This window comes from Amycolatopsis echigonensis, from assembly GCF_014174495.1.
Taxonomy (GTDB): domain Bacteria; phylum Actinomycetota; class Actinomycetes; order Mycobacteriales; family Pseudonocardiaceae; genus Amycolatopsis; species Amycolatopsis echigonensis.
In genome coordinates, this window is the sequence record NZ_JACJHR010000041.1 from 1 (window position 1) to 56,465 (window position 56,465).

Sequence of the window (56,465 nt, forward strand, 5' to 3'; positions counted from 1 at the left end):
GCCATCTCCCCGGCCAGCCGGTCCTCGGCCGCGGCCCGTTCCTTCCTCGCGGGGGCGGCGGCGAGCCATTCGTAGAACCCCGGGCGGCGCACCCCGAGGACACGGCACAGCCGGGCGACGCCATAGGCGCCGCGATGGTCGGAGATGAACCGGTAGCTGCGGGTCAACGATCCATCTCCTGCGCGAAATAGGCGGCCGCTTTGCGCAGGATCTCCTTTTCCTTCTCCAGCTCCGCCACCCGCTTGCGCAACGCCCGCAGCTCCCGCTCCGCCGCGTCCCCGCCCGACGCGGCCGCGCTTTCGGCACGATCGGCCGCCCGCACCCACGTCCGCAACGTCTCGTGATTCACCCCCAGCTCACGAGCCACCTGCGCCAACGGACGCGACGCCGACCGCGCCAACGCGACCGCTTCCCGCCGGAACTCCTGCGGATACTTCGACGAACCAGACACAAACACATCCTTCCCCAGGCCAAAGCCAAGGATCAGAGTGTCCGGCACACCGGGGGAACCTCACCCCCTGCGGTTCGGGGGTGCTTGTCAAGGCATCTTTCCCGCCTTGACAAGCACCCCCGAACCGTCAGCACACTCGGCTTCGGGGTGCCCCCACGCACCCACCCACCTGCAATGTCGCCGCCAGGCGACGAGCCGCCCGCGACGAGCAGACCGGAACGATCACCCTCACCCAAGAAACTTCCTCAAAACCTCCGCCACCCCCCGAATCTCCCCCACCCGCACATTCTCCTGCCGCGTATGCGCCAAAGTAGGATCCCCCGGCCCGAAATTCACCGCAGGCATCCCCAACGCAGCGAACCGGGCCACATCCGTCCACCCCAACTTAGCCGCCGCCCGACCCCCAGCCGCGGCCACCAATTCCGCCGCCGCAGGCGCGGACAACCCCGGCAACGCCCCCGGCGACATATCCACCAAGGTCACGTCAAACCCAGCGAACACCTCGCGCACATGCGCCTCAGCCTGCTCCGCCCCGCGATCCGGCGCGAACCGATGATTCACCGTCAACACCGCGGCATCCGGGACCACATTCCCAGCCACCCCACCGGAAATCGAAGTAGCCTGCAGCCCCTCCCGATAGGTCAGCCCGTCAATCTCCACCACCCGCGGCGAATAAGAAGCCAACCGCTGCAACGGCTCCGCCAGCGCATGAATCGCGTTCGACCCCATCCAAGCCCGAGCCGTATGCGCCCGCGCCCCCTCAGTCCGCACCTCAACCCGCAGAGTCCCCTGGCACCCAGCTTCGATCACGCCATTGGACGGTTCCCCGACAATCGCGAGGTCGCCCGCCAGCCACTCCGGCAGCTCCCGCTCAATCCGGCCCAGCCCATTCCGGACCGCCTCGACCTCTTCATTGTCGTAAAACACAAACGTCACATCATGCCGAGGCTCCGGCAAAGTAGCGGCCAGATGCAGAAACACCGCATCCCCGCCCTTCATGTCCACGGACCCGAGCCCGTGCAACACCTCGTCGTCCCCAGCCCCAGTACGCCGAGACGGCAAATTGCCATTCTCCGGAACCGTGTCCAAATGCCCGGCGAGAATCACCCGCGACGCGCGACCCAGATTCGTCCGCGCCAGCACCGCGTCGCCATTGCGCACGACCTCGAGGTGCGGAGCCTGCTCGACCAGCGCCGCCTGCACCGCGTCCGCCAGCTTGCCCTCCTCCCCCGAGACGCTGAACACATCAACCAGGGCAGCGGTCAGCTCGGCCGGATCGGCGCGCAGGTCAAGAGAGGTCATACCGGCACCGTACCCAGCCAGCGCGGGGGCTACCGTGAGGACGTGCGCACGCGAAGCTCCCTGGTCGCTCTCGGCGTCCTCGCCCTCGTCCTCACCGGCTGCAGCAACGAGGCCGGGCCCAAGGCCCGCCCCGGCGCCGGCGATCCGGGTCCGGACGCCCTGCCGACCAAGCTCGACGCACTGTCGGCCGACGCCTGCTTCACCGCCCCGCAGACGCAGCTGCCCAAGGGCTGTGAGAAATACGTCACCGAGGTCGGCAACACCGCGGGTTCGGTGCACCGGCTGGCGAAAGCGGGCAAGACGGTCAACCAGCCGCTGGATGCCGACGCGACCGCGATCGACCAGGCGGTCGGCGCGTTCCGCCAGGCGGGCTGCACCACCGTGCCGGCCCCGGGCGGGGCCTGCACGCAGGCGCTCGTCTCCATCTCGGGTGCGCTGACCGAGGTCAAGCAAAAGGTGGACCAGCTGGCCACCACGGGGTGATCCGGCCCGCTTCGGCTACCGTGACCGGCGTGAGCGAGCAGACCCCTGACCCCGAAACGACCGGCGCCGTCGGCGTCGGGCTGGCCACCGTCACCTCCGACGGGACCGTGCTGGACACCTGGTACCCGCACCCCAAGCTGGTGGACGCAGGCACCAGCGGCACCGAGCGGCTGACCGCGGAGCAGACCGCCGAACTGCTCGGCGAGTCCGCGGCCGCGCTGCTCGGCCCGGACACCGACCGCGGCGTCGAGGTCGTCGCGGTGCGCGTGACGATCGGCAGCCTTGCCACCGCGCCCGCCGACGCCCACGACGTCTACCTGCGCCTGCACCTGCTGTCGCACCGGCTGGTCCGGCCGCACGGGCAGAGCCTCGACGGGATCTTCGGCCTGCTGGCCAACGTCGTGTGGACGAGCCACGGCCCGTGCCCGGTCGAGGGCTTCGAGCAGACCCGGCTGCGGCTGCGGTCGCGCGGCGCGGTCACCGTCTACGGCGTGGACAAGTTCCCGCGGATGGTCGACTACGTGCTGCCGACCGGCGTCCGCATCGCCGACGCCGATCGCGTGCGGCTCGGCGCGCACCTCGCGTCCGGCACCACGGTGATGCACGAGGGCTTCGTGAACTTCAACGCCGGAACGCTCGGCGCGTCGATGGTCGAGGGCCGCATTTCGGCCGGTGTGCTGGTCGGCGACGGCAGCGACGTCGGCGGGGGCGCGTCGATCATGGGCACGCTGTCCGGTGGCGGCACCGAGGTGATCTCGATCGGCGAACGCTGCCTGATCGGCGCGAACGGCGGCGCGGGCATCTCCCTCGGCGACGACTCGGTGATCGAGGCCGGGCTCTACATCACCGCGGGCACCAAGGTCGAGGTCGACGGCAAGACGGTCAAGGCCCGCGAGCTTTCCGGCATCTCCGGCGCGGTCTTCCGGCGCAACTCGGCGACCGGCGCGGTCGAGGTCGTGCCGCGCGGCGGCGTCGGCATCCAGCTGAACGAGGCACTGCACGCCAACTGAGCCACCCGTCGAGAGGGTGCGCTTCCCGGCGACGGGAGCGCACCCTCTCGTGGTTTCCGACCTGCCCGCGCCGCTCGTCGTTCACCTACCATTAACCAGGTGACCTCCCCCGCGACCAGCCGCCGCCGTGCTCCGGACCCGACGACGCCGGCCGCTCTCGGGCTCCCCGCCGAACCGGTGAAGGCGGGCCCCGAGGCCCCGGCGGCCGTGCACGTCCGCGCCAAACTCGACCACGAACTGCGCGAACTGCTCGCCCGCGAACCCGGCACCCGGGCCGGGGCCGATCCGGAAGACCTGCACCAGATGCGCGTCGCGCAACGGCGGATGCGGAGCGTGCTGAAATCCTCCAGCGCGCTGGTCGGGCCCACCGCGGAACCGGTCCGGGCCGATCTCGGCTGGCTGGGCCAGGTCCTCGGCGAGGTCCGCGACTACGACGTGCTGATCGGCCACCTGCGCGAGGTGATCGCCGGTTTCGACGTCCGCGACCAACCCGCCGGACGGCGGCTGGTGTCCCGCTTCGTCTCCGAGCGCACCACCGCCCGCCGCCGGCTGAACCGGGCACTGTCGAGCCCGCGGTACGCGACGTTGCTGCAGAGCATCGCCCAGCTGTCCCGCACCGCCGAGCACGAGATCGACGAGACGCCGTCGGAGAAGCCCGGCTTGGCCGCCGACGTACGGAAGCCGTATCGGAAACTCGCCCGCGCGGTCGCCGCCCTGCCGCCGAATCCGCCGGACGACGACCTGCACGCACTGCGCATCCACGGCAAGAAACTTCGCTACACGGCCGAATTGGCCCGGTCGGCGGCGAAGAAGAAGCAGGCCGCGAAGCTGTCCGAACTGATCAAGGCGACCCGCAAATTCCAGACCGTCCTAGGCGATCACCAGGACGCGGTCTTCGCCGCGGAGAAGGTGCGCGGCGTGCTGGCCGACGCGGACGCCGAGGTCGGTTTCGTCGCCGGCCGGATCGTCGAACACGAACTGGCGAAGCGCGCCCGGGCGCGGGACACGTGGCCCGGCGTGTGGCACCGCATCGAGAAGGCCGAGCACGCGGTCAGTTGACCGACCACACGTACCCGTCCGGCCGCACCAGCACGCGCTTTCCCGGCGCACCCTCATACGCCGCGTACGCGTGCCCGCCCGCGTCGACGAAGTCCCCCGTCGCCCCCTGCGGCAGGATCCGATACGCCGGATGCTCCGTCCCGAGCGTGCCGGCGCCGAAGACCAGTTCTGTCGCATGTGGACCTTGGAACAACTCGAACAGCCGCACGCTCTTGCCGTTCGCGTCCACGAGCGGCGCGTCCGGTGCCCGATCGCCTGGCCGCAACGCCCCGGTCCCGGCCGGCGACAGCGGTCCGCCCCGGTAAGTCAGGTCGAGCTGCTGAGTTTCCGGACCGCGTTCGTGCGCGTCCTCGGCACCCTCCTTGTACTTCTCCAGCAACGCGGTACTCACCCCGAGCACCCGCGCCGCGACCGCGCGCCGTTCCGCCTCGTAGCTGTCCATCAGCTCAGGTGATCCGTCGGCGAGCTTCCAGGCGAGGTTGTACGCGTCCTGCACTCCGGTGTTCAGCCCCTGCCCGCCGGTCGGCGGGTGTACATGCGCGGCGTCCCCGGCGAGGAACACCCGGCCCTTCCGGAATGCCGCGGCCAGCCGGATATTCGGCCGCCACACGGTGGACCAGGCCAGGTCGAGCAGCCGGATTCCGCCGCCGGACACCGCGTCCAGGTGCTCCTGCAACGCGCTCAGCGAGGTTCCCGCGTCGCCGTCGCCGAGCGGGGAGGCGAACTGGAAGTACGGCGTCCCCGCGAGCGGCGTGAACGCGACGCCGGACATCGGCTCGTCCGCCTTCGCGAACCAGTACGCCGACTCGTGGTCGAGGCCTTCCGCCGAGACGTCGCCGAGCAGCATCCGGATCGACTCGTCAGTGGTTCCCTCGAACGCGATCCCCAGCGCCTTGCGCACGAAGCTCTTCCCGCCATCGGCACCGATCAGGTACTCCGCGCGCACGGTCTCCCCGGTCGACAGCTCCGCGGTGACACCCTCCTCGTCCTGGGTAAAACCGGTCAGCGCGGTGTTCAGCTCGACCCGCACGCCGAACTCGGCCAGCCGGTCCCGGAGGATCCCCTCCGTCTGCGACTGGCCGAGGAACCACGCGCTCGGATAAGGCACCGTCGGCGTCGGCTCGACCGGCTCGGCCATCCACCTCTCCATCGTGAACTCCCCGTCGAGGTACACCCGCATCGGATGCGGCGGCGCACCCGCGGCGAGCACCGCGTCCAGCACGCCGAGGTCCTCGAAAACCTCCAGCGTGCGCGGCTGCAGCCCGTCGCCGCGCGAGCCGACGAAGTACTGCTCCGCCTTGTCCACCACCCGCACGCCGATCCCGCGCCGCGCCAGCTCGATCGCCGCCGTGAGCCCGGTCGGCCCCGCTCCCGCCACCAGCACCGTCATGTCCCCTGCCCCTCTCGATGAATTTCAATTCAGTGAATCTAGATTCAGAATGCCCGCTGATAGCGTTCACGTCAAGGGAGGTGCCGGATGACTGCGACGAGCCGCCGGGACAAAGCCGCCGAAACGGAAGCGGCGCTGAAGGAAGCGGCCAAGCGCGTGTTCGCGGCCAAGGGCTATCTGAACACGAAGATCACCGACATCACGCAGGAAGCGGGCCGCGCCGCGGGGTCGTTCTACAACCACTTCGCGGGCAAAGAGGAACTGCTGATCGCCCTGCTGGCTGACTTGGCGCAGGACAGCGACCAGCAGGCCGCGGGCGAGGACCATCTGTCCGATTTCAGCGACCCCGCCGCGGTCCGCTGGCACGTGCGGCAGTACTGGGAGTTCTACCGCGCCAACGCGCCCACGATGCTCGCGCTGCGCCAGGCGGCGATGGTGAACGACGACTTCGCCGCCGCGTACGCGAACTTCGGCGCGACTCAGGCCTCGGATGTCGAGGGCCACCTCGAATACGTCACCGCGGCCGGCCTGCGGCTCCCGGCGAACACCCAGCTCACCATCGCGATGATGTACCAGCTGATCGACAACTTCGCGCAGATGTGGCTGCTGACCCCGCCGCCCGCGGGCTGGAACCCGCCGTCCGACGAGGAAGCGATCGAGGCGCTGACCCGGTTCGTCTACCGCGGCTTCACCGGCCGCGACTACTAGCCGCGGTCACCTTTCCGGGGCGTGCGCCGTCAGGGAAGCGAGACCTGACGAGCACCACCGGAAGGAGCCGCGATGGAAATCGGACTTCTCGTAGCCACCTTCGCCTGCGTCGCGATCAACGCCTTCGAGGTCGCCGCCAAGGTTGCCCGGGCGCAGTTCGTGCTGCAGAACTCGGCCGAGGTCGGCGTCGGTCCGCGATGGATCCCGTACCTGGCGGTCCTGGAGGGCGCGGGCGTCGCCGGACTGGTGGCCGGGCTGCTCGGCTGGCCCCGGCTGGGGCTGGCCGCGGCGATCGGGCTGACGCTGTTCTTCGTCGGAGCAGTCGGCGCTCACGTCCGCGCGAAGGTGTTCCACAACATCGCGTTCCCGGCGGTCTTCCTCGCGCTGGCAGTCGCGGCGACCGGGTACTTCACGTGGTCGGTCGCCTGACCGTCAGCCCTGCCCCAGCCGCTCCGCGGCCGCCTCGATCCGCTCGTCCGTCGAGGTGAGCGCGACCCGCACGTGCTCCTTGCCCGCGGGCCCGTAGAACGTTCCGGGCGCGACCAGGATCCCGCGCTCGGCGAGCCACTCCACCGTGGCCTGCGCGGATTCCCCGCGCGTCGCCCAGAGATACAACCCGGCCTCGGAGTACGTGATCTCGAACCCGTTGTCCTGCAACGCTTTCCGCAGCACCAGTCGGCGCGCGCGGTAGCGTTCGCGTTGCTCGGCAAGGGCTTCGTCGTCGGTCAGCGCCGCGACCATCGCCTGCTGCACCGGGCGCGGCACGATCATGCCGGCGTGCTTGCGCACCTCCAGCAGGGTCTTCACCAGCTTCGGGTCGCCGGCCACGAATCCGGCGCGGTAGCTCGCGAGGTTCGCCGATTTGGACAGCGAGTGCACGGCGAGGAGGCCGTCGGTGTGTCCACCGTGGACGGACGGGTGCAGCACCGACAGCGGCTCCGCTTCCCAGCCGAGCGACAGGTAGCACTCGTCGGACACCACGACGGTGCCGCGTTCGCGCGCCCATTCGACCACCTTGCGCAGGTGGTCGACGCCGAGCACGCGGCCGGTCGGGTTCGACGGCGAGTTCAGCCAGATCATCGCCGGGCGGCGCGGGCCGAGCTGGGTCAGCCCGTCCGCGCGCACCACCTCGGCGCCCGCGAGCAGCGCACCGACCTCGTATGTCGGGTACGCCAGCTCCGGGATGACCACCACGTCGCCCGGTCCGAAACCGAGCAGCCGCGGCAGCCAGGCCACGGCCTCTTTCGAACCGATCGTGGGCAGCACCGCGTCCGGCTCGACGCCGGTGATCCCGTACCGGCGCCGCAACGCCGCCACGGCCGCTTCGCGCAGCTCAGGCGTGCCGTGCGTGGTCGGGTAGCCGGGGATCTCCGACACCGACGCGAGCGCGGCGCGGATCGAGTCCGGCACCGGGTCGACGGGCGTGCCGACGGAAAGATCGACGATGCCCCCGGGATGCGCCTGCGCGCGGGCCTTGACCTCGGCGAGCGAATCCCAGGGGAAGTCGGGCAGCCGGGTCATTCGCCCTGCGGGGGCAGAGCCTTGATGAACCCCGGGTCGTGCGCGGTCTTGCCGACCTTGGAGGCGCCGCCGGGCGAACCCAGCTCGTTGAAGAAGTCGACGTTCGCCTTGGTGTAGTCGGACCAGTTGTCCGGGACGTCGTCCTCGTAGTAGATGGCCTCGACCGGGCAGACCGGCTCGCAGGCGCCGCAGTCGACGCACTCGTCCGGGTGGATGTACAACATCCGCTCGCCCTCGTAGATGCAGTCCACGGGGCACTCGTCGATACACGCCTTGTCGAGGACGTCGACGCAGGGCTCGGCGATCACGTAGGTCACTGCGTACTCCTGGCTTCTCCTGCTGGGCCGGTCGGTGCGGACATTACGCGCTTCCCTGGCCCCCGGTGGTGGTTAGGCGACCCTTATCCCACCCCTGGAAACGGGGCGGATCCGCGCCGCTCAGCGGTCCCGGCGACGCGGTTTCGGCGCGTTCCGGGCGTCGCCGGTAATGGCGAACGCGGGGCCGGCGGGCTTCCCGTCCTCGCGTTTCTCCTCGAGAGTCCGCTTGAACCCGTCGGCGATCTCGTCGACGAGCTCGTCGTTGTGCCGGTCGTCCTTGCGCGCGTAGCTCATGGGGTTCTCCTGCGGAACGGGACAGCTCTCTCCGTCACAATCTAACCGTGAACTCCCGGGAAAAGCTCGAAATCGTATGCGCGAAAGCGTGGCCGGCGGTGGTCGAGGAGCCGCTCGGGGAATGGACTTTGCGCTGGGCGGACGGCTTCACCGGGCGCGCGAACAGCGCACTCGCCGTCGGCGACCCCGGCCGTCCGGTCCCGGACGCGCTCGAGGCCGTATGTGACTTCGCCCACGCCCACGGCATTCCGCCCGCGGTCCAGGTGCTGGAAGGCAGCGAACTGGAGCGCGAGGTGGCCTCGGCGGGCTGGCGCGAGCAGGTCGAGCACGCCGCCGGGCACCAGGTGTCGGTACTGACCGGTCCGCTGCCGTCCGGGCCTTCGCCGGACGCCGAGGTCCTCGACCAGGCGACGCCGGAATGGTGGGCGCTGGCCGAGAACACCACCGAGCCGACTGCCGCCCAGTGGCACGTCGTGACCACCGGAAAGGTCGGTTACGGCGTGGTGCTGGCCGACGGCGTCACGGCGGGCGCGGTACGCGGCGCGGTCGTGGACAGCTGGCTGCACGTCGGCCGTCTCGCCGTCGCCCCGGAGTTCCGCCGCCGCGGCCTGGCCACCACCGTGCTCAACGCGCTCGCCGACTGGGGCCGCGCGCACGGCGCGGAGAAGTGGGTCCTGCAGGTGGCGGTGGGCAACACCGGCGCGCTCGCGTTGTATTCCGCGCTGGGCTGTTCGGAGCACCACAGGTACCGGTACTGGGGCCCGGCGCCGCGGACGTGCGAGGATCGCCAGTCGTGAAGATCGTCGTACTGGTTGGCGGAGTGGGCGGCGCCCGCTTCCTGCTCGGGGTCAAGACCGCGCTCGGACTGCCCGCGATCGGCGCGGGCGAGTCGCCGCACGAGATCACCGCGCTGGTGAACACCGGTGACGACGTGTGGATGCACGGCCTGCGGATCTGCCCGGATCTCGACACCTGCATGTACACCCTCGGCGGCGGCATCGACACCGAACGCGGCTGGGGCCACGCGGGCGAGACCTGGACGGTCAAGGAGGAACTCGCCGCCTACGGCGCGGAGCCGACCTGGTTCGGGCTCGGCGACAAGGACATCGCGACGCACCTGATCCGGTCGAGGATGCTGCGCGCGGGCTATCCGCTGTCCGCGGTCACCGAGGCGCTGTGCGACCGCTGGCAGCCCGGCGTGCGGCTGCTGCCGATGTCGGACGACCGGGTCGAGACGCACGTCGTGATCGACGACCCGGAAAACCCGGAGCAGCAGAAGGCCGTGCACTTCCAGGAATGGTGGGTGCGCTACCGGGCCGGCTTGCCCGCGCATTCGATCGTCGCGGTCGGCAACGACGAGGCCAAGCCCGGCCCGGGCGTGCTCGACGCGCTGGCCGAGGCGGACGTCGTGCTGCTCGCGCCGTCGAACCCGGTGGTGTCGGTCGGCACGACGCTCGGGGTGCCCGGGGTGCGCGACGCGCTGCGGAAGTCCCGCGCGAAGGTCGTCGGGGTGTCGCCGATCATCGGCGGGAAAGCGTTGCGCGGCATGGCCGACGCGTGCCTCACCGCGATCGGCGTGGAGACCTCGGCGGAGGCGGTCGGCCGGCACTACGGCGCGCGTTCGGAAGGCGGCGTGCTCGACGGCTGGCTCGTCGCGCCGGAGGATCACGAGGTCACGGTGCCCGGCGTGGACGTGCGCGCGGTGCCCCTGCTGATGTCCGATGTGGACGCGACTGCGGACATGGTCCGCGCGGCGCTCGACGTGGCTGGAGTCTCCCTTGGCTGATCACGCTTCCCAGAAGATCGAGATCCTTCCCGTCCCCGGGCTGCCGGAGTTCCGCCCCGGGGACGATCTGACCGGCGCGATCGTGTCCGCCGCGCCGTGGCTGCGTTCCGGCGACGTGGTCGTGGTGACCAGCAAGGTTTTCTCGAAGATCGAGGGCCGGCTGGTGCGCGTGCCCAGCGATCCCGAGGAGCGCGACGCGGCCCGGCGCAAGCTGATCGAGGAAGAATCGGTACGCGTGGTCGCCCGGATCGCGCGCACGCTGATCACCGAAAACCAGCTGGGCATCGTCCAAGCGGCGGCCGGGATCGACGCGTCGAACGTGCGCGGCGACGAGGTGGCCTTGCTGCCCGCGGACCCGGACGCGTCAGCTTTGGCTCTGCGCAACGGTTTGCGGGAGCGGCTGGGCGTCGAGGTGGCCGTGGTCGTCACCGACACCATGGGCCGGGCCTGGCGGGTCGGCCAGACTGACGCCGCGATCGGCGCGTCCGGCCTGCGCGTGCTGCACGGGTACGCCGGACAGATCGATTCGCAGGGCAATGAGCTGGCGGTCACGGAAATCGCGATCGCCGACGAGATCGCCGCCGCCGCGGACCTGGTGAAGGGCAAGCTCGGCGGATTGCCGGTCGCGGTCGTGCGCGGCCTGCAGATCCACGACAACGGCTCCACCGCCCGCGACCTGATCCGCCCGGTCGACGAAGACCTCTTCCGCTTGGGCACCAACGAATCCATCGCGCAGGGCCGCCGGGAAGCCGTGCCGCACCGGCGTTCCGTCCGGCAATTCAGCGACGAGCCGGTGGATCCCGAGGCAGTGCGCCGCGCCGTCGCCTCCGCGCTCACCGCGCCCGCGCCGCACCACACGCACCCCGTGCGGTTCATCTGGCTGCGCGACGAAGGTCTGCGCCGCAAGCTCCTCGACGCGATGCGTGCCTCGTGGGAAGCCGACCTCACCAGCGACGGCTTCACTCCCGAGCAAATCGCGAAACGCCTGTCCCGCGGCGACATTCTCTACCGCGCCCCGGAACTGGTGATCCCGTTCCTGCTGCCCGAAGGCGCGCACACCTACCGCGACGACCGGCGAAACCGGCACGAGCGCACCATGTTCACCGTCGCCGCCGGAGCCGCCGTGCAGGGCCTGCTGGTCGCGCTGGCCGCCGAAGACCTCGGCTCGTGCTGGATCGGCTCGACCATCTTCGCCGCCGACCTGGTCCGGTCCACTTTGGACCTGGACGACCAATGGCATCCGCTCGGCGCGGTCGCGATCGGGCACCCGACCGAGCCCGCTCCCCCGCGCGGACCGCTCTCCACCGGCGATTGGCTGATCGAACGATGACCCTGCACGAATCCGCCGTCGCCGCGCTGACCGAGTGGAAGCCGGAAGCCCCGGCGCAAGAGTCGCTGCGGCAAGCGTTTCTCGGCTTTCTGGCGTCGCGTCCGGATACTTGCCAGCGCTCCTGCGAGGCCGGGCACCTGACCGCGTCCGCGGTGGTCCTCGACTCGACCGGCACGCAGGTCCTGCTTACGCTGCACCCGCGCGTCGGCCGCTGGCTGCAGCTCGGCGGGCACTGCGAACCGTCCGACGCGTCGCTGGCCGAAGCCGCGCTGCGCGAGGCGACTGAGGAGTCCGGCATGAGCGGCCTCGTGATCGGCGAAACGCCGGTGCACCTGGACGTCCACCCGATCACCTGCTCGCTCGGCGTCCCGACGCGGCATTTCGACGTCCGGTACGCGGTCCACGCGCCGCCCGGCGCGGAGCCGGTGCGCAGCGACGAATCCGACGACCTGCGCTGGTGGCCGGTGGACGCGCTGCCCGCGGGTTCGGAAGATCTGGCCGAACTGATCGCCGCCGCCCGTTAACCTGGGCGCATGACCGTGGCGCGCCCGCACCTGCACCCGGGCGACACCGGCGTCGCCATCAGCGGATGGGTGGTCCTGATCGGCTTCGCGGTGGCGTTCGCGCTGCTGGCGCTGGGCATTGTGGTGAGCATCCGGAAGAAACGGCGGCAACGATGAGCATCAGCTACGACCCGGCGTCGTCCGTTCCGCCGTTCGAACAGGTCCGGACCTCGCTGGCCAACCAGATCAACGACGGCACGCTGGCCGTCGGCACCAAACTCCCGACGGTGCGCGGGCTGGCCGCGGAACTGGGCATCGCACCGAACACGGTCGCGCGTGCGTACCGCGAGCTCGAGGAAGCCGGTCTGCTGGAAACCCGGGGCAGAGCGGGCACTTTTGTCGGCGCGACCGGAGACGAGACGCTGTCCCGGGCGCAGGCCGCCGCGGCCACGTATGCCGAGGTGATCCGGGGATTGGGTTTGTCGGCGGAACAAGGCGTGGCGATCGCGGCGGCTGCCCTGCGCTGACCGCGGCGAGGAATTAGCATCGATGACCTGCTGTTGTCCGTGCCCGACCCGATGGGAAACCCATGCTGAACATCGTCCTGCCGGGCGCGCTCGTCCTGCTGTTGGTGATCGTCCTGATCCTGAAATTCACCGTGGGACGGCCCAAGCAGCCTCCGCAGGCCGGGCCGGGGCAGTATCCCGGACAGACACCGGGCGCGCCGTACGGTCAGCAGCCGCAGGGCCAGTACCCGCAGCAGGGCCAGTACCCGCAGCAGCAATACGCTCAGCAGCAGTACCCGCAGCAGCCCGGTCAGCAGCAATACCCGCCGCAGCAGCCCCCGCAAGGCTGATCCGTTCCGTCGCGAGAACCCCGCTGAGCGGCCTACGATGGAACCTCGCCTAGGGGAGGATCTTCATCGTGGCTGTACAGCCTTGGCATCTCATCGTCTTGTTCCTGGTCGCTGGCCTGGTGGTCGCGATCGTGCTGGCGGTGCAGGCCTCGTCCAGGCGGAAACAGAACCCGCCGCCGGGCTACTTCCCGCCCCAGCAGGGCTATCCGCCGCCGGGTCCGCAACAGCCGGGCTATCCCGCGCAGAACTACCCCGGCCAGCCCGGCTACCCGCCGCCCGGCCAGGGCTACCCCGGCTATCCGCCGCCCGGCCCGCAGTATCCGAACGCCCCGCAACCGCCCGGCCCGCAGTATCCGAACGCCCCGCAACCGCCCAGCGCGCAGTACCCGCCTCAGCCCGGCGCCCCGCCGCAGGGCCAGTACCCGCAGAACCCGTACCCGCCGCAGTGACTCACATCGCCCGGTAATCCCGCAGCTCGATCCGCGGCCCGAACCGCGGCCGCCGAGCGCCGGCCGCCCCGAGGTACCGGATCGCGCGCTGCCGCTGCGGCGCGTACGGCGCGAGCACGCGCGCCATTTCCTCGTCGTCGATCTTCCGGCCGAGCAGCGTGTGCCCGACCACCGCCGGGATGTTGTAGTCGCCGAAGCTGACCGCGTCCGGGTCGCCCCATGCGCGCTGGGCGACCTCCGCCGCCGTCCACACGCCGATGCCCCACACCGTCCGCAGCCACGCGCGCCCCTCGGCCCCGCGCAGCCGCACCGCTTCCTCCAGTCGCGGGGCCACCCGGGCCGCCTCGATCAACGCTGTGCGCCGCTTGAGGTCCACGCCGATCTTGTGCCAGTTCCAGTCCACAATGGACCGAATGGCGACCGGATCGGGCGGCACCCGCAGGAAGGCCGGGCCCGGGCCGGGGGCGCGCGTGCCGAACCACCGGCACAGCTCCGCCCACGACCGGATCGCCTCCTTGCCGCTCACCTTCTGCTCCAGGATCGCCAGCACCAGCGCGTCCCACACCCGGCCGGTCGAGCCGAGCCGGAGCCCGGGCGCGGCGCGGCGGGCTTCGGCGATCACGTCGTGGTGCGCGACGAAGCCCGTGTCGTCATCGTCCGCACCGAGCAGCGCGGGCACGCCGTCGAGCAGGAAATCCGCGCCGTCGCCCCAAGCCTCGGCCTCGACGACGCCGTCCGGCCGGTGCAGCAGCGCCAGCGTTCCCTTGCCGCCGGGCGTGTTCGCGGCGAGCCACCAGACGCCGCGGTCGCGCCGGAAGTTCAGCGATCCGCGCCCACGGCTCAGCGGACCCAGCACTTCCGCCAGGTCCACCGGAAACCCCGGACGCCACTCCATCACGCGTCGCTCGAAAACCGGATGCCGCCGTCCGGCACCGAAACTCCGGGCCAGATCCGCACGCCGTCGAGCAGTTCGCAGCGAGCCCCCACCGACGCGCCGTCGCCGAGCACCACGCCGCGCAGCACCGCGCCCTCGCCGACCTGCGCTCCGCGGCCCAGCACCGAATTCTCCACAATCGCGTCCGGGCCGATCACCGCGTCGTCGAACACGACCGAGCCGGACACCGTCGCGCCTTCCCGGACCACGGCCCGCGCACCGATCGTCGTCCCGCCGGCGAGCTTCGCGCCGGTGAAGACGGAAGCCGCGTCCAGCACCAGAAAATCGCCGGTCGGACCGGCCAGCGCCGACGTCGGCGCGATGCCGCGGACCAGATCGGCACTGCCGCGGACAAACGCTTCCGGGGTGCCGACGTCGAGCCAGTACGAAGAATCGACAAATCCGTGCAGATGCGCGCCGTTCTCGAGGAGCCCGGGGAACGTCTCGCGTTCGACCGACACCCGCCGCCCGGCCGGAATGGTTTCGATCACCGGCCGGCGGAAGACGTAGCAGCCGGCGTTGATCTGATCCGTCGGCGGGTTCGGCGTCTTCTCCAGGAAAGCGGTGACGCGCCCGTTCTCGTCGGTCGGCACCGAACCGAACCGGCTCGGGTCGGCGACGCGCTGGAGGTGGAGCGTGACGTCCGCTCCGGAGTCGAGGTGCGTGCGCAGCTGGGCGCGCAGGTCGGCACCGGAGAGGATGTCGCCGTTGAAGACGATCGCGTGGTCGGCTCGCAGCCGGTCGTAGACGTTGCGGATGGCGCCGCCGGTGTCGAGCGGCTCCTCCTCCACTACGTACTCGATCTCGAGGCCGTGCGCGGACCCGTCGCCGAAGTACTCCTCGAACACCTCGGCCCGGTACGACGTGCCGAGCACCACGTGCCGGATCCCGGCCGCGCGGATGCGGGAGAACAGATGGCTCAGGTAGGGCGTGCCCGCCGTCGGCAGCATCGGCTTCGGCGCGGACAGCGTCAGCGGGCGCAACCGCGTGCCCTGGCCGCCGACCAGTACGACGGCGTCGACCTCGACCTCGGACGTCACAGAAATCTCCTTTGTATCACGCACCGCTGAGCGACAAGCCGCGGGAAACGTGGGCGGCGCGGGCCCCGAGGGCCTACCCTAGACAGGAAACAGGCGGGCCTTTCCCGAGAGGCCCCGGGTCAGTCGGGAGGCCGAGGGGAATGGACCCCCGCGATCGCGCGGACGCTTTGCTCGCACGCGCACGATCCCGCGGCGCCTTCGTGGTGACGCCGGACAACATGACGTCGCCCATGGATGCCTCCAGCACCCAGCAGATCTCCGCGTCGGTGGTCTCCGGGCTGGACCCCGACACGACGACGCAACTGCCCGCGTCGCTGATCGAAGAGAACGACCATCCGCTGGCGAGCGGCACGCGAACCCAGCCGTCGCCGCATCCGCTGGCCCAGCCGACGCCGACGCGGCCGCTCGAGGTCCCCGGTCCGCAGAACACTGCGTCGCAGGACACCGCTCCGCAGCCGACGGTGCCGAACCCGGCAGGCCCGCAGCAGACGACGCCGCTGGTCCCGCGCCCGCAGGCGAAACCGGTGGCGAGCCCGCTGAAGGATCCGGCCGAGGAGGAAATGACCGGCCTGGTCCCGACGATCAAGCAGACCAGCGGACGGTCCAACCTGTCCCGGCGGCTCGACGGGCTGTGATCTCCCGCGTTCAGGCGCGAGAGATCTTTACGACCGCAAAGTGGTGCGGCGGCTGAGCATCCGGACGATCCGCGGGGCACGCCGGTTGCCCGGATGTCCTCCGCGGACCTCGCTCAGCCCTTGCGCGTCTCCAGCTTCACCCGCAGCGCTAGCCCGAGCTTCACCGCCGCCAGCACCGGCTTCCAGAGCAGCCCCTGGTGCCGGTCGGCGAGGTAGCGGTAGGCGCTCGCGTGGTGGGCGCGCAGCATCTTCGCCGACGCGCGCGCCGTCGAGTGGCCGCCGATGTGCATCACGCTCGCCGACGGCGCGTAGACGTTCTGCCAGCCCGCCTTGGCGAGCCGGTCGCCGAGGTCGACGTCCTCGAAGTACATGAAGTAGCGCGTGTCGAAGCCGCCGACGGAATCGAACGCCTCGCGCCGGAAGAGCTGGCAGGAGCCGGACAACCAGCCGGAAGTGCGTTCGGTGGGCGCGGCGTTTTCCTGGCGGTATTCGCGGGTCCACGGGTTGCTCGGCCAGATCTTGCCGAACACGGCGTGTCCGATCCCGCGTCCGAACGACGGCAGCAGCCGCGCGGACGGGTAGACGGTCCCGTCGAGGTCGTGGATCAGCGGACCGAACGCGGCCCCGCGCGGCCAGCGCTCGGCGACCTCGAGCAGCGCGTCGAGCGAGCCGGGCTCCCATTCGAGGTCCGGGTTGACCACGACGACCCAGCCGTAGCTGTCGTCGAGCGCCGCGACGCCGCGGTTGGCGGCCGTTCCGTAGCCGACGTTCTCGCCGATGCTGACGAGCGTCACGTTCTCGCGTTCGGCGGCCTTCTCCGGCGCGCCGTCGGTGGACGCGTTGTCGGCGACGACGACGTGCACGTCGCGATCAGTCGCCTTGTCGAGCGTGTCGAGGAACTTCTCGAGCGTTTCGCCCGGGAAGTAGGTCACGGTCACGACGCCGACGCGGTCACCATACGTGCGCTGCTCAGTCACCGCGCCATTGTCCACCGCTCACGGACGGCTACGTCGGCCCACCAGGCCGGTCACCCGCAGTAATCACGCCTTCAGCTCCGCCAGTCGTCGATCAGCAGACCCGGGTCGAGAGGCCGGTCACGAGCATGATGCGCCTCGACCCCGGCCACCACGCTGGTCATCACGGCGACCGTCCACCAGGTCAAGCCCGGCCGGTGCATCCGGTGGTCCGGTCCGGCGATCGGCCAGGGCCTGCGGATCGACCGGGGAACGCACGTCTGGACCGTCGCCCCGGCGCGCGGCGGAGTCGTCGTCCGCGCCGACCTGAAGACGGTCGCCGAAGCTCGCTGCGACCACTGAACCCGAACCCGCGAAGGAAGCCTGCGCAATTCCCAGCCGCGCGCTGCGCTGGTGGTCGGGCGGACTGACCGCGGTCTATCTCGGAGTGCTCGCGCTTTGGGCGTTAAGTCCGGAAAGAGCGCCGACTTTGACTAAATCCGTGAATCCGGCGGTCACCGCATTCTTTGTCGCGAGCGGAGTCGCGGTCACTATCGCCCACCACGTCCGCGCAAGGCCCAAGGCCAGTTAACGGAAAACTGGTAGCCTCAAAACCACCAGCGTAAAGAGGGGGCCGATGAAAACCGTCGCCATCGAGGAGCACTGGACCACCCCCGGCATCGACCGGATGCTGCGCACCGAATCCGGCGATCCGAGCATCGCCCACAACGACCGGGGCGATCTCCCCGAGCGGCTGCTCGACATCGGCGACCAGCGCGTCGCCTGGATGGACGAGGCGGGCATCGACGTCCAGATCCTCTCGATCGCGCCGCCGGGAACGCACGGATGCCCGGCCCCGCAAGGCATCGAGCTGAGCCGCGAAGCAAACGACCTCGTCAGCGAGGCCGTCGCGAAACATCCCGATCGCTTCCGAGCCATGACGACGCTGCCGATGTCCGATCCGGACGCGGCGCTCGCCGAACTGCAGCGCACCGCGAAGGACCCGGCGCACGTCGGGATCATGTCGTACGGGCGCAGCGGCGATCGCCCCCTCGACGATCCGGCGTACGACGAACTGCTCGGCGCGGCGGCCGCGCTCGGGCGGCCGGTGTTCGTCCACCCGCAGATCCCCGTGGAGTCAGTTCGCCAGGCCTCCTACAGCGGATTCGGCCCGGAGCTCGACCTCGGCCTGGCCACGTACGGCCTCGGCTGGCACTACGAGGCCGGGCTCGCCGTCATCCGGCTGATCCTGCGCGGAACGTTCGACCGCCACCCGGAACTGCAGGTCGTCCTCGGTCACTGGGGCGAAGTTGTTCTCTTCGCACTGGACCGCATCGACAGTCTGTCGTACACGGCCACGCATCTCGAGCGTCGCGTCTCCGAGTATTTCCGCACCAATATCCACCTGGCGACCAGCGGAATGCTCGTCCCCCGAATGCTGCGCAACGCTCTCGAATACACGACCGCCGACCGAATCCTGCTTTCCGGCGATTACCCGTTCCATCGAGTCCAGGGCACGGCTATCGCGGAATTCCTCGAGCAATTGCCCGACGAGGAAGACCGGGAAAAGATCGCGCACGCGAACGCGGAAGCCCTTTACCGCCTGCGTTAACGATTGCGCAAATGCTGGTGCCAGGCTTTTCCGTAAGCCTCGCGGTGCCGATCCGCCGTGGTCGCCCACGAGAATTCCTTGGCGCGCCGCTGCGCCGCGGAAGCGAGCACTGAGCGACGCGACGGATCGGCCAGCAATTCCGTCAACGCCGCGGCGACATCGCCCGCACCGACGCCGCAGTACGCCACCGCGTCGCCGCCGACCTCCGGCAGCGAAAGGCGGCGCGTGGTCAGTACCGCGGCACCGCAGGCCATCGCTTCGAGAACTGGCAGCCCGAAGCCTTCGCCGAGGCTCGGATACGCCACAAGTTCCGCGCCGCCAAGGAATCCGGCGAGCGTGCCGAACGGCAGATACCCCGCGCGGATCACGCGAAGCCGGTGCGGCACCGCGTCCAGCGCGCGCTCGACCTGAGTGTCCCAACCAGGCTGACCGGCGAGCACGAGCGCCGGGGCGTCCCGCTGCCCGGCGACCGCGCGCGCGTAACCGCGGATCAGCGCGGGCACGTTTTTCCGCGGTTCGAGAGCCCCGAGGAAGGCGATGTACGGCGTCGAGCGGAGCCCGACCGCCTTCCGCGCCGCCGCGATCTCCTCCGGGGACGGCGGATGGAATCGTTCGCTGTCGACGCCGTGGTGGATGATCTCCAACTCCGCCCGCCGCACCGGGCTCACCCGCGCCAGCTCTACCGCTGTCGCGTGACTGGGAACTACGCAGAGTGTCGCCCTGCGCAGCGCGGTGGTGGTCCAGGCGCGGAAGAACCGGGCCTTGACCGACGAGTGCAGGACCGCGTCGGTGAAGAACGTCGCGTCGTGCAGCGTGACCACCGACGCGGCCCCGCTGCCGAGCGGCATCGTGTAGTGCGGCGAGTGCACGACGTCGGCGGCGAGCCGGCGCACGAGCCGGGGCAGGGTGGCTTGTTCCCAGGTCAGCCGCGCGGTGCGCGTCGAGGTCGCGGGCGACGCGGCGACGATCCGGGACCCGGGCGCGAGCTGGTCGTACAACGGCAGGTCGCGCGGCTGGCAGACCACCGTCAGCCGGGCCCCGTCCTGGTCGAGCGCGCCGACGAGCGAGTCCACGTAACGGCCGACCCCGCCCCGATCCGCGGGCACCGCGGTCGCGTCGATCAGCACACGGGGATCACCGGTCACGAGTGCAGCGTACGGCGATCACCCACCGCACAGGTCAGGAACCGGCAAACTGCCGCCGACTCCGGGCGCCGCCACCCTCGCCCACCTGCGCTCACCCGTCTGGGTTCACCCGACCGTGTCATATCGATCGCGGCCGACCTCGCCCGCGACCTAGCCCGCCGACCTGTCGCAACGCTCACCCGACGACCCGACCACGAGCGCCGTCAGCTCGATCCCACTGCCCAGCCCACCCGGTGCCTCGACCACCAGCCTGGCCACCGAGCCCCCGGATACCGATCCGGCCGCGAGCCCGCCGTCAGCTCCACCGCCGCTGGTCAGCCCGCCCGGTCACCGACCCGCCGTCCCCTCAACCGCGAGCCTGGCCACCGAGACCCTGCCACCACTACGGCCGCGAGCCGACCCTCAGCTCGACCGCCGATGCGCCGCCCACACCGCCTCAGCCGCGGCGCGCCAGGTGAACGTCCGCGCCCGCTCGCGCCCCAGCTTCGACAGCTCCGCCGCCTTGTCCGGCGACAGCAGTACCTCTTTCAGCGCCCGGGCCAGCGCGTCCGCGTCGCCTCGCGGCACCACCAGCCCCGCCCCGCCGGAGACCTCCACCAGCGCCGGGACGTCCGTGTGCACCACCGGCACCCCGATCGCCATCGCTTCCAGCAGCGGCAGCCCGAAGCCCTCGGCGAGGCTCGGCATCGCCAGCACGTTCGCGCCGCGCATCGCGGTCGCCAGCTGCGCGTCGGTCACCTTCCCCAGGACGCGCACCGATTTCAGGCCGCGGTCGGCCGCCAGCCGGACCGGGTCGATCCCGCCCCAGCCGGGCTGGCCAGCGAGGACCAGGCCGACGTCGCCGACCTCGTCCGTGCCGTCGAGCTGCGCCACCGCGTCGACCAGCACATCCATGCCCTTGCGCGGTTCGATCGTGCCGACCGCCAGCACGTACCGCGACGGCAGGTCGAGCTTCGCCGACCCCTCCGGCACGGTCACCCCGTGCGGCACGACGCGCACCGGAACGTGCAGGTCCAGCAGCACCGCGAGCTCGTCGGCGACCGCGCGGGTCGGCACGATCAGCCCGGACGATCGCCGCGCGGCCCGCGCGATCATCGACCGGTGCCAGCTGACGCCGCGTGCGGTCAAGGTCTCCGGATGCGTCCACGGCACCGTGTCATGCACCGTGACGGTCAGGGTTCGCCCAGCCGGGGCACGGGGCGGCGCGAACGGGGTCGGCGCGTGCACTGCGTCACCGCCCGGCCACCAGCGCAGGCCCAGCTGCCACAGCGCGACCAGCGCCCTCGGCGGCAGCGGCAGCACGCGTGGCCCCTCGACCCCCTCGATCCTGGCCGCGGAGACGTCCGCGTGCCGCGCGACCACGCTGGACACGGTCCAGCCGGGCGGCGCGGTGCGGGCGAGCGCGGGCAGCAGTTCGGCGGTGTACCGGCCGGTGCCACCCGGAACGGGGGCGAGCAGCTGCTCGGCGATCACGACCAGTTCGGGCACGCCGCTATTCTCTCCCAGGTGACCAGCGCGGAGTCCGGCACCACCGTCGTCGTGGTGACCTGGCGTGGGGCAGACCACGTCGCCGCGTGCCTCGACGCGCTCGCCGCCCAGGACCGTCCACATCGGACACTCGTGGTGGACAACGCCTCAACCGACGGCACCGCAACGATTCTCGCCGCGCATCCCAGCCGTCCGGAGGTCCTCCGGCTGCGCCGCAACACCGGATACGCCGGTGCGATGGCTCACGCGCTGGACCGGATCGATACCGCGCGTGTCGCCTGGCTCAACGACGACGCCGTCCCCGAACCGGACTGGCTCGCCAACCTCGAAGACACCCTCGACAGCCAGCCGCTCGCCGCCGCTGTCACGTCCCGGCTCGAACTGCCTGACGGCACTACCCAGTCCACCGGCGTCCGGCTCACCGGCGACGGCCACGGCGCCGACCTCACCGAACCCAGCGACGAGGTGTTCGGCTTCTGCGGCGGGGCCGTCCTGCTGCGCACCAACGCCGTGCGCGCGGTCGGTGGGGTCCCGGCGAGCTTCTTCTGTTACTACGAGGACACCGACACCGCGTGGCGGCTGCGGCTGGCTGGCTGGCACGTCGTCGCCGCGCCGAAGGCACGCGTCCAGCACCTGCACGGGGCCAGCACGAACCCCGGTTCACCGCTGTTTCACCGCTGGAACGAACGCAACCGCCTGCTCATGCTGCTGCGCTGCGCGCCCGCGAAAGTCGCCCTCCGCGAGCTTGCCCGCTTCGCCGCGATCACCGCTTTGCTTCCGCTGCGCCGGCACCGTCCGGACGCGGCGAACTTCGACCCGGCGCTGCGGGCGCGGGTACTGGCGGAGATCATTCTCCGGCTGCCCCGCACGCTGCGCGAACGCGGTCGCGTAAGCCGGATCTCGGCGCTGGGCCGAGGCGCGATCTGGGATGCCTGGGCTGGCCTTTAAGCTGGGCGGAAATTCGACGGAGGAGCTCGTCTTGGCAGTGGGGGACCCGCAACCGCTCGTCTCGGTGATCGTGGTGAATTACCGCGGCGCCGACGACACCATCACCTGCCTGCGGGCGCTGCGAACTGATCTGGACTACGCGAATGTCGAGCTGATCTGCGTCGACAACGCTTCCGGCGGCGACGACGCGGCCCGCATCCGCGCCGCGGTGCCGGACGTCCAGCTCATCGAGTCGCCGGTCAACACCGGGTTCGCCGGCGGCTGCAACCTCGGCGCGCGGCACGCGAACGGCACCGTCCTCGGCTTCCTCAACAACGACGCCCGCCCCGCTCCGGCATGGGTCTCCGCGGCTGTCGCCGAACTGCGCGCGCAGCCGACCGTCGCCGCGGTGGCGAGCAAGGTCCTCGACTGGGACGGCACCGGCACCGACTTCGTGGACGCGGGTCTGACCTGGTTCGGCATGGGCTACAAACGCCACGCGGGCAGCCCGCTCGCGGAGGTGCCGGAGGCCGAGCACGACGTCGCCAAGGACGTTCTCTTCGGCACCGGCTCGGCGCTGTTCGTGCGCGCGTCGGTGTTCGCCGAACTCGGCGGCTTCGACGAGCGCTTCTTCATGTTCTACGAGGACGTCGACCTCGGCTGGCGGCTCAACCTGCGCGGCTGGCGCGTCCGCTACGTGCCGGAATCGCTCACCTACCACCGCCACCACGGCACGATGGCCGCCGTCGACGCGCCGGACACCGGCCGCGAGACGTTCCTGCTGGAACGCAACGCGCTGGCCGCGCTGTACAAAAACCTCTCGGACGAATCCCTGGCCCGCGCACTCCCCGCGGCGCTCGCGCTGGCCGTCCGCCGGGCGACCGCGCGCGGCGGCATCGATCCGGATCAGCTGGATTTGGAAAAGGGCGTCGGCCCGGTCGACACCTCGGACGTTTCGGTCCCGCGCACCACGCTCGCCGGGGTGCTCGCGGTGGACCGATTCGTCGAGATGATGCCTTCGCTGGCCGAGTCCCGCGCAGTCGAGCAAGCCGCGCGCGTGCGGACCGATGCTGACTTGCTTCCCTTGCTGCGCAAGGCACTTGAGCCCGCTTATCCGCTGCCGGATTACCTGCGCGCGCACGAAATCCTCGTCGAAGCGTTCGGGATCAAGGACGTGTTCGGCCAGCGGCGCAAGATCCTCGTGCTGACCGGCGATTCGATCACTGAGCGGATGGCCGGCCCGGCGATCCGGGCGTGGAACATCGCCTCGACGCTCTCGGCCGAGCACGACGTGCACCTGATGACCACCAACCCGCTGGTCTCGCCTCCGCCCGCGGCCTTCCAGGTCAGCTCGGGCAAACACCGCGACCTCGACGGCCCGATCGAATGGGCGGACGTCGTGATCCTGCAAGGGCACGTGCTGGAGCTGGCGCCGTCGCTGAAGAAGCAGCACGAGCACAAGATCGTGGTCGCCGACGTCTACGACCCGATGCACCTGGAACTGCTGGAGCAGGGCAAGGACGCTCCTGACGACCGGCGCGCGCTCGACCTGGCGGGCGTCACCCGCGTCCTGGACGCCCAGCTCGAACGGGCCGACTTCTTCCTCTGCGCCTCGGAACGCCAGCGACACTTCTGGCTGGGCCACCTCGCCGCACTCGGCAGGCTGTCGCCGCGGCTTTACGACGCGGACCCGACCACCCAGTCGCTGCTCGCCGTCGTCCCGTTCGGTCTCTCCCCCCAAGCCCCGACGCGCACCGGCCCCGGTCTGCGTTCCGCTCTGGGCATCGGCGAATCGGACCGGGTCGTCCTGTGGGCAGGCGGTGTCTACAGCTGGTTCGACCCGCTGACCCTGATCCGCGCCTTCGACCTGCTCCGTCAGCGGCGCGACGACGCCCGTCTCGTGTTCCTCGGCATGAAGCACCCGAACCCCGAGGTCGCCGAGATGGACATCGGCGCGCGGACCGTGCGGCTCGCGGATTCACTGGGGCTTACGGACAAGCACGTTTTCTTCAACGAGCAGTGGGTCCCGTATTCGGAGCGGCAGAACTGGCTTCTCGACGCCGACTGCGGGGTCACCACGCATTACGAACACGTCGAGACGACTTTCGCTTTCCGCACTCGCGTTCTGGATTACCTCTGGGCCGGTTTGCCCATTGTCACGACGGACGGTGACGCGTTCGCTGACCTTGTCCGTGCGGAGAATCTCGGCGTCGTAGTCCCCGCCGAAGACGCCGTCGCGTTGGCGGACGCACTGGAAAAGTCGTTGTACGACAGGGAATTCGCCGACGCCTGTGTCGAACGGATCCGGGTGGTCGCGCAGCGGTACGCGTGGCCGGAGGCATTGAAACCGCTGGTGGAGTTCTGCCGCAACCCGCGTCCCGCCGCGGACCGGTTGCCCGGCGGCGCCGACCTCACCGTCAGCGACCCGGTACGCGGCACCGCGATGGTACGGCGCGATCTGGCTCTGGTGCGGGAATATCTCGCCGCTGGCGGCCCCGGCGAACTGGCGAGGCGAGCAGCGGGCCGGGTCACGAAGGTCGCGCGGGAGCGGTTGCGCCGTGGCTGATCGTCCGCTGCGCGTCCTGCTGGACGGCACCCCTCTGCTCGGTTCCCGGACGGGGATTGGCCGGTATACCGCCGCGTTGAGCGAAGAGCTGGCTTCACTGTCCGAAGTGGACCTTCGCGCGGTCGCGTTCACTTTGCGGGGATGGCGAAAGCTGCGGCATGTCCTGCCACATGGCGTGCAAGCTCGAGGCATGCCGGTCTCCGCGAGGCTCCTCCGGGCGACCTGGCTGCACACTCAGCTGCCCCCGGTGGAACTGTTCGCCGGACCAACCGATGTCGTGCACGGCACGAACTTCGTCCTCCCCGGGCGCCTTCGTGCCGCCGGAGTCCTGACCATTCACGATCTGGCCTTCATCGACGCCCCGCAAGAGCTGGCCCACTCCGACCGAACCCTGCCCGAGCTGGTCCGACGCGGTGCACGTCGAGCGAACGTCATCTGCACGCCCACTGAGGCTGTCGCGGATGCTGTCGCGGAGAAGCTGGATGTCGATCGCTCCAAGATCATCGCCACGCCCCTTGGAGTAAACCCCGCTTGGTTCACCGCCCGACCGCCGGACGATGGCGTGCGGGCAAAGCTACGGCTGCCAGAGAAATACCTCCTGTTCGCCGGCGCCGCCGGACCGCGCAAGGGCCTGGACTGGCTAGCCGCCGCCCATGCCGCCGCACCAGACCTGCCGCCGCTGGTTTTCGCTGGCCCCGGACCATTCCCCCGGCTGCCAAGGTCCGGCCAGACCGGCTATCTGTCCGATGTGGACCTTCGCACCGTAGTAGCCGGTGCCGCCGCCCTGGTTCTCCCCTCCAGAGATGAAGGCTTCGGCCTGCCCGTCCTGGAAGCAATGGCCTCGGATGTCCCAGTCGTCTGCACCGACATCCCGGCCCTCCGCGAAGTAGCAGGCGACTGCGCCACCCTAGTCCCCTACGACGACGTAGACGGCCTGGCAGAAGCCCTACGCCAAGCGGTAACGGACCCACACGGCCTAGCGACGTCCACCGCCCGCAGAACCCACGCAGCCAGCTTCACCTGGCACAACACCGCACTGCGCACCCTAGACGCCTACCGCCAAGCGACAGAAGCGTAAAGCGGAAACACACCGCCACCAAACCACCCAAAGCAGCAACCACCCAGCCCCTCCCCGCAACCCCGATCCCCGCCCAGCACGCGGTCTGAGGTGCTTGTCAAGGCATCTTTCCCGCCTTGACAAGCACCTCAGACCGTAGTGACAATCAAAAAATCGGGGTGGGGTCCCCCAATGGCAAAAGCCCGGCGAAGCCGGAAAAGCCCACGGAGAAAGGCACCCCGAAGCCGTCATTGTGCTGACGGTCGGTGGGTGCTTGTCAAGGCTGGAAAGAGTACCTTGACAAGCACCCACCGACCGCAGGGAGGCTTCGTATCGGGGTGCAGGGAGGGGGCTGGGGCTTTCTCCTCTTATGCGTGGATGTATGCGTTTAAGGCCGCGCGCCAATCCCTTAGGGGAGTTAGTCCGGCGTCTCGCCAGGAAGCGTTGGAGAGCAGAGAGTAGGCGGGGCGGGGGGCTGGACGGGGGAATTCTTCGGTCGTGCAGGGCTTTACGCGCGCTGGATCCGCGCCGATCTCTTCAAAGATCGCCTTCGCGAATCCGTACCAGGAGGTCTCTCCACCTCCAGTGCAGTGCAGGATCTTCCCCGCAGGGCCTCGCCCGTCCGCGATGGCCTCGGCCAACTCCCAGAGACCACCGGCCAAATCGGCCGACCAAGTAGGTGCTCCTACCTGATCGTCCACTACCGACAACTGGTCCCGCTCGGACTCCAGCCGCCGGATGGTCTCTACGAAATTGGCCCCGCTCTTTCCATACACCCAGCTGGTCCGCACCACCCAGGCCGACGCCCCGGACCCGAGTACGGCATCCTCCCCTGCCGCCTTGGTTCGCCCGTAAGCATTCTTCGGACCGAGCGCGTCATCCACCTCGTACGGCCGGTCCGCGTCCCCGGGAAAGACATAATCCGTCGAGATATGAATCAGCGGCACCCGCCGCGAAGTACAAGCCGCAGCCAGCACTCGGGGCCCGTCGACATTCACTGCGAACGCCCGGGCTTCGTCCGACTCCGCGGCATCAACCGCCGTATACGCGGCGGCATTGATCACCACCGGCACCGCCTCGGCGGCGCGCGCTCGCTCGGCCAGTTCGCTGACCGCGCTGATCACCTGACCAGCCGCCGTCACGTCCAGCTCCGCCGACGAAGGCGCGAGCACCTCCGTTTCCGGGCCCGCGGTATTCACCAGGTCCCGGCCCAGCTGACCGGAACCGCCGGGCACGAGCACTGCCAGCCGCACCGGCGTACCTCCTACTGCGAAAGGGTTTCAGGACGTGCCGAGCGCGGCGCGGGCCTTCAGCGGCTCCCACCACGCGCGGTGGTCGGCATACCAGCGCACCGTCTCCGCCAGACCGTCCTCGAACGACACCCGCGGAGCGTAACCGAGTTCGCCGCTGATCTTCGCGATGTCGACCGAGTACCGCCGGTCGTGGCCCTTGCGGTCGGCCACCGGTTCGACCATTTCCCAGCCGACGCCGACCGCCGCGAGCAGGCGTTCGGTCAGTTCCCGGTTGGTCAGCTCGGTGCCGCCGCCGATGTTGTAGATCTCGCCGGGACGACCGCCGTCTGCGACCAGCTGGATTCCGTAGCAGTGGTCGTCCACGTGCAGCCAGTCCCGGACGTTCAGGCCGTCGCCGTAGAGCGGGACCTTCTTGCCGTCCAGCAGGTTTGTCACGAAGACCGGGATGACCTTTTCCGGGAACTGGTACGGGCCGTAGTTGTTCGAGCACCGCGTGACGCACACCGGCAGCCCGTGCGTCCGGAAGTACGAGCGGGCGATCAGATCCGACGACGCCTTCGAGGCCGAGTACGGCGAATTCGGCTCCAGCACGTGGTCTTCCGACCACGAACCGTCCTGGATGGACCCGTACACCTCGTCCGTCGAGACGTGCACGAACTTCCCGACCCCCGCCTCCAGCGCGGCCTGCAGCAACGTCTGCGTGCCGAGCACGTTGGTGAGCACGAAGTCCGCCGAACCGAGGATCGAGCGGTCCACATGGGACTCCGCGGCGAAGTGAACGACCAGGTCGATGCCGCGCATCAGATCGGTGACCTGCGCGGTGTCGCAGATGTCGCCGCGCACGAAGCGCAGCCGGGGGCTGTCGGCGACCGGGGCGAGGTTCGCCTCGTTGCCCGCGTAGGTGAGCTTGTCGAGCACCACGACCTCGGCGCCGGCCAGTGTCGGATACGCCCCCGACAGCACCTGCCGCACGTAGTGCGAACCGATGAACCCGGCACCGCCTGTGACCAGGACCCGCATCCTCATCCACCCTTCCGCCCGACCGGGCAATCTCGCCACCAGCCTACGGGTGGCTCACAGATGAGTCGGTAGAGTTCGGCAAAGCGCGAAACGCGCGGTCATCCTGGGGAGGAACTGTGGCCGAATGGCCGGGGACGCCGCTGCCGGCGCACCGCGGTCGCGGCGTGCTCGTCGTGCTGCGGCGAAGCGGCAAGATCCTGCTGTCCGTCGTATCCGTGGTCGTGCTCGCGCTGACGTGGTACGGCTGGCAGTTCATCGGCGACCCGCGGTCCGGTTTCTCCACCACGGCGATCTTCGGTGAGCAGCAGGAGCACGCGAAACCGCTCGACGGCGCGATCGACATCCTCCTGGTCGGCCAGGACAGCCGCACCGACGCGCAGGGCAATCCGCTGCCCCGCGAGGTGCTCGACATGCTGCACGCCGGCGATTCCGACGGCGAAAAGCAGACCGACACGATGATTCTCGTGCACATCCCGCAGAACGGGGAGCACGCGATCGCCATCTCGTTCCCGCGCGACTCCTATGTCGAGATCACCGGCGGCTTCGGCAAGCACAAGCTGAACAGCGCGTACGTCTACGCCTACAACGACACCGCCAAGTCGCTGCAGGCCAAGGGCGACGCCGATCTCAAGGACGTCGACGAGAAAGCCAAGCTCGCCGGTCGCAAGAACCTGGTCGCAACGATCGAGAAGTTCATCGGCAAACCGGGCATGATCGACCGCTACGCCGAGGTGAACCTGGCCAGCTTCTACGAGGTCACGAAGGCCATCGGCGGCGTCCAGGTGTGCCTGAAGAACGCGGTGAAGGAAAAGAAGTCGGGCGTCGATCTTCCCGCCGGGAAGCAGACCATCGAGGGTGTGCAGGCGCTCGCGTTCGTGCGCCAACGTTACGGCCTGCAGAACGGCGACCTCGACCGGATCGCGCGCCAGCAGGCGTTCCTGTCCGGGCTGGCGAGCAAGGTCCTCTCGTCCGAGGTGCTGGCCAATCCGGTGCGGGTCGCGCAGCTCGTCGAGGCGGTGAAGAAGTCCGTGGTGCTGTCCTCGGGCTGGGACCTCTCCGAGTTCGTCGCGCAGATGCGCGGGCTCACCGGCGGAAACGTCGAGTTCCACACCATCCCCACCGAGGGCAACGCGGTCATGGGCGGCGCCGACGTGCTGCGTGTCGACCAGGCGAAGGTCCGCGCCGAGATCGACCGGCTGACCTCCGACGGCAATGCCCCGACCCCCAGCAACGCGCCGTTGCCCGGAGCCGGGCAGACCACCGTCGAGCTGTTCGACGGCTCCGGCTCGGGTGCCGCCGACCAGGTGCGGGGTCTGTTGCAGGACAAGGGTTTCCAGCTCGGCACGAGCACGAAGCTGTCCACCCGCGCGACCACCGTGCTGCGCTACCACCCGTCGGACGAGGCCGCCGCCGATCTGGTCCGGCAAGCCCTCGGCAGCAGCGCACAGGCCGAGCCGGACGCCGACGTCGCCGCCGGACACGTCCGGGTGATCCTCGGCAAGGACGCGCGGGACACCGCCGGAGCACCGGCCACGACGTCCTCCGCTCCTCCTGCGGCCCCGCCGTCGTCGCAGTCGTCGTCGCACTCCGAGCCGCCTCCGTCCGGATCCTCGACCTCACCCACCCCGCTCATCACGGCGGGCGATGTCCCCTGTGTCAACTAGAGTCGAGCACCCAGCGTCGCGGCGCACCGCAGGCCGTACGCTGTGAGCGGGGAGGTAACCGGGGTGAGCGAAAACCAGGACAAACCGGACCGGACGGCGGATTCTGCCGACAGTCCGGCGGTTCCCGACGCCTCGGACCGCGGATCCGACGGAACGGCGGAGCCGACGCACGCCGCCGCTGAACCGGCGGCCGAGAAGACGTCCGAGGACACCGCCGCCGAGGAAACCGAGCCGGTTACCGAGGGCGCCGCCGCCGAGGAGGAACCCTCTTCCGAGTGGAAACCCTCGCCGTACCCGCGCGTCGAACTCCCCCAGCCGTCAAACCCGGCACCGGAATCGCGGCACCGCGCGGGCCGGACCACCCGGATCACCCGCCGGGTCGCGATCGGCCTGGTCTCCCTGGTCGCGCTGGGCGGGACGGGCTACGCGTACGTCACCAAGGACAAGCTGCAGGACAACGTCGCCACCACCGACGTCCTGACCCCGCGCGCGGGCGAACCCCCGGCCCCGCCCGCCGACGACGGCGGCACGGACATCCTGCTCGTCGGCAGCGACGCGCGCACCGACCAGCAGGGCAATCCGCTGCCGCTGAGCATGCTGAAGTCGTTGCGCACCGAGGACAAGGGCGGCATCAACACCGACACGATCATCCTGGTGCGGATCCCGAAGAACGGCGGCAAGGCTTCCGCGGTGTCGATCCCGCGCGACAGCTGGGTCGACATCCCGGGCCGCGGCAAAGGGAAGATCAACTCCGCGTACGGCGTCGCCAAGGCGCAGGCCGAGCAGGAGGAACGCGCGCAGGGCGAGCACGACCAGGCGAAAATCGCCCGCGATTCCGACAGCGCCGGGCGACGGGTGCTCGTCCAGACCGTCCAGGACCTCACGCAGGTGCGCATCGACCACTACGCCGAGGTCAACCTGCTCGGTTTCTACCTGCTCACCGAAGCCGTCGGCGGCGTCCCGGTGTGCCTCAACCACGCGACCTCGGACAAGGACTCCGGCGCGAACTTCCGCCGCGGCGTGCAGACCGTGACCGGCGGCGAGGCGCTGTCCTTCGTGCGGCAGCGCAAGAACCTGCCGAACGGCGACCTCGACCGGATCAAACGGCAGCAGGCGTTCCTGTCCTCGGCGCTGCGCAAGGTGCTGTCGGCGGGCACGCTCACCAACCCAGGCACGCTGAACAGCCTGATCGACGCCGTGCACCGGTCGTTCGTGCTCGACGACAGCCTCGACGTGCTCGAATTCGCCCAGCAGGTCAAGGGCATCGCGTCCGGCAGCCTGACCTTCGCGACGATTCCGGTGATCACCACGAACGGCCGCAGCGAGGACGGGCAGAGCATCGTGGAGGTCGACCCGGCCGCGGTGCAGAAGTTCGTCGCGGGACTGGCCGGACGGACCGTCACCGGAGGCGGCGGCGCGGCGGCCGGGGCGGCGCCGCAGGGCCTGGACTCCGGAATCCCGGGCGTGCCCTGCGTCGACTGACGCCGCGACTAGCCTGAGACGCATGAGTCTCACCGAGCAGCTGCTGCGCCAGCTCCTGGCCTCGCCCGCGAAACCGCTGATCACGCACTACGACGACCGGCTCGGCAGCCGGGTCGAGCTGTCCGTGGCGACGACGCAGAACTGGGCCGCGAAAACGGCGAACTGGCTGGTCGACGAGTTCGACGTCGAGCCGGGCGACGCCGTCGCGGTGCGGCTGCCCGCGCACTGGCAGACCGTGGGCGTGCTGCTCGGCGCGTGGTGGTGCGGGGCCCGCGTGGTCGCGGAGCCGGACGGCGCACGGGTGGTGTTCACCAGTCCGGACGAGGAGATCGACGCGCCGGCCGTCGCGGTGGTGTCGCTCGACCCGATGGGCCGCGGCCTGTCGACGCCGCCGGCGGGCGGAGCGCTCGACTACCTCAGCGAGGCCCGGATGTCCGGCGACCAGTTCGTCCCGATGCAGCCGACCCCCGGCGACACCCCGGCACTGGGTTCCTCCACTGTGGACGAAGTGTGGACGGAAGCCACTGCGCGTGCGGCAAAACTCGGCCTGACCGCGGCAGACCGAGTGTTGTCCACGATGGACTGGACGGTGCCGGACGGCATACTCGACGGCCTGCTCGTTCCGCTTGCCGCCAGCGCGCACCTGGTCCAGGTGACGAACGCGGACCCGGCGAAACTGTCCGCCCGCCGCGAGGCCGAGCGCACCACGGCCGACCTTCCTTCGTGAGTGCTGACGGCGTCGGCAGCACTCACCGCGGTTCTCAGGCGTTCTGCAGTTCGGCCGCGCCCTGGCGACGACGCCAGAAGAGCACGTGGTCCAAAGACAGTCGTCCGCCGTTGAAGCCCAGCGCCAGCGCGGTGAGGCCCAGCACCAGCACCAGTTCGTAGCCGCCTTGGCCGGTGAGGCCGTGCGCCGCGTGGACGGAGATCAACGCGCCGGCCATGTCGATGGCGTAGCCGATCGCGACCACCGGCAGCAGGAAGCCGACGACGAACGCGATCGACCCGAGCAGTTCGAGCACGATCACGAGGAACGCGGCGACGCCCGGCAGCGGGATGCCGATCTTGCTGAACATGTCGGCGGTCGCCCCGACGCCGCTGTCCCATTTCTGCAGGCCGTGGGCGAAGAACACCACCGCGATGCCGATCCGGCCGAGCAGCAGCGCGACGTCCTTGACTCGAGTCAACATGGAGACAGTTCCCCCGGTAGGTGAAAGTTCAACTGACCCGGTCCACGGTAGGGCACTGAACACCGCCGCGGGGGTGTCAGCCAGTGATCGACAGGAAACCGACAGGCACCGAAAACTCGCTGTACACCGCGCGCGGCCCGGCGCTACCGTGCTGATCTCCGCGAGTACGACCCGCTCGCGGCCGTGTTTTCGTGTTTCCGAGCCGCGAGGAGTCCCGATGCGCCGACAGTCCGATCGATCCCAGTTCGGCCTGTCTCCCGCATCCGAGGACTTCCGCACGCATGAAAGCACTGACCATCGGCATCCTGGCGCACATCGACGCAGGTAAAACCAGCCTCACCGAACGACTGCTGTTCGAAACCGGCGTGATCGACCACGCGGGCCGGGTCGACGACGGCGACACCCAAACCGATTCGCTCGACCTCGAACGCCGGCGCGGCATCACCATCAAGTCCGCCGTCGTGGCGGTCAGCACGCCCGGCCACCGGCTCAGCCTCGTGGACACCCCCGGCCACCCCGACTTCATCGCCGAGGTCGAACGCGCCGTCGGCGTGCTCGACGGCGCGGTGCTCGTGGTGTCCGCAGTAGAAGGCGTCCAGGCCCAGACCCGCGTGCTGATGCGCACGCTGATCCGGCTCGGTATTCCGGTGCTCGTGTTCGTGAACAAGATCGACCGCACCGGCGCTCGCGAAGCCTCGTTACTGGAATCCTTGCGTACCACGCTTTCCCCGCGATGCATCCCAATGAGCACGGTCACCGAGATCGGTACCGCCAGCGCACAGCCGGTGCCGCTGCCCTTCGATGAACGACTCGCCGACGCACTCGCCGGAGACGACGCGTTTCTTGAGTCTTATGTGGCCGGTGCAGCGTCCTCAATGGATTACCGAAAAGCGTTGGCACGTCAGGTCGCCGCCGCCTCGGTGTACCCGGTCTTCTTCGGTTCCGCAGTCACCGGAGCTGGCGTCGCTGACCTCATCGCCGGGGTTTACGAACTGCTGCCGTCCCGCGAACGCCGTGGCGACGGGCCACTCGACGCCACCGTATTCAAAATCGAGCGCGGCCGTTCCGGCGAGAAAATCGCTTACGTGCGCATGTTTTCCGGCTCGCTGGCGGCGCGCCGACCGGTTCCTTTCCGACGCTTGGGTATGGAAGGCGTCGGCCGCCCCTCCACGGTGCGCGTGTTCGAGCACGGCGCAACTCCGGTGTCCGGTGAGGCGCTGGCCGGTGACGTCGCGCGGGTCTGGGGTTTACCTGAGGTACAGATCGGCGACCGGCTCGGCGAAAGCGCCAACCTTTCCGAGGACCGGTTCTTCGCCCCGCCGAGCCTGGAAACGCTGGTGTACCCGGTCGATCCAGATCAGACGAGTGCGCTGTACACCGCGCTGACCCGCCTGTCCGAACAGGACCCGCTGATCAGCATCCGCCGACAGGACCAGGAAATCACCGTCCGCTTGTATGGCGAAGTCCAAAAGGAAGTAATCCGGACGACGCTCGCCGAAGAGTTCGGCATCGCCGCCGAATTCGAGGAGTCGCGACCGCTGCTGGTCGATCGTCTACATGGGACTGCATACCGCGTACGCCACCCGGCACCGGAGGAGCGCGTGTTCTTCTGGGCCACCGTAGGACTTCGCGTCGAACCCGGTCCTCCGGGCTCCGGCACCGACTACCGGATTGAGGTCGAACTCGGCTCGCTGCCGCTTTCCTTCCACACGGCCATCGAGGAAACCGTGCACGAGATCCTGCGCGAAGGCTTGCACGGCAGGGAAGTCATCGACTGTGTCGTCACCCTCAGCGACACCGCGTTCTACCCGCCAGCCAGCACCGCCGGGGATTTCCGCGGCATGACCCGGCTCGTCTTGCAGGAAGCCCTTCGCGAGGCCGGAACGCGGGTGTACGAACCAGTCCACGCTTTCGAACTCGAAGCCCCAGCGTCCGCGATCAGCTCCGTGCTGCGCAAACTTGTCGAACTGCGCGCAGTGCCAGGCGAACCAGTGATCACCGACGACCGGTGCACTGTGGACGGTCATCTTCCGGCCGCCTCCGCGCACGAATTGGAACAAGCGCTGCCCGCGCTCACCCAAGGCGAGGGCACGCTGGTCACGAACTTCGCCGAATACCGGCTCAAGCCGGGCGGCGGCGGGCCACGTCGAGTTCCGTCCAGCCGCCGTGGGCGGACAACAGCGTGAGGACGCGCTCCGCGAGGGCCGAAAACCGGCGCAGGTCCTCGTGGAGCGCCTTCGCGCGCGTCGAGTCGAGCGGGGCGTGGTCGTCCCACCACAGGCAGAGGACCGCGCTCGCGCACAGCACCAGCGGCTGAACGATGTCCGTGAACTCCGCGGACGGCTCGGCCGTTTCCCGGCACGTGCTCTCGATTTCTTCGCACGCGTCGAGCAGTTCGCGCAACGGGCCCACCGCGCCGGACGGGGTGCCGTCCCACGACGCGGTGGGCCACGCGCGGTCGCTCAGCTCGAGCCAGAGCCGCCATCCGGCGACCAGCTCGGCCTCGTCGTGCGGCGTCCAGGTGTCGGGGAGCAGCCAGAACATGTCACCGACTGTGACATCGCTGCCGGACCCCGCACAACCGAGTCGGCGAAAGTGTTCGCGTTTGTACCCCGGGGCGGGGGTATCTCAGCTGATCACCGGGGGCACGAACACGCAATTCGGCTTTTTCGCGTGCTGCGGGTCGAGCGCGTTGAGCACCTCGCGCTCCGCGATCGGGTCGTAGGTGATGCCGAGGTGGTCGGTGTAGTCGAGCCCGCAGACGTCCTGGAGGACGAGGTTTTTCACGTTGGGCGCGGGCTTGAGGAAGGCGTTGGTGTACGGCGTGACGACGTCGTCGTACCTGGTCTGGATGACCGTGTAGTCGACGCCCGGGACAGTGTCGCCGCCTGCGTTGAGGTCGGTGAGGAACGCGGACCCGGTGGACTGTTCGTTGCAGGCCGGACAGGGCACGCCGACGATGTCGCGGGCGGGCGGGATCGCCTGGATGGCGGTCAGGAGGCCGTACAGGTTGGTGCCGTAATTGGACGGAGACAGGCCGATCAGTTTGCCGATCTTGCTCGCGCCGCCGAGGTACTTGATCCAGTAGCGCGGGTTCATCCCGCCCTGCGAATGCCCGACGACGTCAAGTTTCGCAGCCCCGGTGACCTGGAGAATCTTGTCCCCGAAGGTCGCGAGCTGGCCGGCGGTCCCCGCCACCGGCCCCACCGTCTGCAGGAACGCCCCCGGCGACCCGCCGAAGTTCCCGGCGAACACGCAGTACCCCTCGTCGGCGAGCCGCTGGGAGAGATTCGCCCAGTTCTCGTACGCGTTGGCCGTGGTGCCGTTGGACAGCAGCACGGGGTTCGGATGTTCCGCGGAGGGTTTGCAGTTCCAGTCGTTGGCCCCCGGCGGCGCGATCGTCGGCTGCGCGGCCGAGTAGATCGCCGCGGCGATGATGTTCGGCTGCACCGGACCGGTCGGTTCTTTCCCGGTCGCCCCCGACGCCACCGCGGTGCCGCCGCCGAGCGCGACCACCGTCGCCGCCAGGAGGACCATTCCCCGTCCGAAAGCGCGTACGCCCATTCCGTTTCACCTCTCTGTGAACCCGACGCAGTGGTTAACGCCGAACACGAGAAAGGGAAACGCGGTTACTAGTTTTTACCGCAATCCGGTGAGCGTACGGTTCACCGCATCGATCAAGGAGGCCCGGTTTCCCGGGTAGACACTGATCTGGGCCTCGCCGTCACTGGTGCTCTGGAAGCTCAGCACCCGCCCGCGCCCGCTGAGATCGATCACCGACAACGGCGAGCTGTACCGGCGCTCGCCCCGCCCGTCCCGGACCGCGGCGTGCAGCAGGTGCACCGCGTCGCGCGGAGCCCGCATCAGGTACCGCAACTCGTCCGCGTCGCCGCCTTCCTCCGCCAGCGGATCCGCGCCGCCGCCCCCGTCGTAGTACTCCCGGCTGACCCGCATCGCCCGCACCGCCGCCGGAGGACATTCCGGCATCGCCATGACCAAACAGGCCGCGAGCTCATCCGGCGACACCGGGTCGAGCTGAACGAACTCCGCGTCGGTAATCAACCGAACGGCGTCTGGTTTGGTGGCCGCGACGAGAATCGCCCCGTTGTCCTCTTGGTGGGTGCCAAAGTCGGTCCACCCGTACACCTCTTGCCGCGCGGTCGCGAGCAGTTTGAGCGTGCCTCGCAACGCGTCCGCCGCCGTTTCGCCAAGCTGAGCAAGGAGATCCCGCGTCCGTTTTGCTCGTTCAGCGGCGCCTTCCTCGGTGAGGTACATCGGGGTGTCCTCGACCACCACCGGTACTTTGCCGAGGTTTTCCGCGTGCCAAAGCGCCAAAAACACCGGCCGCGGCATCCGCAGCGGCCTGTCGATGATCGTCATCGAGCCCCTCAACCACCAATCGTCGGGGGTGTCGGAGGCAACCCAGTGCGGGGGTCGAGGGCCCGCTCGCCGTTCTCGTCGACGAGCGAGAAGGCGGAGTCGTCGTCGATTCCGTATTTGCGCTGGTGTTCTTTGTCCTCTTCGCCTTTGCCTTTGCCGCCGCCGGCCATGCCGCCCATTCCCGGGCTCCCCTTGGCTCCGGCCGCGCCCTTCCCAGCCGCCCCCGCAGCCCCGCGGCCGGCCCCTTCTTCACCCGCGCCGACCCCGGCTCCTGCTCCTGTCCTTGCACCGGCACCTGCCCCTGCCCCGGCACCGCCGCCGAGCCGCGCCGCGATCCCGCCGCTGCGGCCCCCGGCTCCGGCCTCGCTTGCGCCACCGAGCGGTCCAAACGCCCCCGGCGTCCAGCCGCTGCTGTCACTACCGCCCCCAGCCCCGAACGAGGTCGGCGTCGGCGTCGACATCGGCGGAGTCCAGGGCGAACCCCCGACCCGATCAACCGACGGCGGAGTCCACCCAGACGTCGAAGTCCCGTCGTAATCCCCCGGCCGATACCCCGGCGGCGGCGCTGTGACGCCTCCAGCACTCGCCAGGCCCCCACCGGACCCACCGACATACCCCGGCCCATTGACCGCGCTAGCCCCAACCCCACCGGTTCCCGGCCCTCCGACGGTCCCCGGCCCACTCCCGAACCCAGTTCCCGGCCCACTCCCAGGCCCACCAGAGTCCGACCTCCGATAAGACCTCTCGTGCGACCCGGTCTTGCCCGTGACGTGATCGCCGCCAGAATCGATCTTGAGATTCTGCCCGTCGAACCCGGCCACTTGACCGTAATTGCTGTTCAACCCCTGGCCGTTGGTCTTGGCCTGGTCCGCGTACTTCTGGTAGCGCTCAACGTTGTGATTGGCGGCGGCGTTGTACGCGTTGATCTGCTTCTCGGTGTCGGTGTCCCAAGGAGTGCCCTGGTCCCAAAGATTCTTGTGCGGAGGCGTGGGAGGCATCGCCTGCAACGCGATCTTCATGTCGTTATAGCCGTGCGTAGTGTCGACCAGCTTCTGCCCATTGACCACATAAGCCTGCGCGGAGGTAGACGACGCGTCAGACAACGGTCTGAGCCGCGCCCGCGCCGCATCCGCACCGTCGCCAGTCCAGACAGATTCCAGCATGGTGGTGATCTGCTGCGCGTCGTCGCTGTTCTGGTTGTGCTCTTGGATCATCTTCTGAACCGTGGCACTACCACTATCCCACGACGAGGTCCCCGGCCCCTGCTGCACCTGCTGCACAATCACCGGCGCGGGAACGGCCTGGTCGCCGAGATTTCCGTGGTAGAAGTCGGAGAACCAATTCCCAGCATCCTTGAGCCGATCGTTGACCCAATCGTCGGCGTCACTGATCCGGTCACCAATCCACTGGGCACCTTCGCCGATGAAGTCAAAGAACCCCATCGGTCACGCACCCGCCTTCTGCTTCAGATTGGTAACTACCGAAGAAGGCGAGTTCGGGCACAAAAGAGCCCCACCACCCGATCCGGGTAGTGGGGCTCTTCTGCAGACCGTCAGGGGCTCAGCCCTTCAGCAGGGCCCTCGCCATGACGACCTTCTGGATTTGGTTCGTGCCTTCATAAATCTGCGTGATCTTCGCGTCGCGCATCATGCGCTCGACCGGGAAGTCTCGCGTGTAGCCTGCGCCGCCGAACAGCTGCACCGCGTCCGTGGTCACCGACATTGCCACGTCGGACGCGTAGGCTTTGGCTGCCGAGGCGGTGAAGCCGGCGCGCTTGTCGCCTCGCTCCGAGGACGCTGCGGAGGCGTACACCAGGTGGCGGGCGGCTTCGATTTTCGTTCCCATGTCGGCCAGCATGAACTGAATTCCTTGGAAATCCGCGATTGCTTTGCCGAACTGCTTGCGTTCCTTGACGTACGCGACGGCCGCGTCCAGGGCGCCTTGGGCGATTCCCAGGGCTTGCGCGCCGATCGTCGGGCGGGTGTGGTCCAGGGTGCGCAGGGCGGTCTTCAGGCCGGTGCCCGGTTCGCCGATGATGCGATCCGCGGGGATGGTGCAGTTTTCGAAGTAGATCTCGCGGGTCGGGGAACCCTTGATGCCCAGCTTCTTTTCCTTCGGGCCCACCGAGAAACCCGGGTCGTCCTTGTGCACGACGAACGCGGAAATGCCGTTGGCCTTCTTTTCCGCGTTCGGGTCCGTCACGGCCATCACCGTGTACCAGGTCGATTCACCGGCGTTCGTGATCCAGCACTTGGTTCCGTTGAGGACCCAGTGGTCGCCATCGAGGCGGGCGCGGGTGCGCATGGACGCGGTGTCCGAGCCGGCCTCGCGCTCGGACAGGGCGTACGACGCCGATGCTTCGCCCGAGGCGATCGAAGGCAGGACCAGCTTCTTCAGGTCCTCCGAACCGGACAGGATGATCGGCTGCGTGCCCAGCTTGTTGACCGCCGGGATCAAGGACGCGGACGCGTCGACGCGGGCGACCTCCTCGATCACGATGCACGCGCCGATGGCGTCGGCGCCCTGGCCGTCGTACTCCTCGGCGATGTGGACGGCGTTGAAGCCTGCCTTGACGAGCGCTTGGTTGGCTTCGACCGGATAGCGCTCCTGCTCGTCGACCTCCGCCGCGTAGGGCGCGATCTCCTTTTCGGCTAGAGCCCGGACCGCGGCCCGCAGTTCCTCGTGCTCCTCGGCCAGCTGATACAGGCCCTCGGCCACCTTCAGTCACCTCTTCTGCAGCGAAACGGGAGAAAGTCCCCCGATGTTAGCCCGCGTTCACACCGAACGCGGCGGCTCGCTGCTTGTGTCCTCGGCCTCACCGTTCGTATGGTCAAGTGATGGCTGCCACTGCGTCGACTCCGCCGCCCGGATTGCCCGCTTCCCTTGACTACCCCCAGGTGCCGATCGGTTCGCTGCTCGCCGGCGCCGCGACGCGCTACGGCGACCGTGTCGCGTTCGCTATGGGCGACGACCAGCTCACGTTCGCTCAGACCTGGCAAGCCGCCTGCCGGTTCGCGCAAGCGCTGCTTGCCCGCGGCATCGGGCGGGGCGACGTGGTCGCCGTGCATCTGCCGAACTGCCTCGCGTATCCCATCGCCTACCACGGCATCCTGCTGGCGGGGGCGACGTTCAGTCCGACGAACCCGCTGCTCCCGCCGGACGACCTCGCCTTCCAGCTCACCGACTGCGGGGCCGCCGCGGTGGTGACGTTCGGACCGGTCTCGGGCACGCTCGCGGCGGTCGCCGACCGAATTCCGGCGCGGCTCACGATCGTCGTCGCGCCCGACGGTGAGCTCAGCGAAGGAAGCGTGGAGTTCCGCGAGTTCTTCGCTGACCAGCCTGCGACCAGGCCAGACGTGGCGATCGAGGTGGACCGCGACCTCGCTCATCTCGCCTACACAGGAGGCACGACGGGGCGGTCCAAGGGCGTCGAGCTGACGCATCGCAACGTCGTCACGAATACGCTCCAGCACACCTGCTGGTCGACCGGCTCGGTACCGGCACTCGACGCGAACGGCGACCTGACGATCGACCAGATCGGCAGCCCGGACGAATGGCCGACCCGGCTCGGTACCGGCACCGCGATCAACCTGACGCCGTGGTTCCACGCGATGGGCGTGATCGCCGGACTCAACGGTCCCTTGCTGGCCGGCGGGACGACGGTGCTGCACGCCCGGTTCGATCCGGCGGCGTACGTCGCGGACGCGGAACGGCTGCAGGTCACGACCATCGGCGGCGCGCCCGCGCTGTTCGCGGCGTTGCTGGCGACACCCTCGTTCCATACGGCTGACCTGTCGTCGGTGCGCAACATCGGTTCCGGTGCCGCGCCGATGAGCCACGAGATGATCCGCGCGCTGCACAAGCGGTTCCCGGACGTCGTGATCGCCGAGGGATACGGGCTCACCGAGGTGACGATGGGCGCGGTGATCTCGCCGAGCTACCGGTCCGGCGTGCGCAAGGTGGGGTCGGTCGGCAGGCCGATCTTCGACACCGAGGTCAAGCTCGTCGCGGACGGCAGCGAAGAGCCGTTGCCGCCCGGGCAAGAGGGCGAGGTGTGCTTGCGCGGGCCGCAGGTGATGCGCGGGTACCGGAACCGTCCGGAAGAGACCGCTGCCGCGCTGGTCGACGGATGGCTGCACACCGGCGACATCGGCGTTCTCGACGAGGACGGCTATCTGTCCATTGTGGATCGCAAGAAGGACATGCTGCTGTACAAGGGCTACAACGTCTTTCCGCGCGAACTGGAGGAGTTGCTGAGCGCGTCGCCGGGCGTGCTCTCCGCGGCGGTGGTCGGCCGGCCGAGCCCGGAGGTCGGCGAGCTGCCGGTGGCGTTCGTCGTGCGGAAGCCGGATTCCTCAGTGGACGCGGAGCAGCTGATGGCGGCGGTGAACGAGAAGGTGCTGCCGTACAAACGCCTGCGGGAACTGCATTTCGTGGAGGAAATCCCGGTGTCGGCGGCGGGCAAGGTGCTGAAGCGCGAACTGCGGAAGCAGCTGCCCGACCCGGCGTGAGCTGACGGTGCGTGCGGATGCCGGGCCTGCGCCGGCATCCGCACCGCGCCAGCTACTTGCCCGCTTTTTCGCGGAGTTTGGCGTCCTTGTCGAGGACCAACTGCTCCAGGTCCTCCTGGAACTGCGTCAGCTTCGCCTGCAACTGCAGGTCAGCGGCGGCGAGGATCCGGACCGCGAGGAGACCGGCGTTGCGCGCCCCGCCGACGGACACGGTCGCGACCGGGATGCCGGCGGGCATCTGCACGATCGACAGCAGCGAGTCCATGCCGTCCAGGTACTTCAGCGGAACCGGCACGCCGATCACCGGCAGCACCGTCGCCGACGCGACCATGCCCGGCAGGTGCGCGGCACCGCCCGCGCCCGCGATGATCGTGCGGATGCCCCGGTCGGCCGCGGACTTCGCGTAGTCCAGCATCCGCTGCGGGGTGCGGTGCGCCGAGTAGACACCGACCTCGTACTCGACGCCGAACTCGTCCAGCGCTTGTCCCGCGGCCTCCATCACCGGCCAGTCGGAGTCGCTGCCCATGATCACGCCCACCTGCGGCGCCATTGTGTTCCCCTTCAGTGGATCTCGTCGCCGTCGAGCCAGACGGCGTGGGACAGCCAGTGCGCGGACAGCAGCGCGCGGTTGCGCAGGTCGTCCATGCGGTCGCCGATGAAGTTGACGTGGCCGAGCTTGCGGCCGGGCCGGTCCTGCTTGCCGTACAGGTGGATTTTCACCTCGGGGAACCGCGCGAACAGGTGGTGCACGCGCTCGTCCGGGCTCATCTGCGGCGAGACCTCCGCGCCGAGCACGTTCGCCATCACGCACGCCGGCGCGATCAGGTCGGTGCGGCCGAGCGGGTAGTCCAGGACGCCGCGCAGGTGCTGTTCGAACTGCGACGTGCGCGAACCGTCCATGGTCCAGTGGCCGGAGTTGTGCGGACGCATCGCCAGCTCGTTGACCAGCAGGCCGGTCTCGGTCTCGAACAGTTCGACCGCGAGCAGCCCGGTGACGTCGAGCGTCGACGCGATGCGCAGGGCCAGCTCCTGCGCCTCGTGCACGCGCGACTCGGACAGCCCCGGTGCCGGGGCGAGGACCTCGGTGTTGATGCCGTTCGTCTGCACGGTCTCCACGACCGGATACGCCGCGCCCTGGCCGAACGGGGAGCGCGCGACCAGCGCGGACAGCTCGCGCTTCATCGCGACCTTCTCCTCGACCAGCAGGTCGGTGCCGGCTTCGAGGAGCTCGGGAACGATCTCCCGGGCCTGCTGTGCGGTGTCGAGCATCCAGACGCCCTTGCCGTCGTACCCGCCGCGCGACGCCTTCAGGACCACCGGCCAGCCGTGCTCGCCGCCGAAGGCCACCACGTCGTCCACAGTGGACACTTCGGCGAAGGCGGGGCCGGGCACTCCGAGGCCGGCCATCATCTCGCGCATCACGAGCTTGTTCTGCGCGAACCCGAGCGCGGTGGGCGCGGGGCGGACGACGAAGCCCTCGGTGGCGAGGGTGAGCAGGTGCTCGCCGGGCACGTGCTCGTGGTCGAAGGTGACTACGTCGACCTGGCGGGCGAAGTCGATCAGCGCGTCGAGGTCGGTGTGGTGGCCGATGACGACATCGCTGGCCACGAGGGCCGCCGCGTCGCCCTCGTCGGCCGCCAGCACCTTCAGCGACTGGCCGAGGGAAATCGCCGCCTGCTGCGTCATGCGGGCAAGCTGCCCGCCGCCCACCATGCCGACGATGGGAAGACCGGTTCGTTTGTCCATAGCGCAGCCCAGGTTACTGGTCGAGAACTCGCGGACCACCGGCGACCTGCGGCGCAGGGTGCGGTGGACGGGGCGCGCGCTGGCCCGGGACGGCTGGGGTCGGGGGTGGCGTGGCGGGAACCGGCCGCGGTGGGGGGGCTCGACCATGAGATCAGCCGGACAGCGGTCCCCAGGGCACCCGAAATCTCTCGCAGAAATCCGGCGAAGACGATCAATCGCAGGGCCCAGGTGGGAATGACCAGGTTCGACGGGCGAATCGGCAGGAACCGACCATGGCGGCGGCAACCACGATGGCTCCTCATGCGGAAGTCCCTGGGCAGAAGCGCAGCGACCGGTTGGCCGACACGGGTTCGGCTGCGGGCGAATCGAGTCGGCAACAGGTGCGCTCACCGGACTGCGCAGGCGAAACCGGCGCGCCGATCCAGAGAAGCAGCCTGGCTCCCCAAAGTGCCTTCCCGCAATCCGAACGCAGGCAGCACCCCAACCCCAACCAGGCAACACCCGGACAGCGAAACCCCACCTCAAACCCTCCCGCTGCAGCAGGATGGCCGGATGGACTCTGTCACCCTCCCGCGGCCGGTTCTTCACGCACTTCGTCAGGCGAGCCTCCCCGGGGTGGCCACCGGGATGCTCACCGGCGCACCCCGGCCGCTGGCCTTTCCTCCGGGGTTCGGCGAGGTGCTCGCCTGGCTCTGGACCACCGATTCGAACGCGGCCGTCATCTACCTCGCCGAGCTGATGAAGCAGCTCCGCGAACGGCATCCCCTCGCCAAGACCGTCACGCCGCCGTTCCGGTTCGATGAGTTGCTCGCCGCGGCCCGCGACTGTCTTCCGGACGACTTCGCGCACGCCGAGCTGCTCATTCAGTACACCCGCACCTCGCTGGGCGACTATTACGGCGGTTCGGCGGACTGACAACGCTCACTATTCGGCTGATCTGTCCACACCGCGCCCGATCAGAGCGATGCCGGATCAGAACGATGGCCGTGCCCGCCCGCGAGCCAGGCTCCGGACGGCCGCGTAACCACCGCGATCCAGACAGTAACCGCCACCACCGACAAAAACCGCCAGCAAGCCGCTGACCAGCACAAAAAGGCTAAACGGTCTCCTGCTGTGCCCGGTTGCGAGCCCGCCGCTGCAACCCCCACCGCAGCACCAACGCGACGGCCAGCACCACCGGCATCAGGATGTACGCGTCACCGAGGATGTTCTGCCACACCTTCCAGTGCAGCTCGACATTCCGGCCGTTCGGCAAGATCAGCAGCACGCAGCTGACGAACACGAACGCCACCAGGAACGTCCCCAGCCACCGTTTCCACGCCGTCGCCGGGGTGGTTTTCGGCAGCCTGGACACCAGGAGCACGACCAGCGGCGCGACCCAGACCCAGTGGTGCGTCCAGGAAATCGGCGAGATCAGCAGGATCCAGAACGCCGTGACGAGCAGCGCGGCCAGCGCCTGCCCGCGCCGGTGGAAGCGGAACATCAGCCACAGCGCCGGAATGGCGAGCACGAGGCCGATCGCGGTCGCCGCGCTGGAGGCCCACGGGGCCAGGTCGGTGGCGCGGTTCATCAGGGCGTTCAGCGACTGGTTGCCCGCCCAGTGCACCGGGCCGATCCGGCCGGTGTCGGGGAGCGTTTTGGTCCAGTATTTCCACGAATCGTGCGGGTTGATCAGGAACAGCAGCGCCTGCATGCCGACGAAGGTCGCCAGGCCGCGCAGGGCGTCTTTCCAGCGGCCGGTGATCAGCAGGTGGCCGACGAACACGATGGGAGTGAGCTTGATCGCCGCGGCGAGGCCGACCAGGACGCCGCCCCAGCGGCTGCCGCGTGCGCAGATCACGAGCAGGTCCAGCAGGACCATCGCCATCAGGATCAGGTTGATCTGGCCGAGGAAGATCGTCCGCCACACCGGTTCGAAACCGAGGAAAACCAGGAAGAACACGATGGTCGACCGGGCGGGCGAAGCCCACCAGCGGGGGCTGTCGGCGGCCGGACGGGGCAGCGCGCCGATCGCGATCCGCACCGACAGCGCGAGCGCGCCCAGCGAGACCACGGTCAGGAAACCCCAGGCCACCTGCACCGGCACGACGGCGAGCGGCGCGAACAGCAGCGCCGCGGTCGGCGGGTAGGTGAACGGCAGCAGCGCCCAGCCCGGTTCGGTGGGCAGCGTGTTCGCGTCGTAAAGATTGTCCCCGCGCAGCAGCTGCAGCGCGCCTGCCCGGTAGACCGCGCTGTCCACGCCGAGGTTCCAGTCGTGCGCCCAGCCCCAGAACCCCATCGCGATCGCCAGCAGCGGGAAAATCGCGAAGATCAGCATCGACCGCGGGCGCACGGACAGCCGTGCCAGAGATCGGCGCAGAGCCAGCCGGGGCTGCCCGGATCGATTCACCGGAGCTTCGCTGTCAGCAGCGGAGGATACGGTCCTGGTCACCACAACAGGAAAGCACGCCTGCGGGAATACTGGTCAGGAAGGGGGACCGGGGCTTAGCTGTGCGCCAATTCCGTCAGCAGCTCGCAGGCCCGGTCATGGGTCCCGGGCAACCGCACGGCCGACACGAGCGGACGTGCGACGTCGCGCAGCTGCGGATCCACGGAAAGACGTTCGTTAAGCGCCCGTCGGAGCGCGACCCCGCGCGTGGCCAGGCGCTCGTTGCGTTCGGCCAGCACCGCGACCGCGGACGGGCCGATCGTCGCGTAACACTCGCCGGTGTCGAACACGGCCCGGACGGCGTCGGCGGCGAGGATCATCGCGGTCAGCCGGGGCCAGCCGGACACCGACGTCAGGTCCAGCGACACGGTGAGCAGCACATTCGCTTCGTTGCCCCCGCCTCGGTAGATCTCACCGAGCCGGGTCCGCAGGTACGCCGCGGACGGAAGGCCGGTGAGCGGGTCGGTGACTTCGGTGTGCACGAGCTGGTCGGTGGCGACGTCTGCCCAGGCCAGCGCGGTTACGCGGAGAAGCCGGGCCGGGGTGGCGTCGACGTCCGGTGCGACGAATCCGTCGACCGCGTCCGGGTCGGCGAGCACCGCGTGCAAAGCGGCCAGGTCAGACAGCGTTTCCGACAGCCCCGCGCCCGCCGCGGCCCGTGCCCGGCCCAGTCCGGCCAGCGCGTTTTCCGCGCCCGTCGAGCCGTGCCGGACCACCGCCGCGCACACCGCGTCGACTTCGGGCAGCGCCCAGTCGCTGGGGAAACGCCAGCCGGCTGCGAGACTGGCCGTTCGCCAGCGAGCTCGCAATGCCCGCAAATGGCGGTCCCGCTCGAACCGCGCACGCGTCTCGTCCCCCGACGAGTCGCCTGCGGAGCCGAACCGCGCCCCGGTCGCCGGTACGTCCACCGAACCCCCAGCTCCTTCCGGTACCTGTCGATCTTGTCCCCAATCACGAAGGGGACGCGGCGGAGGGGTCCTCGTGACGCGTTTTCCCCGATCTTTTTCGCGTAATCACGGAGACGAGAAGGTGAACTTGCTGCGCCTACTGAGGCATCTGCCGGACCACGGCGTGACGAGTGTCGCCGCATCCGTCACACTTGGTGTGCGTTGTAGGGAGTAAGGCGCGTGGAGTCCGCCGCGCGCGCAGCCTCAAAGGAGCCCCGTGTCCACCGTTCCCGCCGATCTCTCCGGTAAGAGTGACGCCGAGCTGATCGCAGAGGTCCGCGCGGGAAAGATCGCGTCCTACGGTCCGCTCTACGAGCGGCACAGCGGTGCCGCGCACAACCTCGCCCGCCAGCTCGCGCGGTCCAGCTCGGAGGCCGACGACCTCGTGTCGGAGGCCTTCTCGAAGGTGCTGGACACGCTGCGCGGCGGGAAGGGCCCGGACAGCGCCTTCCGCGCGTACCTCCTCACCGCGCTGCGTCACACTGCGTATGACAAGACGCGCCGTGACCGCCGGATCGACCTCAACGAGGACATGAGCGACGTCGGCGGGGCCGCTGGCGAGGCGCTCACCGTGCCGTTCTCCGACACCGCCGTCGCGGGCCTCGAGCGCACGATGGCCGCGAAAGCGTTTGCGCGGCTGCCGGAACGCTGGCAGGCAGTGCTGTGGCACACCGAGATCGAGCAGCAGAGCCCGGCCGAAGTCGCGCCGCTGCTCGGGTTGACCGCGAACGGCGTTTCCGCGCTCGCGTACCGCGCCCGGGAAGGGCTTCGCCAGGCGTATCTGCAGGTCCACCTGCAGGAAACCGGTGCCGACCGCTGCCGCGCGACGGCCGATCGGCTCGGCGCCTGGACGCGCGACGGGCTGTCCAAACGCGAACGCTCCCAGGTGGAGAACCACCTCGACGAATGCGAGAAGTGCCGGGTACTGGCGGCCGAACTGGCCGACGTCAACGGCAGCCTGCGCGCGATCATCGCCCCGATCGTCCTGGGCGGCGCCGCTCTCGGCTACCTGGCCACGATCGGCGCGGCCAAGGCGAGCGCGGCGACCGCCGGTGCCGCCGCTGCCGGTGCTGGAGCCGCTGCGGCGGGCGGGGCCAAGGCGGGTGCGGCAGCCGCCGCGTCCGCGCCGCGGCAGTTCGCCGGGGTCGCCCTGTCCGGAGCCGCGATGGTGGCGGCCATCGCGGTCGCGTTGGCCGCGGGCGGTGGGACCCAGACCATCCCGGCCGCACAGCAGGCACCCGCACCACCGCCGGCTGCCGCGCCCGCACCTGCGCCGAAGCCTGCTCCCCCCGCTCCTCCGGCCGCGCCGCCCGCCGCTCCCCCGGCACCAGCGCCTGCCCAGCCCGCGCCTCCGGCCGTGCCGCCGCCCGCGGCGCCTCCGGCCGCCCCACCGGCGCAGCCGCCTGCCCAGAACCCGCCCGCCGGGGCTCCGCAGCTGTCCGCGTCCCTGCCGCCGAACGGAGTCGAACTCCAGCCGGGCGGCGGACCGGTCGCGCTGCCGATCACCGTGCGCAATAACGGCAACGCCGTGTCCGATCCCGTCCAGGCGACGCTGAACCTCCCGCCGGGAGTACGAGCCGTTCAGGCCAACGGCGGCGGCGCGGTCGGCTCGTACTCCAGCGAAGCGGCCGCGCAGTCCGGGCCGATGCAGGTCGCGTGCCCCGGCGGCACGGGCACGGTCACGTGCAAGACCGGCAGCGGACTGCAGCCTGGCCAGTCGGCGGTGCTGATGTTCCGGTTGCAGGCGGACGAGAACGCGAGCGGCGGCACGGTGACCGGTTCGGTCACGGCGGGTGCTTCGGTGAACGTCACCGTCAGCGTTCAGGTGAAGGTCAAGGCACCGCAGGACGCCCTGTCGCTGACGGCCAGGCCGTTCGGCCTGCCGTGGAAGCTGCAGCCGGAGATCCAGGCCACGGTGCAGAACACCGGGCAGAGCACGAAGCCCGTCACGATCACGTTCGACCACAGCACCACCTGGCAGTTCGGCTTGAAGAGGTTCGATTGCACGTCAGGGGAGGCGGGCACGAGCTGCACGAGTGCCAAACCGCTGGCTCCGGGCGAGAAGGCGGACCTCTTGGTGATGGTGGACCGCAAGCCGTTCGACGGCCCGCTCACCGTCACGGTCAACGCGTCGCTCGGCAGCGCCTCGGCCAACCCGGTGTCGGTGGATCTCGGCTGCTGGTGGGATATGTGCCACGAACCGACGATCGGACCGTTCACGTCCACGACGGTGCCGTCACTGCCGACGACGTCGACCTCGACCTCGAAGAGCCACGAGCCGAGTCCGTCGAAGCACCCGACGCCGAGCGTCACCCCGTCGTCCACGCCGTCCTCCGACGACGACGAGACGCCGGAGCCGACGTCGAGCAGCCCGTCCGCCACCACGAGCGCGCCGCCGAACCCCGGCTCGAACGGCAAGCCCGGCAAACCCGATAACCACGACAACCGTCCGCCGGCGGTCGAACCCCGGGGGTTCTTCGGCTGGTTCACGGAGTAGCGTCCGGTCGGTGCGCGAACTCCTGGCGAAGCACCGTGAGCTGGTCCGTTTCGCCCTGGTCGGCGGCACGAGCTTCGTCATCACGCTGACGATCACGTACGTCCTGAAGTTCACCGTGCTGCGGACTCATCCGGTCACGGCGCTGATCGTCGGTGTGCTGATCGCCACGATCTTTTCCTACGTCGCGAACCGCGAATGGTCGTTCCGCACCCGCGGCGGCCGCGAGCGCGCGCACGAGGCCGCGCTGTTCTTCCTGATCAGCGGGGTCGCGCTGGGGCTGAACGCGTTGCCGCAGTGGGTTTCGCGGTACGTGCTGCAGCTGCAGGTGCCGCACGTGAGCCTGGTCGGGCAAGAGGTCGCCGACTTCGTGAGCGGGATGATTCTGGGCACCTTGCTGGGGACGCTGTTCCGCTGGTGGGCGTTCAAGAAGTGGGTGTTTCCTACGGAGGGCGCCCGGCCGGAATCAGCGCGGAACGACAATCCGGATATTCCGGACCGTAAGGCCGCCTGACACCGGGCGTGACCTCGAATTCTCTAGACTGCGATACGTGACCGTCGTCGAAACCGTGCTCGCCCGCACGCCCGAGCCATTGCGCTCCGTGCTCGTGAAGCACCGGGAGCTGCTGAAGTTCGCGATCGTGGGCGGCACGACCTTCCTGGTCGACAACGGCGTCTGGTACTTCCTGAAGCTCAGCGTGCTGGAGTCGAAACCGACCACGGCGAAGGCGATCGCGATCATCGTCGCGACGATCGTGTCGTACGTGCTCAACCGCGAATGGTCGTTCCGCACCCGCGGCGGCCGCGAACGCGCCCACGAGGCGACCCTGTTCTTCCTGATCAGCGGGGTCGCGGTGGTGGTGAACCTCATTCCGCTGCTGATCTCGCGCTACTGGCTGCACCTGGAAGTGCCGAACGTGTCGCGGTTCGTGCAGGAAGTCGCGGACTTCGCGAGCGGGTCGATCATCGGCATGCTGCTCGCGATGGTGTTCCGGTTCTGGGGATTCAAGAAGTGGGTGTTCCCGGATGAGCTGGGGGAACGGCGCAAGGACGGGGTGACCCGGATTCCCCGGTGACCCGGCTGGCACTGTTCGACCACGACACGCTGACCGATCTCAGCGGCGTGTTTTCCCGCTGGGCGACGGAATTCGTGATACAGCACCGGCTTCCAAAGGTCAGCAACCGCATCGCGTAGCAGTGGATCCGCCGGAAGCCGTCCAGATCCTCAGCGAGGAACCGGCTCCGAGGGCCACTGCAATTCTCCCACGTCGTCCGGGCGCGGCACCTTCAAGAAGAGACTGAAAATCGCCGGACGCTTGTTCGACAGTTCCAGTCGTCCGCCGTCCGCTTCGACCAGAGCGCGGGCCAGAGCCAATCCCACCCCGGTCGAACCTCCGCCGGAAAAACCGCGTTCGAAAATGTGCGGCGCGATTTCGTCCGGCACCCCGGATCCGGTGTCCGCGACCTCGATCACCACAGTTCCCTCGGCATCGCCGCGGCGGGCCGACAGCGTGACCGTTCCCGCGCCGTGGCGGAGGGCGTTGTCCAGCAGCACTCCGATCACCTCGCGCAGCCGCGCCGGAGTCACGCGCACCATCAAGCCGTCCGCGACCTTCAGCCGCAGGTTCCGGCCCTCGACCCGCAGCAGCTGACGCCATTCCTCCGCGACCGCCGGCAGCGCCACCGGCAGGTCGACCGGCTCGGCATCTACCTCGCGCGCGGCACGGGCGGCGGCCAGCAGTTCGTCCAGGGCCTGGGCTAGCCGGTCCGCCTGTTCCTGCGCGGCCCGGGACTCCTCGACGACATCGGGGTCCTCATGTCCGGTCAGCGGCTCCAATCGGAGCTGCAGCGCGGTCAACCGGCTGCGCAGCTGGTGCGAGACGTCGCCGACCAGCTGCCGTTCCCGCTGCACGAGCTGCGCCAAGGCGGATCCCGACGTGTCCAGGGCCTCCGCGACCATGTCCAGCTCAGCTACTCGGTAGCGGCTCGGGTCCGGGCGGAAATCGCCGCCGCCCAGGCGGGACGCTCGGTCCGCGACGTGCCGGAGCGGTTTCGCCAAGCGGCGCGCGGTCACGGTCGCCACCACCGCGCCGGTGCCCACCGACAGCACCACCAGCAGCACGACCAGCAGGGTCACCTGCGTCTGCTTCGTGCGCACCGGACCGCTCGGGATCGCCAGCATCACCGTGCCGCTGCGCGCGGTCGGCACCGATTCGACCACCGGGTCCGGGCCGGGGTTCGCGCCGAGGTGTTTTTCGCTGAAGCCCTCGGCGCGCACGATCAGCATGCCGCCGTCGGGAACCCCGACCCGGAATTGCTCCAGGTCGATTTCCTGGCCGTTCGCGACCTGCGTGTCGACGGTCGCGGCGATGTTCCGCGCCCGTTCGGCCAGGCTTTCCCGGTTGAGGTTCTCCACCAGCCGCCACGCGGTGACGCCGAGCGGGATGCCCAGCACGGCCGCGGTGACCAGCACGGCGAGGAGGATCGCCAGCAGGATCCGGCGGCGCATGCTCATCGGCGGCGGCTACTCGACATTGAACCGGAACCCGACTCCGCGCACGGTCGCGATGCGCCGCTCAGCGTCGGAATGCGCCGGTTTCGCCTGCCTGCCCGCCGCCTCGTCGGCGGCGACCGCGAGTTTCCGGCGCAGCCAGGACATGTGCATGTCGAGCGTCTTCGACGTCTTGGACTCCAGGTCGTTCCACACCTCGGCGAGGATCTCGTCGCGGCTGACGACCTGCCCGGCCCGGCTCATCAGCACGCGCAGCAGCTCGAACTCCTTGTTCGCCAGCTGCACCTCGTGCGAGTCCACAGTGACCAGTCGCGCGCCGAGGTCCATCCGGACGCCGCCGGCCTCCAGCACCTCCGGCACCCGGCGGCGCAGCAGCGCGCGGATCCGGGCGAGCAGTTCGGCGAGCCGGAACGGCTTGGCCACGTAATCGTCCGCGCCCGCGTCGAGACCGACGACGAAGTCGACCTCGTCGGTGCGCGCGGTGAGCATCAGCACCGGCAGTTCGGTGCCGCTCGCGCGCAGTCTGCGGCACACCTCCAGCCCGTCCATCCCGGGCAGCCCGAGATCGAGCACGAGCAGGTCGACCCGGTGCGCGGCGGTCGCGGCCAGCACCGCCGGGCCGTCGGTGACGACCTCGATCTCGTACCCCTCCCGGTGCAGCGCGCGGGACAGCGGCTCGGCGATGGCCGGATCGTCTTCGGCAAGTAGGACCATGCTCACCTGGCCAACCTTACGGCGAACGGGCGTGAAACCATCGTGACCGTGCCTGCCTACTCGGATGACCTCGTTCTCGCCACCCGGCTGGCGGACGCCGCCGACGCGCTGACCACTGCCCGTTTCCGTGCGCTCGACCTCGCGGTGTCCGCGAAACCGGACCGCACGCCGGTGACCGACGCCGACACCGCCGTCGAGGACGCGATCCGCGAAATCCTCGCCGCCGAGCGGCCGGGCGACACCGTGGCGGGTGAGGAACGCGGCGGCTCGGCGGGCAGCGAAGGCCGGGCATGGGTGATCGACCCGATCGACGGGACCAAGAACTTCCTCCGCGGCGTCCCGGTGTGGGCGACGCTGATCGCGCTCGTCGAGGACGGCACGCCGGTAGTCGGCATGATCAGCGCGCCGTTGCTGGGCCGCCGCTGGTGGGCAGCTCGCGGCGAGGGTGCGCACCTGCGCGACGCGGCGGGCGAACGGCGCATGTCGGTGTCGAAGGTGGCGGCGCTCGGCGACGCCTATCTGTCCACGACGGACTTGAACAGCTGGACCGAGTACCACTCCCGCGAGAAGTACCTCGCGCTCACCGAGGCGTGCTGGGAATCCCGCGCGTTCGGCGATTTCTGGAGCCACTGCCTCGTCGCCGAGGGCGCGATGGACGTCGCCGCCGAGTGCGTCGTGAACCCGTGGGACGTCGCTGCCGCGCAGGTGATCGTCACCGAGGCGGGCGGCCGCTTCACCGATCTTTCCGGTGCGGAGACCTACGAGGGCGGCTCAGCGCTGTCCACGAACGGCCTGCTGCACGACGAAGCGCTGGCCGTCCTGCGCCGTCAGTGAGCGCCGGGCAGCACGCCGACCGCGCCGCGCGCCACCTGTGACCAGGTCAGCCTGCCGAAGAGGTAGTGGCAGGCGACCTGTTCGGAGGTGAACGCGGCCCAGTCGTAGCGGTTGCCCTGCTCGCGCCAGAACACTTCCCAGCCGCCGTCGGAGGTCGGCAGCAGGCACCACGTGTTGTCCGCTTCCCGGCCGATCGACACGACTTCCTCGGGCACGCCGATGACGTCCAGCCATCTGCGGATCGACTGGGCGTTCATCGTGCCTCCCGCGTGACGTCTGCCAAGAATCCCAGCGTGACCAGTTCGTCCGCGGAGAGCACCGCACGGTAGCGGATCCCGCCGCCCGGTCCGTCGAACCACTCCGCCGACGTGGCCTGCCACACCGGCATCGGCTTCAGCACGCGGTAACGGCGGTAGCCGGAACGCAGTGCGGCGGGCGGCAAAGCGCGCTCCGCGAACGGCGTGCCGTCGGGCGCGAACACGCGGCCGTAGTCGCTGCCGAAGCGGTCCAGCAGCGTGTTTTCCGGCAATACCACCGGGTTCGGCTCTTCGACGCAGCCCTCCGCCGGCGGCCACACATACTCGGCGCCGACGACGAACCGGCGCTCCCACTCGGGACCTTCCGGCGGCACATAGCCTTCGACGACTGCCTCGGGCGGCTCCGGATCTACCGGCGGCGCGGGCGAACGACGGAAGCCCTGCTTGACGTACCCGAGCACGGCGGTGTCGTCCAGCAGCGCCGATTCCGGATGGTCGAACAGCGGCCGCCGCACGCCCTCGGCGACCGCGACCCCGTCCGAGGGCAGCGGCAACTGCCGGTCCGGACGGTCCGAAGCCACCGGCAAATGCCCGAGCGGGAACATGTGCACCGCGAACAGCGCCAGCACGCTTTCCCGGTCTGTGCGCGGAGAACCGACCGGCGGACGGCTTTGCGCGGGCAGCACTCCGGTGCCCGAGGGCGGGGTGGGCACCTCGTCGAAGCCGCGTTCGAGCAGCCCGCCGTACTGGACGGGCACGCGCACCGGGCCGGTAGCGACGTCGGTGTCTGCCGGTTCGGGCTGGTCGGACACTGGCACCCTCTTCTCGGTCGTGCCGGCACCGGGTCGGACGCCTGCTCGCGGCGAAAGGTTCCGGGCGAGCGGGAAACCCACCTTATCGGGCGACGGGGATGCGCCGCCGCACCAACGCGCGGTCCAAGCCGCTTTTCGACCAGCCCAGCGGTTCGCCGTCGACGATTGCCCGCGGCCCCAACGGTTTCCCGTCGGCCCTCGCCCGGGCAATGGCCCCGTCTGCCCGCTGAGCGGGACGACTTCGGGAGCGTTATCCGGCCAGCGCGTTCACGACCCGCGACGGCGACGGACGGCCCAGCTGCCCGGCCATCCACACGCTGGTCTCCACCAGCTTGCCGAGGTCGACGCCGTGCTCCACGCCGAGTCCTTCCAGCAGCCAGACCAGGTCCTCGGTCGCCAGATTGCCGGTCGCGGACTCGGCGTACGGGCAGCCGCCGAGGCCGCCGGCCGACGAGTCCACTGTGGACACACCAGCGCGCAGCGCGGCCTCGGTGTTGGCCAGCGCCTGGCCGTAGGTGTCGTGGAAGTGCACGGCGAGGGCCGAGGTGTCCCCGAACGCCTCGATCAGCCGGGTGACCTGGTTCGTGGTGGCGACGCCGATGGTGTCGCCGAGCGAGAGCTGCGAGCAGCCGAAGTCGAGCAGCCGCTTGCCCGCCCGCACGACCTGCTCCACGTCGACCACGCCCTCCCACGGGTCGCCGAAGCACATCGACAGGTAGCCGCGGACCTCGAGGCCCTCCTTGCGAGCCCGGGCGACCACCGGTTCGAACATGCCGAACTGGTCGTCGAACGTCGAGTTCAGGTTGCGCTGGGCGAAGGTCTCGGTGGCGCTGGCAAAGATCGCGATGTGGTCGACGCCCGCTTCGAGCGCGCGGTTGAGGCCGCGGTCGTTCGGCACCAGCACCGGGTAGCGGACGCCGTCGTGGCGGTCGAGCCCGGCGAGCAGCTGTTCGGCGTCGGCGAGCTGCGGCACCCACTTCGGGTGCACGAAGCTGGTCGCCTCGAGGGTGGTCAGCCCGGCGCCGGCGAGCCGGTCCAGGAATTCGAGCTTGACCTCGACCGGCACGACCGAGCTCTCGTTCTGCAGCCCGTCGCGCGCCCCGACCTCCCAGATCTCGACCCGCGGCGGCAGCCCGCCCGCGGGGACCCGTTCCGGCAGGCCGACCTCTCGAGCACCCACGTCAGCGTCTCCTTCCGCGCGGTTCCCGGCCGCGCGGGGGCAGAGGTTCGGTGTCCTGCGGACCGGGCGCGCCGTGGTAGTCGTCGTAGGGATTGTCGTTGACTTCGCGGTAAATGACCGTATGCACGTGCTCGACGTGGGGAATGTCATCGAAGCGCAGCGGCTCGTCCGAGGCCGATTCGATGATGAGGGTGCCGCAGCCGAAGATCCGGTCGAGCAGGCCGTGCTCGAACTGCACGCTGTTGATCCGCGACAGCGGGATGTCGATGCCGGTGCGCTTGAGCACGCCCTCGCGCGCGATCAGCCGGTCGGTGGTCACGATGAAGTGCGTCGTGCGCCAGCGGACCAGCGGCGCGAGGAACAGCCACACCACGAAGAGCAGCGCCACCACGGCGACCGCGATCATCGTGATGTTGTTCCACGGCCCGGCGAAGTCCTGGGCGACCACGAGCAGCCACACCGCCGCGCCGACGGTGATCACGAACGCCAGGAACGGGAAGATCAGCATCTTGAAGTGCGGGTGGCTGTGCACCACCACGCGTTCGTTCTGGCTGAGCAAATCGTCCGGATAGGCCACGGCGGGCGCTCCCCTGCGAATGTGTGCCGGTGTGGTGGATCCACCGTACCGGCGCTGGGCTCGCTGAGGCGCGCCCGTTCCGGTCAAGCGGGGCGGACGTGCACCACATCGCCGGCGAAAACCGTCAGCCGCCGCCCGTCCGGCACGTCGACCTGCAACTGGCCGGACGCGTCTAGGTCCGCGGCGCGGCCGGTGAGCGTCGACCCGTCCGGCAGCTGCACCTGGACGTCCTGGCCGAGCGTCGCGCACCGGGCGCGGTAGTCGCCGAGCAGTCCGGCCTCGGTGAGGTCGCCGCCCGCCGTCCGCCAGCGGCGTTCGAGGTCGTCGAGCCTGGTCAGCAGGCCGAGCGCGACCTCGGTGCGGTCGGTGGTCGTCGCGCCCTGCTCGGCGAGCGAGGTCGCGGGCAGACCGCCCGGACCGGCCGGGACGTCGTCGCTGAGCGGCAGGACGTTCAGCCCGATGCCGAGCACCACCGCCGATTCGCCGGCGCCGACCGCCTCGGCGAGGATGCCCGCGCACTTGGCCCGCTCCGGTCCGGCGAGCACGTCGTTAGGCCATTTGAGGGCGACGTCTACGCCCAAATCGGTGGCGAGCGCGTGCACCGCGAGCCCGGCGACCACGGACAGTGAACCGAGTGCGGAAAACGGC

At 69.7% G+C, this 56,465-nt stretch carries 59 protein-coding genes (1 of these 59 running past the window's edge); 29 read left to right on the plus strand and 30 right to left on the minus strand.

Annotated features, from left to right (window positions below):
• Positions 1-163: 163 nt before the first annotated feature.
• Together H5411_RS26055 and dapE are read right to left on the minus strand one after the other, a co-directional pair.
• The gene (locus H5411_RS26055) at positions 164-451 is read right to left on the minus strand and encodes a transposase (protein WP_158242465.1); all 288 of its coding nucleotides are present in this window, start codon (positions 449-451) and stop codon (positions 164-166) included.
• Between the two features lie 228 nt (positions 452-679).
• Entirely contained in the window at positions 680-1,753 is a 1,074-nt protein-coding gene (gene dapE / locus H5411_RS26060) for a succinyl-diaminopimelate desuccinylase (protein ID WP_183125317.1), read from the minus strand.
• Between the two features lie 42 nt (positions 1,754-1,795).
• Between dapE and H5411_RS26065 the strand changes: the two genes are divergently transcribed.
• From H5411_RS26065 to H5411_RS26075, 3 genes are all read left to right on the plus strand, one after another.
• A complete protein-coding gene (locus tag H5411_RS26065; protein WP_101435781.1) occupies positions 1,796-2,236 on the plus strand; it encodes a hypothetical protein in 441 nt (146 codons plus the stop codon).
• 29 nt (positions 2,237-2,265) lie between these two features.
• The gene (dapD, locus tag H5411_RS26070; RefSeq protein ID WP_183125318.1) at positions 2,266-3,246 is read left to right on the plus strand and encodes a 2,3,4,5-tetrahydropyridine-2,6-dicarboxylate N-succinyltransferase; all 981 of its coding nucleotides are present in this window, start codon (positions 2,266-2,268) and stop codon (positions 3,244-3,246) included.
• A 99-nt stretch (positions 3,247-3,345) separates the two neighbouring features.
• Positions 3,346-4,305 carry a CHAD domain-containing protein gene (locus H5411_RS26075; protein WP_183125319.1) on the plus strand — a complete coding sequence of 320 codons (960 nt, stop codon included), beginning with the start codon at positions 3,346-3,348 and terminating at the stop codon, positions 4,303-4,305.
• Here the strand turns inward: H5411_RS26075 and H5411_RS26080 are convergent.
• Entirely contained in the window at positions 4,298-5,695 is a 1,398-nt protein-coding gene (locus tag H5411_RS26080; protein WP_183125320.1) for an FAD-dependent monooxygenase, read from the minus strand. The two genes, H5411_RS26075 and H5411_RS26080, sit on opposite strands and share 8 nt — an antisense overlap.
• An 87-nt stretch (positions 5,696-5,782) precedes the next feature.
• Here H5411_RS26080 and H5411_RS26085 point away from each other — a divergent pair, with 87 nt between their 5' ends.
• Both H5411_RS26085 and H5411_RS26090 read left to right on the plus strand, forming a co-directional pair.
• A complete protein-coding gene (locus H5411_RS26085; RefSeq protein WP_183125321.1) occupies positions 5,783-6,403 on the plus strand; it encodes a TetR/AcrR family transcriptional regulator in 621 nt (206 codons plus the stop codon).
• A gap of 72 nt (positions 6,404-6,475) precedes the next feature.
• Positions 6,476-6,832, plus strand: coding sequence for a DoxX family protein (locus H5411_RS26090; protein WP_183125322.1), 357 nt, complete (start codon positions 6,476-6,478; stop codon positions 6,830-6,832).
• 3 nt (positions 6,833-6,835) lie between these two features.
• Here the strand turns inward: H5411_RS26090 and dapC are convergent, their stop codons facing one another.
• The 3 genes from dapC to H5411_RS26105 all read right to left on the minus strand — a co-directional run bounded on the left by dapC (position 6,836) and on the right by H5411_RS26105 (position 8,535).
• On the minus strand, positions 6,836-7,924 hold the full coding sequence (dapC, locus tag H5411_RS26095; protein WP_183125323.1) for a succinyldiaminopimelate transaminase: 1,089 nt from the start codon (positions 7,922-7,924) through the stop codon (positions 6,836-6,838).
• On the minus strand, positions 7,921-8,241 hold the full coding sequence (fdxA, locus tag H5411_RS26100; protein ID WP_009072848.1) for a ferredoxin: 321 nt from the start codon (positions 8,239-8,241) through the stop codon (positions 7,921-7,923). Before fdxA ends, dapC begins: the two co-directional genes overlap by 4 nt.
• A 120-nt stretch (positions 8,242-8,361) precedes the next feature.
• Entirely contained in the window at positions 8,362-8,535 is a 174-nt protein-coding gene (locus tag H5411_RS26105; RefSeq protein ID WP_167441895.1) for a hypothetical protein, read from the minus strand.
• A gap of 47 nt (positions 8,536-8,582) precedes the next feature.
• Here H5411_RS26105 and H5411_RS26110 point away from each other — a divergent pair, with 47 nt between their 5' ends.
• From H5411_RS26110 to H5411_RS26145, 8 genes are all read left to right on the plus strand, one after another.
• Positions 8,583-9,332: a GNAT family N-acetyltransferase gene (locus tag H5411_RS26110; RefSeq protein WP_183125324.1), complete on the plus strand. Its 750-nt coding sequence runs from the start codon at positions 8,583-8,585 to the stop codon at positions 9,330-9,332.
• On the plus strand, positions 9,329-10,321 hold the full coding sequence (gene cofD / locus H5411_RS26115) for a 2-phospho-L-lactate transferase (RefSeq protein WP_183125325.1): 993 nt from the start codon (positions 9,329-9,331) through the stop codon (positions 10,319-10,321). The genes H5411_RS26110 and cofD overlap by 4 nt, the downstream gene beginning before the upstream one ends.
• Positions 10,257-11,651, plus strand: coding sequence for a coenzyme F420-0:L-glutamate ligase (locus H5411_RS26120; protein WP_376772223.1), 1,395 nt, complete (start codon positions 10,257-10,259; stop codon positions 11,649-11,651). The genes cofD and H5411_RS26120 overlap by 65 nt, the downstream gene beginning before the upstream one ends.
• A complete protein-coding gene (locus H5411_RS26125; protein WP_101435790.1) occupies positions 11,648-12,175 on the plus strand; it encodes an NUDIX hydrolase in 528 nt (175 codons plus the stop codon). Before H5411_RS26120 ends, H5411_RS26125 begins: the two co-directional genes overlap by 4 nt.
• 9 nt (positions 12,176-12,184) lie before the next feature.
• Positions 12,185-12,331: an LPXTG cell wall anchor domain-containing protein gene (locus H5411_RS26130; RefSeq protein ID WP_183125327.1), complete on the plus strand. Its 147-nt coding sequence runs from the start codon at positions 12,185-12,187 to the stop codon at positions 12,329-12,331.
• Positions 12,328-12,681: a GntR family transcriptional regulator gene (locus H5411_RS26135; RefSeq protein ID WP_101435792.1), complete on the plus strand. Its 354-nt coding sequence runs from the start codon at positions 12,328-12,330 to the stop codon at positions 12,679-12,681. Before H5411_RS26130 ends, H5411_RS26135 begins: the two co-directional genes overlap by 4 nt.
• A gap of 62 nt (positions 12,682-12,743) precedes the next feature.
• The gene (locus tag H5411_RS26140; RefSeq protein WP_183125328.1) at positions 12,744-13,010 is read left to right on the plus strand and encodes a hypothetical protein; all 267 of its coding nucleotides are present in this window, start codon (positions 12,744-12,746) and stop codon (positions 13,008-13,010) included.
• Positions 13,011-13,078: 68 nt separating this feature from the next.
• Positions 13,079-13,459 carry a hypothetical protein gene (locus tag H5411_RS26145; RefSeq protein ID WP_183125329.1) on the plus strand — a complete coding sequence of 127 codons (381 nt, stop codon included), beginning with the start codon at positions 13,079-13,081 and terminating at the stop codon, positions 13,457-13,459.
• 1 nt (position 13,460) lies between these two features.
• Here the strand turns inward: H5411_RS26145 and H5411_RS26150 are convergent, their stop codons facing one another.
• Both H5411_RS26150 and manB read right to left on the minus strand, forming a co-directional pair.
• Positions 13,461-14,354: a DNA-3-methyladenine glycosylase family protein gene (locus tag H5411_RS26150; protein WP_183125330.1), complete on the minus strand. Its 894-nt coding sequence runs from the start codon at positions 14,352-14,354 to the stop codon at positions 13,461-13,463.
• On the minus strand, positions 14,354-15,433 hold the full coding sequence (manB, locus tag H5411_RS26155) for a mannose-1-phosphate guanylyltransferase (protein ID WP_183125331.1): 1,080 nt from the start codon (positions 15,431-15,433) through the stop codon (positions 14,354-14,356). The genes H5411_RS26150 and manB overlap by 1 nt, the downstream gene beginning before the upstream one ends.
• 140 nt (positions 15,434-15,573) lie before the next feature.
• Between manB and H5411_RS26160 the strand changes: the two genes are divergently transcribed.
• Positions 15,574-16,068, plus strand: coding sequence for a hypothetical protein (locus H5411_RS26160; protein ID WP_183125332.1), 495 nt, complete (start codon positions 15,574-15,576; stop codon positions 16,066-16,068).
• 113 nt (positions 16,069-16,181) lie between these two features.
• Here H5411_RS26160 and H5411_RS26165 read toward each other — a convergent pair whose 3' ends face one another.
• Entirely contained in the window at positions 16,182-17,045 is an 864-nt protein-coding gene (locus tag H5411_RS26165; RefSeq protein ID WP_183125333.1) for a glycosyltransferase family 2 protein, read from the minus strand.
• A gap of 613 nt (positions 17,046-17,658) precedes the next feature.
• Between H5411_RS26165 and H5411_RS26170 the strand changes: the two genes are divergently transcribed.
• Complete coding sequence (locus H5411_RS26170; RefSeq protein ID WP_183125334.1) at positions 17,659-18,633, plus strand: amidohydrolase family protein; 975 nt, start codon at positions 17,659-17,661, stop codon at positions 18,631-18,633.
• Here H5411_RS26170 and H5411_RS26175 read toward each other — a convergent pair.
• Positions 18,630-19,760, minus strand: coding sequence for a glycosyltransferase family 4 protein (locus H5411_RS26175; protein WP_183125366.1), 1,131 nt, complete (start codon positions 19,758-19,760; stop codon positions 18,630-18,632). The two genes, H5411_RS26170 and H5411_RS26175, sit on opposite strands and share 4 nt — an antisense overlap.
• 420 nt (positions 19,761-20,180) lie before the next feature.
• On the minus strand, positions 20,181-21,266 hold the full coding sequence (locus H5411_RS26180) for a glycosyltransferase family 4 protein (protein WP_101435798.1): 1,086 nt from the start codon (positions 21,264-21,266) through the stop codon (positions 20,181-20,183).
• 18 nt (positions 21,267-21,284) lie between these two features.
• Here H5411_RS26180 and H5411_RS26185 point away from each other — a divergent pair, with 18 nt between their 5' ends.
• The 3 genes from H5411_RS26185 to H5411_RS26195 are packed head-to-tail and all read left to right on the plus strand — an operon-like array spanning position 21,285 to position 25,837.
• Positions 21,285-22,214 carry a glycosyltransferase family 2 protein gene (locus tag H5411_RS26185; protein WP_183125335.1) on the plus strand — a complete coding sequence of 310 codons (930 nt, stop codon included), beginning with the start codon at positions 21,285-21,287 and terminating at the stop codon, positions 22,212-22,214.
• Positions 22,215-22,245: 31 nt separating this feature from the next.
• A complete protein-coding gene (locus H5411_RS26190) occupies positions 22,246-24,759 on the plus strand; it encodes a glycosyltransferase (protein ID WP_101435800.1) in 2,514 nt (837 codons plus the stop codon).
• Positions 24,752-25,837: a glycosyltransferase family 4 protein gene (locus tag H5411_RS26195; protein ID WP_101435801.1), complete on the plus strand. Its 1,086-nt coding sequence runs from the start codon at positions 24,752-24,754 to the stop codon at positions 25,835-25,837. Before H5411_RS26190 ends, H5411_RS26195 begins: the two co-directional genes overlap by 8 nt.
• A gap of 347 nt (positions 25,838-26,184) precedes the next feature.
• On the opposite strand, the gene rfbD is transcribed toward H5411_RS26195, so the two are convergent.
• Positions 26,185-27,069, minus strand: a complete 885-nt coding sequence (gene rfbD / locus H5411_RS26200; RefSeq protein ID WP_101435802.1) for a dTDP-4-dehydrorhamnose reductase — start codon at positions 27,067-27,069, stop codon at positions 26,185-26,187.
• Positions 27,070-27,096: 27 nt separating this feature from the next.
• The gene (gene rfbB, locus H5411_RS26205; RefSeq protein ID WP_101435803.1) at positions 27,097-28,089 is read right to left on the minus strand and encodes a dTDP-glucose 4,6-dehydratase; all 993 of its coding nucleotides are present in this window, start codon (positions 28,087-28,089) and stop codon (positions 27,097-27,099) included.
• Positions 28,090-28,205: 116 nt separating this feature from the next.
• Between rfbB and H5411_RS26210 the strand changes: the two genes are divergently transcribed.
• From H5411_RS26210 to H5411_RS26220, 3 genes are all read left to right on the plus strand, one after another.
• Positions 28,206-29,753 carry an LCP family protein gene (locus tag H5411_RS26210; RefSeq protein ID WP_183125336.1) on the plus strand — a complete coding sequence of 516 codons (1,548 nt, stop codon included), beginning with the start codon at positions 28,206-28,208 and terminating at the stop codon, positions 29,751-29,753.
• A gap of 63 nt (positions 29,754-29,816) precedes the next feature.
• The gene (locus H5411_RS26215) at positions 29,817-31,235 is read left to right on the plus strand and encodes an LCP family glycopolymer transferase (protein WP_312878613.1); all 1,419 of its coding nucleotides are present in this window, start codon (positions 29,817-29,819) and stop codon (positions 31,233-31,235) included.
• A 22-nt stretch (positions 31,236-31,257) separates the two neighbouring features.
• Positions 31,258-31,962, plus strand: a complete 705-nt coding sequence (locus H5411_RS26220; protein WP_183125338.1) for a TIGR03089 family protein — start codon at positions 31,258-31,260, stop codon at positions 31,960-31,962.
• 34 nt (positions 31,963-31,996) lie between these two features.
• Here the strand turns inward: H5411_RS26220 and H5411_RS26225 are convergent, their stop codons facing one another.
• Positions 31,997-32,425 (minus strand): DoxX family protein, encoded by a 429-nt coding sequence (locus tag H5411_RS26225; RefSeq protein ID WP_101435807.1) that lies wholly within the window; start codon positions 32,423-32,425, stop codon positions 31,997-31,999.
• 281 nt (positions 32,426-32,706) lie between these two features.
• Between H5411_RS26225 and H5411_RS26230 the strand changes: the two genes are divergently transcribed.
• Entirely contained in the window at positions 32,707-34,611 is a 1,905-nt protein-coding gene (locus H5411_RS26230) for an elongation factor G (RefSeq protein ID WP_183125339.1), read from the plus strand.
• On the opposite strand, the gene H5411_RS26235 is transcribed toward H5411_RS26230, so the two are convergent.
• From H5411_RS26235 to H5411_RS26255, 5 genes are all read right to left on the minus strand, one after another.
• A complete protein-coding gene (locus H5411_RS26235; protein WP_101435809.1) occupies positions 34,547-34,969 on the minus strand; it encodes a hypothetical protein in 423 nt (140 codons plus the stop codon). The two genes, H5411_RS26230 and H5411_RS26235, sit on opposite strands and share 65 nt — an antisense overlap.
• An 84-nt stretch (positions 34,970-35,053) precedes the next feature.
• Entirely contained in the window at positions 35,054-35,989 is a 936-nt protein-coding gene (locus tag H5411_RS26240) for an esterase/lipase family protein (protein ID WP_183125340.1), read from the minus strand.
• 75 nt (positions 35,990-36,064) lie between these two features.
• Positions 36,065-36,805, minus strand: a complete 741-nt coding sequence (locus tag H5411_RS26245; RefSeq protein WP_183125341.1) for an ESX secretion-associated protein EspG — start codon at positions 36,803-36,805, stop codon at positions 36,065-36,067.
• An 8-nt stretch (positions 36,806-36,813) separates the two neighbouring features.
• Positions 36,814-38,247, minus strand: a complete 1,434-nt coding sequence (locus H5411_RS26250) for a hypothetical protein (protein ID WP_183125342.1) — start codon at positions 38,245-38,247, stop codon at positions 36,814-36,816.
• 118 nt (positions 38,248-38,365) lie between these two features.
• Complete coding sequence (locus tag H5411_RS26255; RefSeq protein WP_101435812.1) at positions 38,366-39,523, minus strand: acyl-CoA dehydrogenase family protein; 1,158 nt, start codon at positions 39,521-39,523, stop codon at positions 38,366-38,368.
• Positions 39,524-39,642: 119 nt separating this feature from the next.
• Here H5411_RS26255 and H5411_RS26260 point away from each other — a divergent pair, with 119 nt between their 5' ends.
• Positions 39,643-41,316 (plus strand): class I adenylate-forming enzyme family protein, encoded by a 1,674-nt coding sequence (locus H5411_RS26260; protein WP_183125343.1) that lies wholly within the window; start codon positions 39,643-39,645, stop codon positions 41,314-41,316.
• A gap of 52 nt (positions 41,317-41,368) precedes the next feature.
• Here the strand turns inward: H5411_RS26260 and purE are convergent, their stop codons facing one another.
• Both purE and H5411_RS26270 read right to left on the minus strand, forming a co-directional pair.
• Positions 41,369-41,866, minus strand: a complete 498-nt coding sequence (purE, locus tag H5411_RS26265; RefSeq protein ID WP_101435814.1) for a 5-(carboxyamino)imidazole ribonucleotide mutase — start codon at positions 41,864-41,866, stop codon at positions 41,369-41,371.
• A gap of 11 nt (positions 41,867-41,877) precedes the next feature.
• Positions 41,878-43,062 (minus strand): 5-(carboxyamino)imidazole ribonucleotide synthase, encoded by a 1,185-nt coding sequence (locus H5411_RS26270; protein ID WP_101435815.1) that lies wholly within the window; start codon positions 43,060-43,062, stop codon positions 41,878-41,880.
• Positions 43,063-43,614: 552 nt separating this feature from the next.
• Here H5411_RS26270 and H5411_RS26275 point away from each other — a divergent pair.
• On the plus strand, positions 43,615-43,977 hold the full coding sequence (locus tag H5411_RS26275; RefSeq protein WP_143271377.1) for a hypothetical protein: 363 nt from the start codon (positions 43,615-43,617) through the stop codon (positions 43,975-43,977).
• Positions 43,978-44,158: 181 nt separating this feature from the next.
• Here H5411_RS26275 and H5411_RS26280 read toward each other — a convergent pair whose 3' ends face one another.
• A complete protein-coding gene (locus H5411_RS26280) occupies positions 44,159-45,493 on the minus strand; it encodes a glycosyltransferase 87 family protein (RefSeq protein ID WP_101440791.1) in 1,335 nt (444 codons plus the stop codon).
• Between the two features lie 53 nt (positions 45,494-45,546).
• Entirely contained in the window at positions 45,547-46,398 is an 852-nt protein-coding gene (locus tag H5411_RS26285) for a hypothetical protein (RefSeq protein ID WP_167441897.1), read from the minus strand.
• Positions 46,399-46,654: 256 nt separating this feature from the next.
• Here H5411_RS26285 and H5411_RS26290 point away from each other — a divergent pair, with 256 nt between their 5' ends.
• From H5411_RS26290 to H5411_RS48550, 4 genes are read left to right on the plus strand one after another with little or no spacing between them, the layout of a single operon-like run.
• Positions 46,655-48,934, plus strand: coding sequence for a sigma-70 family RNA polymerase sigma factor (locus H5411_RS26290; RefSeq protein ID WP_183125344.1), 2,280 nt, complete (start codon positions 46,655-46,657; stop codon positions 48,932-48,934).
• A 10-nt stretch (positions 48,935-48,944) separates the two neighbouring features.
• A complete protein-coding gene (locus tag H5411_RS26295; protein ID WP_183125345.1) occupies positions 48,945-49,445 on the plus strand; it encodes a GtrA family protein in 501 nt (166 codons plus the stop codon).
• A 37-nt stretch (positions 49,446-49,482) separates the two neighbouring features.
• Complete coding sequence (locus H5411_RS26300; RefSeq protein WP_101435819.1) at positions 49,483-50,007, plus strand: GtrA family protein; 525 nt, start codon at positions 49,483-49,485, stop codon at positions 50,005-50,007.
• The gene (locus tag H5411_RS48550; protein ID WP_281377356.1) at positions 50,004-50,126 is read left to right on the plus strand and encodes a hypothetical protein; all 123 of its coding nucleotides are present in this window, start codon (positions 50,004-50,006) and stop codon (positions 50,124-50,126) included. Before H5411_RS26300 ends, H5411_RS48550 begins: the two co-directional genes overlap by 4 nt.
• Positions 50,127-50,156: 30 nt before the next feature.
• Here H5411_RS48550 and H5411_RS26305 read toward each other — a convergent pair whose 3' ends face one another.
• The gene (locus tag H5411_RS26305; protein ID WP_183125367.1) at positions 50,157-51,440 is read right to left on the minus strand and encodes an ATP-binding protein; all 1,284 of its coding nucleotides are present in this window, start codon (positions 51,438-51,440) and stop codon (positions 50,157-50,159) included.
• Positions 51,441-51,455: 15 nt separating this feature from the next.
• Positions 51,456-52,157 (minus strand): response regulator transcription factor, encoded by a 702-nt coding sequence (locus H5411_RS26310; protein ID WP_009072764.1) that lies wholly within the window; start codon positions 52,155-52,157, stop codon positions 51,456-51,458.
• Positions 52,158-52,199: 42 nt separating this feature from the next.
• Here H5411_RS26310 and hisN point away from each other — a divergent pair, with 42 nt between their 5' ends.
• Positions 52,200-52,991, plus strand: a complete 792-nt coding sequence (gene hisN / locus H5411_RS26315) for a histidinol-phosphatase (RefSeq protein ID WP_101435820.1) — start codon at positions 52,200-52,202, stop codon at positions 52,989-52,991.
• On the opposite strand, the gene H5411_RS26320 is transcribed toward hisN, so the two are convergent.
• The 5 genes from H5411_RS26320 to H5411_RS26340 all read right to left on the minus strand — a co-directional run.
• Complete coding sequence (locus tag H5411_RS26320) at positions 52,985-53,248, minus strand: hypothetical protein (RefSeq protein WP_183125346.1); 264 nt, start codon at positions 53,246-53,248, stop codon at positions 52,985-52,987. The genes hisN and H5411_RS26320 overlap by 7 nt on opposite strands.
• Positions 53,245-54,060 carry a TNT domain-containing protein gene (locus tag H5411_RS26325; RefSeq protein WP_312878614.1) on the minus strand — a complete coding sequence of 272 codons (816 nt, stop codon included), beginning with the start codon at positions 54,058-54,060 and terminating at the stop codon, positions 53,245-53,247. The genes H5411_RS26320 and H5411_RS26325 overlap by 4 nt, the downstream gene beginning before the upstream one ends.
• 250 nt (positions 54,061-54,310) lie before the next feature.
• Positions 54,311-55,240 (minus strand): hydroxymethylglutaryl-CoA lyase, encoded by a 930-nt coding sequence (locus H5411_RS26330; RefSeq protein ID WP_101435823.1) that lies wholly within the window; start codon positions 55,238-55,240, stop codon positions 54,311-54,313.
• 1 nt (position 55,241) lies between these two features.
• Positions 55,242-55,817: a PH domain-containing protein gene (locus H5411_RS26335; RefSeq protein ID WP_183125348.1), complete on the minus strand. Its 576-nt coding sequence runs from the start codon at positions 55,815-55,817 to the stop codon at positions 55,242-55,244.
• An 83-nt stretch (positions 55,818-55,900) separates the two neighbouring features.
• Positions 55,901-56,465, minus strand: partial view of a biotin--[acetyl-CoA-carboxylase] ligase gene (locus H5411_RS26340; RefSeq protein ID WP_183125349.1) — the 3' portion only. The gene runs 242 nt beyond the window's last position; only the last 565 of its 807 coding nucleotides appear in the window; its start codon lies off the right edge, out of view — the gene reads right to left on this strand; the stop codon is at positions 55,901-55,903.

What these genes read in the sequence shown, in the direction of transcription:
- dapE (WP_183125317.1), bottom strand. Translation starts at nt 1,753, where the DNA reads ATGACCTCTCTTGACCTGCGCGCCGATCCGGCCGAGCTGACCGCTGCC.
- H5411_RS26080 (WP_183125320.1), bottom strand. Translation starts at nt 5,695, where the DNA reads ATGACGGTGCTGGTGGCGGGAGCGGGGCCGACCGGGCTCACGGCGGCG.
- H5411_RS26085 (WP_183125321.1), top strand. Translation starts at nt 5,783, where the DNA reads ATGACTGCGACGAGCCGCCGGGACAAAGCCGCCGAAACGGAAGCGGCG.
- H5411_RS26090 (WP_183125322.1), top strand. Translation starts at nt 6,476, where the DNA reads ATGGAAATCGGACTTCTCGTAGCCACCTTCGCCTGCGTCGCGATCAAC.
- dapC (WP_183125323.1), bottom strand. Translation starts at nt 7,924, where the DNA reads ATGACCCGGCTGCCCGACTTCCCCTGGGATTCGCTCGCCGAGGTCAAG.
- H5411_RS26105 (WP_167441895.1), bottom strand. Translation starts at nt 8,535, where the DNA reads ATGAGCTACGCGCGCAAGGACGACCGGCACAACGACGAGCTCGTCGAC.
- H5411_RS26120 (WP_376772223.1), top strand. Translation starts at nt 10,257, where the DNA reads ATGTGGACGCGACTGCGGACATGGTCCGCGCGGCGCTCGACGTGGCTG.
- H5411_RS26125 (WP_101435790.1), top strand. Translation starts at nt 11,648, where the DNA reads ATGACCCTGCACGAATCCGCCGTCGCCGCGCTGACCGAGTGGAAGCCG.
- H5411_RS26130 (WP_183125327.1), top strand. Translation starts at nt 12,185, where the DNA reads ATGACCGTGGCGCGCCCGCACCTGCACCCGGGCGACACCGGCGTCGCC.
- H5411_RS26135 (WP_101435792.1), top strand. Translation starts at nt 12,328, where the DNA reads ATGAGCATCAGCTACGACCCGGCGTCGTCCGTTCCGCCGTTCGAACAG.
- H5411_RS26140 (WP_183125328.1), top strand. Translation starts at nt 12,744, where the DNA reads ATGCTGAACATCGTCCTGCCGGGCGCGCTCGTCCTGCTGTTGGTGATC.
- H5411_RS26150 (WP_183125330.1), bottom strand. Translation starts at nt 14,354, where the DNA reads ATGGAGTGGCGTCCGGGGTTTCCGGTGGACCTGGCGGAAGTGCTGGGT.
- H5411_RS26160 (WP_183125332.1), top strand. Translation starts at nt 15,574, where the DNA reads ATGGACCCCCGCGATCGCGCGGACGCTTTGCTCGCACGCGCACGATCC.
- H5411_RS26170 (WP_183125334.1), top strand. Translation starts at nt 17,659, where the DNA reads ATGAAAACCGTCGCCATCGAGGAGCACTGGACCACCCCCGGCATCGAC.
- rfbB (WP_101435803.1), bottom strand. Translation starts at nt 28,089, where the DNA reads ATGCGGGTCCTGGTCACAGGCGGTGCCGGGTTCATCGGTTCGCACTAC.
- H5411_RS26220 (WP_183125338.1), top strand. Translation starts at nt 31,258, where the DNA reads ATGAGTCTCACCGAGCAGCTGCTGCGCCAGCTCCTGGCCTCGCCCGCG.
- H5411_RS26225 (WP_101435807.1), bottom strand. Translation starts at nt 32,425, where the DNA reads ATGTTGACTCGAGTCAAGGACGTCGCGCTGCTGCTCGGCCGGATCGGC.
- H5411_RS26230 (WP_183125339.1), top strand. Translation starts at nt 32,707, where the DNA reads ATGAAAGCACTGACCATCGGCATCCTGGCGCACATCGACGCAGGTAAA.
- H5411_RS26235 (WP_101435809.1), bottom strand. Translation starts at nt 34,969, where the DNA reads ATGTTCTGGCTGCTCCCCGACACCTGGACGCCGCACGACGAGGCCGAG.
- H5411_RS26240 (WP_183125340.1), bottom strand. Translation starts at nt 35,989, where the DNA reads ATGGGCGTACGCGCTTTCGGACGGGGAATGGTCCTCCTGGCGGCGACG.
- H5411_RS26245 (WP_183125341.1), bottom strand. Translation starts at nt 36,805, where the DNA reads ATGACGATCATCGACAGGCCGCTGCGGATGCCGCGGCCGGTGTTTTTG.
- H5411_RS26250 (WP_183125342.1), bottom strand. Translation starts at nt 38,247, where the DNA reads ATGGGGTTCTTTGACTTCATCGGCGAAGGTGCCCAGTGGATTGGTGAC.
- H5411_RS26260 (WP_183125343.1), top strand. Translation starts at nt 39,643, where the DNA reads ATGGCTGCCACTGCGTCGACTCCGCCGCCCGGATTGCCCGCTTCCCTT.
- purE (WP_101435814.1), bottom strand. Translation starts at nt 41,866, where the DNA reads ATGGCGCCGCAGGTGGGCGTGATCATGGGCAGCGACTCCGACTGGCCG.
- H5411_RS26270 (WP_101435815.1), bottom strand. Translation starts at nt 43,062, where the DNA reads ATGGACAAACGAACCGGTCTTCCCATCGTCGGCATGGTGGGCGGCGGG.
- H5411_RS26275 (WP_143271377.1), top strand. Translation starts at nt 43,615, where the DNA reads ATGGACTCTGTCACCCTCCCGCGGCCGGTTCTTCACGCACTTCGTCAG.
- H5411_RS26305 (WP_183125367.1), bottom strand. Translation starts at nt 51,440, where the DNA reads ATGCGCCGCCGGATCCTGCTGGCGATCCTCCTCGCCGTGCTGGTCACC.
- H5411_RS26310 (WP_009072764.1), bottom strand. Translation starts at nt 52,157, where the DNA reads ATGGTCCTACTTGCCGAAGACGATCCGGCCATCGCCGAGCCGCTGTCC.
- H5411_RS26320 (WP_183125346.1), bottom strand. Translation starts at nt 53,248, where the DNA reads ATGAACGCCCAGTCGATCCGCAGATGGCTGGACGTCATCGGCGTGCCC.